Consider the following 55,485-nt stretch of genomic DNA (forward strand, 5'->3'; position numbering starts at 1 on the left):
ATCTCGGTTGACGCCGGTATTACGCGCATCGAAGTGGCTCCGGAAAAAGTCGACGCACAGCAAGACCACCAGCATGCCGGCAAGGTCGAGGAGTCGACGGAAATCGGGCGCGAGGCTGAAACCACTTCATGACCTGCATGGCGGCCTGTCGTATCAGGCTGCCGGCTCAGGCTGCAGTAACGTGGACTTGCGGCGACGGCACCGCGTCCGTATGCGCTGCAGCGCAATAACGGTTCTTGCCGGTACGCTTGGCTTCGTAGAGCGCGGCGTCGGCAACATGCATCAGGTTGTCGACCGTGCCGGCATCGTCAGGGTAGAGCGCGATGCCAAGGCTGGTCGACAGCTGCAGCGTCAGGCCATTGACCTGGTAGGGCTGGGCCACCACTTCCACCAGCTTGCTGGCAGGTTCCTGCGCATCGGCCAGGGTGCCGACTTCGCCCAGCACAATCACGAATTCATCGCCGCCGATGCGCGCCACGGTATCTTCCTTGCGCGCTGAATTGACCAGGCGCTGTGCGACCTGCTTGAGGATTTCGTCGCCGTAGGCATGGCCGTGGGTATCGTTGATGGCCTTGAAGCCATCGAGGTCGAGGTACATGACGGCTGCGCGGCGCTGCTGGCGCGCGGCGTGCTGCAAGGCGTTGGCAATACGGTCTTCCAGCAGGCGCCGATTGGGCAGGCCGGTCAACGGGTCGTGCAGTGCCAGTTCCTGCTGCTGCTTGCTGTAGGAGGCCAGTTCCTTGTACAGCAGGCGCACCTCCAGCATATTATGGATGCGCTTGTGTACTTCGAGCAGGTCGAACGGCTTGCTGATAAAGTCGCGCGCGCCGGCTTCCAGCGCGGCGATCTTGAAGCTGGGCTGGGCCGTCAGGGCCAGCACCGGCAGGTAGCCTTCCTGCTCGATCTCCTTCAGGCCTTTCATGACCTGGAAACCATTCAGTTCCGGCATTTGCAGGTCGAGCAGGATCAGATCATAGCGATGCTGGCGGTGCAGGGGGCAAACCTGCTCCGGTAGCATAGTGGCCGTCACATTGGTGTAACCGGCATCGCGCAGAATCTCCAACATCAGGTCGATATTGTCTGCACAATCGTCAACTACCAAGATCTTGGCATTCAGGATCTCATCAGGGCTTGGCATGGCGGTCTCGGGAACTGGACTCTCAGTGTATCTTGCGACAGTTTGCCGTGGCGCACGTGTCATTAACCAGTCTAGCAAAGATTTCGCAAGTTTCTTGTAGGACATTTTCCCGTGCTTGGGTAGGCCTCAGCCACTCTTGCTGGCGTGGCAAACCCGTTCAATCGTGGCTACCAATTCAGAAGGCTCTATGGGTTTTGGCACGTGATCGAGGAAGCCTGATTCGAGCGCATGCAGGCGGTCTTCGGGGCGGGCAAAGGCGGTCAGCGCGATGGCAGGCAAGGCGCCGCCGCGCGCCGGCCCGAGGGCCCGGATCCTTGACAATAATTCAAATCCGTCAACATCGGGCATGCCGATATCGCTCACCAGCAAGTCATAGTGGCTGCCGCGCGCCAGGGCAATCGCTTCGGCGGCATTGGCGGCGCACTGCACTTCGCAGTTGCAATCACGCAAGATTCGCCCGACCAGCTCGCGCGCATCGGCCTCGTCGTCCACCAGCAACACTTTGAGGCCCGCCAGGTCGCGCAAGCCCAGCTCGGGCAAGGGCGCGCGCTCGCTGCGTGCCGGGCTGTGCATGCGCGCGGCGCGGATTTCCCCGCTTGCCAGCGGCAGCCGTACGCTGAAACTGGAGCCCATGCCTTCGCCTTCGCTGCTTGCCGCTACCGTGCCGCCGTGCTGTTCCACCAGGTGCTTGACGATGGACAGGCCGAGCCCAAGGCCGCCATGCCGGCGCGTGGTGGAAGCGTCGGCCTGGCGGAAGCGCTCGAATACATGGGGCAGGAATTCGTGGCGGATGCCAAGGCCGTTGTCGCTGACGGTGATGTCGACGTGCCCCTCGTGGGCCCAGATCGAAGCGCGCACGGTCCCGCCGCGCGGCGTGAACTTGAGCGCGTTGGTGAGCAGGTTCCACACCACTTGCTGCAAGCGGTTGGCGTCGCCTGCCACGTGGCCGGTGGCCGAGAAGTCGCGTTCCAGCCGGATGCCCTTGGCCTCGGCGGCCGGGCGCACTGCTTCCAGGGCGGCATCGACTACCACGGCCGGCATCAGCAGCTTCATATCGAGCAACACCTTGCCGGAGGTGATGCGGCCCATGTCCAGCAAATCTTCGATCAGCTGCGCCTGGGCGCGGGCGTTGCGCTCGATGGTTTCCAGGCCGCGCAGCTGCTCTTCCTGCGTGCGGTTGCCGCGCCGCAGTACCTGCGCCCAGCCGAGGATGGCGGTCAGCGGCGTGCGCAGTTCGTGCGACAGCGTGGCCAGGAATTCGTCCTTCATCTGGCTGCTGCGTTCGGCTTCGGCGCGCGCACTGCGTTCGCGGTCCAGCAGTACCTTGCGCTCTTCCGCGGCGCGCTGGGCGGCGTCGACCATGCGCGCATTGTCGATGGCGATGCCGGCCTGGGCCGCCACGCCGCTGACGATCCGTTCGGTGCGCTCGTTGAACATATCCGGTTCGGGGTGGCCGAAGAACAGCGTACCCACCACTTCGCCGGCCCGCGCCAGTACCGGCACGGCCAGGCCGCTGCGTACATGGGGATGCGGCAGGCCCTGGAAATCGTCCGGCGGTGCGCCCGACAAGGTATGCATGGCCTGCTTGCCGCCGTCGCCGTCGGCGCCGTGATAGAAGAAGGCGCCAAAGCGCGCGCCGGAAATGCTGGTGGCGGCATCGGTGACGTCCTGCAGCAGCGAATGCAGGTCGCGGTTCTGCACCAGCGCCGTGCCGGTGCTGTTCAGCAGTTCGAGGATATTGGTTTCATCGCGCAGCTGTTCCTGCACGCGCTTGACCTGGTCGACGTCGGTGCTGGTGCCGAACCAGCGCAGGATGCGGCCGCTGGCATCGCGCATGGCGTTGGCGCGCGTCAGGAACCAGCGGTACTGGCCGTCGCGCGCGCGGATCGGGAACTCCATTTCGAAAGGGCGCCCGGTTTCCACCGAAATGCGCCAGTGCGCCAGCATGGCGGGAATGGCTTCCGGCGCATACACCTGGCGCCAGCCTTCGCCCAGCATGTTCCAGTCGTCCATGCCGGTGTATTCCTGCCAGCGCTCGTTGTACCACATCATGGCGCCATCGCTGCTGGCGATCCAGGCCAGTTGCGGCATGCTGTTGGCCAGTGCCCGCAGTTCTTCTTCGCTGTTGCGCAAGGCGTCTTCGGTGGATTTGCGCGCGGTGATGTCCTGCATCATGCCTATCACGCCGCGCAATTCGCCGGCGTCGCTGAAGTCGCCGTGTCCGATGACGGACAGCCAGCAGATGGCGCCGTCGCGGTGCCGGATGCGGCATTCGACATTGAAATCGCGCCGCAATTGCACCGCGTCGGAGAAGGCCTGCTCGACCACCTCGAAGTCTTCCGCCGCGATGCGGTCGCGCAGCACCGGCCAGGTGATCGGGATTTCTGCCGGCAGCTCGAAGATCTCCGCAGCGCGGCGCCCCAGGCGCACCTGGTTGGTGGCGGCACTCCATTCCCAATCGCCGAGCCGCCCGGCGGCCAGCGCCACTTGCAGGCGGTTGGTGCTTTCGCGCAGGCCGCGCTCATGCAGCTTGCGCTGGTGGATGTCGAGCAGCAGGCAGGTCATGCCCAGCGGCGAAGGCCAGGCGCGCACTTCCATCCAGCGCTGGCTGGGCTGGTAAAACAGTTCGCAGGCGGCCGGCAGGCCTTGCTCGAGCGTGCGGCGCAGCGGCGCTTCCAGCGCGCCGCCGGCCAGGGCGGGAAAGGCGTGCCATAAGTTCTGGCCGCGCGGATCGTGCAAGGAGGTCACCGGCGGCAACAGCATGTCCGCCGCCCTGGGGTTCAGGTATTGGACGGTCCAGTCCCGGGCAATGACGGCGAAGCCGTCACCCATGCTATCCAGTACATTGTGCGTGCGGGGATCGGGACTCATAACGTTCGATTGTAGCCTTGACAAGCAACTTGCCGCCGCACCATTGCCTAATGCAAACCTTGCAACACCTGCTGTAGTTGTTCGATGTCGTAGGGTTTTTGCATGGAAACGGCGGGAAAGTCGAGGTGGCTGGTCAAAGACTGGCTGTAGCCGGAGGCAAAGACGATGCGCAGGCGCGGCTGGCGCTGGAGGGCGGTGCGGCCCAGTTCGACGCCGCTCATGCCAGGCAGGCTGACGTCGCTGAACAGCACGTCAAATTCCGCTTCGGCCAGCTGTGCGAGCGCCGCTTCGCCGTTGGCTGCGGCGCTGACCTCGTGGCCGAAGGCGCGCAGCATTTCGCAGACCAGGTACCGGGCGTCCTGGTTGTCTTCCACCACCAGGATGCGCAAGTGGCCATCGTTGGCCGCGGCGGAGGGCAGGGCGGCGGCGCTGGCCGGGGCCAGGGTGCACAGGATGCCGGCGACTTCGCCGTCGGTGCCGCGTACCGGGGTGTAATGCAGGTCGAAGCTGGTTTCCGTCATGTGGCCGTCGCGCCACAGCTTCAGAGGCTGGCGCAGGAAGACCAGGCTTTGCCCGCTCCAGGCTTGTTCGATGGCTTGCGGGTTCCAACTCCACGCCGAAGGTGGCACGGCCGGCACAGTGCCGCCGGGCGGAACTGTGCTGGCAGTGCCGACATTGCTGGCATAGGCCTGGTTGTAGAGCATGATTTGCCGGCGGCTCCACAGCAGCAGCATCGGCAGCGGGGTGTTGAGCATGATGTCCAGCGCCAGGCGCAAGGCCTGGGGCCAGGCCTCCTGCGGGCCGAGGTCGGCGCGCGACCAGTCCTGGGTTGCCATGCTTTCACCTGCGATTTGCGCCATGTTTGTATCAGTGCCGGGATGTCAATATGGGCAATGCTACACCAAGGGCGACAAAAAAAAAGGCCCGCTAGCTGCGGGCCCGAATTCTATTTTCTTGGAGGAGAATAGAGGAGACAGGTGAATGATGCTGCATCGCGGAATAAAGATCCAATTTCGATTCATGATGAGAGAAATACGTTTCATGAATGAAGTAATAATGTCCATAAGGCAATAAAAGAAATTGTTTCGCAGTGCTGGACAATCGGAAAACCCCCACATATAATGCTGCCTCCTTGCACAGGATACTGCGCAGGAAAGAGCCGGAAACGCCGGTTTCGCCTTGGAAAGTTGAGTAGAACGTAAGCTTTCCAAAACGAAATTCATGCGATATAATCCTGCTTCTTAAGCGGCTGTAGCTCAGCTGGATAGAGTACTTGGCTACGAACCAAGGGGTCGTGGGTTCGATTCCTGCCAGCCGCACCAGAATTTGCAGCAAATGTTTGAGCCCTTCGCTGTCGAGCGAGGGGAGTAGCAGGAAGTTGGTAGTATGCATAACTGACTGTTATAATTTAGTTTTTGCGGCTGTAGCTCAGCTGGATAGAGTACTTGGCTACGAACCAAGGGGTCGTGGGTTCGATTCCTGCCAGCCGCACCAGTTTTTGTAAGTGTTGTAGCCGTCGCTGTCGAGCGGCGAGGAAAAAGCAAGTTTTGCGGCTGTAGCTCAGCTGGATAGAGTACTTGGCTACGAACCAAGGGGTCGTGGGTTCGATTCCTGCCAGCCGCACCAAATTGAAAGGGTCCATACCGGGAGGTGTGGACCCTTTTTCCTTTTTGCCGTTTGCGGCCTATACTTCAGGCATGAACAAGCTCATTCATGCTGCCTTGCTGGTGGCCGTGTCCAGCAGCGCCTTTGCCGGCGCGACCGTCACGTTTGTCGATATCGGCAAGATGACCGACGTGCCGCGCGATTACCAGAAGCGGGATGACATGCAGTTCCTGTTGCGCGAACATCTCAGTCTTCTGTCGGAAAAACTGCCGGCAGGGCAGGCGCTGAAAGTCGAATTCCTGGATATAGACCTGGCCGGCGATGAATTTCCCCGCGTCGCGCTGCGCGATATCCGCGTGCTCAGGGGGCAGGCCGACTGGCCGCGCATCCATTTGCGCTACCTTATCGAGCAAGATGGCAAGGTAATCAGCAGCGGCGACAGCAAATTGTCCGATCCCGGCTATATGATGGGCGTGAACCGCTACGATCGCGACCTGTACGGCCACGAAAAGCAAATGCTCGACGACTGGTTCCGCAAAGACGTCCTCCATCAGCACTAAAAGATTTCATACACCCGGTAGTCAGCAATGCTGATGATTGAGCGGCAATTCCTGCGCTAATATGCGGGAATGACACTCATCACTTGCATCGAAGACCTGCGCCGCCTGGCCAAGCGCCGCGTGCCGCGCATGTTCTATGACTATGCCGATTCCGGCGCCTGGACCGAATCCACCTATCGCGCCAATGAAGAGGACTTCCAGCGGCTGAAGTTCCGCCAGCGCGTGGCGGTAGACCTGAACAACCGCAGCCTGCGCAGCACCATGGCTGGGCAGGAAGTGGCGATGCCGGTAGCGATCGCGCCGACCGGGCTGACCGGCATGCAGCGCGCCGACGGCGAAATCCTGGCAGCCCGCGCGGCGGAAAAATTCGGCATCCCGTTCACGCTGTCGACCATGAGCATCTGCTCGATCGAGGATGTGGCGGCGCATACGACAAAGCCGTTCTGGTTCCAGCTATATGTGATGAAGGACCGCGATTTCATCAATCGCCTGATCGACCGCGCCAAGGCGGCGAACTGCTCGGCGCTGGTGCTGACGCTGGATTTGCAGGTGCTGGGCCAGCGCCACAAGGACTTGCGCAACGGCTTGTCGGCGCCGCCGCGCCTGACTATCGCCAATATGCTGAACATGGCCAGCAAGCCGCGCTGGTGCGCCGGCATGCTGGGCACCACGCGGCGCCAGTTCGGCAACATCGTCGGCCACGCGCAATCGGTGTCGGACATGTCTTCGCTGTCCTCGTGGACCAGCCAGCAGTTCGATCCCAGCCTGTCCTGGAACGACGTCGAATGGATCAAGAATCGCTGGGGCGGCAAGCTGATTATCAAGGGCATCATGGATGCCGAGGATGCGCGCCTGGCGGCCGATAGCGGCGCCGATGCGCTGATTGTTTCCAACCATGGCGGGCGCCAGCTCGATGGCGCGCCATCCTCGATCGCGGCGCTGCCGGGCATTGTGGAAGCGGTCGGCAAACAGATCGAAGTCCATATGGATGGCGGCGTGCGTTCCGGCCAGGACGTGCTGCGCGCCGTAGCGCTGGGTGCGCGCGGCGTCTATATCGGGCGCCCCTTCCTGTACGGGCTGGGGGCGATGGGCGAGGCCGGCGTCACACGCTGCCTCGAAATCATCCGCAACGAACTGGATATCTCGATGGCCTTCTGCGGCAAACGCGATATCCAGCAGGTCAGCAGGGAGATCCTCCTGCCCTGAAAACCAGGCCGGCCAGGAGCTTGCATAATTCATCAAACAGGGTGGGTTCAGTGTTGTTCATTTGCGTTTCCTTTCTGCTAAAGGTCGAAGTAAGCGCATTGTGAACTGTTTCATTGTTGGGATAAATGCTTATAATCGAATTGAATATCCCAAAAATGGAGCAATGAATGGACCGGCTGCACCATATGCGCCTGTTCGTCGAAGTGGCCAAGCGCAAGAGCTTCCGCGCCGCCGCCGACGCACTGGACATGTCGAATTCCACCCTGTCGCGCAATATCGCCGAACTGGAGAAATCCATCGGCCTGCGCCTGTTGCACCGCTCCACCCGCAAGGTGGAATTGACCGGGGCCGGCGAAGCCTATTTCAAGCGCTGCCAGGGCATCGTGGAAGAAGCGATGAGCGCCCACGAAGCGCTGCTGGACTGGTCGGAAAAACCTGCCGGCATCCTGCGCGTGACCATGACTTCCAGTTTCGGCGTCGGCTACCTGGCGCCGGTGCTGACCGAGTTCGCCGACATGTACCCGGACATCAAGATGGAATTCGATATTTCATCGCGCGCCGTGGATTTGCAGTCGGAGCCTTTCGATGTGGCGGTCCGCATGGGCCAGCCGCCCACCGCGCCGTCCACGCTGGTTGTGCGGCGCATTGCCATGATGCCGCGCTACCTGTACGCCTCGCCGGTCTACCTGGCCAAGATGCCGCCGCTGGAACATGCCTGCGACCTGGTGCAGCACACCATGTGCGGTCGCTCGTTTTCCAGCCGTCTGCCCGATATCTGGCGCAAACTGTATCGCGGCGAGGAAGTGGTGGAGGTGATGGCGCACTCGCGCTACGCCACCAACAGCGCGGCGCTCAGCATGTCGTTTGCGGCCAATGGCCTGTGTATTTCGGCGCTGGACCCGCTGCTGGCCAAGCAGGAAGTGCAGGCCGGGCGCCTGCGGCGCGTGCTGCCGGACTGGCACATGGAGCCGATCATGGTGCATGCGCTGACCGAAACCCGCCACCTGCCGGCGCGCACGCGGCTGTTCATCGACTTCCTGCGCCAGCGCCTGGGCGCGGGCTAGCGTTAGCCGCCGCCGATGCCCTCGATGACGCGGCCGGAGCCGCCGCAGTTAGGGCAACTTTGGCCGTCCGGCGTTTTGCCGCAACCGCTGCAGAGCGGGCAGATGCCTTCGCCGCTGCCCGGCGTGCCGGGCGCCGCCTGGTCGCCGGGATTGAGCGGTTGCTGGGTGGCTGATGCGTTCATGGTGCGATCCTCCTCGACGAAGCTTGCCACGCGCAACGCTTTTCAACCGTTAGTTGGTTAACGGAGAAAAATCGGCATTACAATGCACCATCACCCGATGGGAGAACGCGCCATGGCCACGCTGATCCGACACCGAAAGACCCGCATCATCACACTCGATGTGGGAGATGACTTGCACGAGCATTGCAAGCCCAAAGACATCGCCCTGGTTCCCGACCCGGCAGGTTGGTGGACCTATTTCATCGGCGAAGACGGTTCTGTCGAACGCTACGATATTCCCTTTGCTACCTATAATGAGGCGCTGTGGTCGGCCAAGGCCGCCGCAGAATTCGATGCGCAATAGAACCTGAGAACTTATGCCCGACACCTCCATCCTGGTAATTGAAGACGACGAACATATTGGCCAAATCCTGACTTTCATCCTGCAGCGGCAAGGTTACCAGACCACTCTCGCTGCCGATGGCCTGGCGGCTCGCAAGGCCATTGTCTCCACCGCAACGCCGCCATCGCTGGTGCTGCTGGACGTAATGCTCCCCTATATAGATGGTTTCGAACTGGTGCACATCATCCGCCAGCGCGAGGGCTGGCAGGAGGTGCCGATCGTGATGCTGACCGCCAAGCACACGGAAAAAGACATCGTGCGCGCGCTCGACGAAGGCGCCAACGATTATGTGGTCAAGCCATTCCAGCCCAATGAACTGCTGGCGCGCGTGCGGCGCCACTTGAAGGAGCAGGTATGAAGGCCGCCACCCTGGCCACCCTGGCCGCACTTGCCTGCAGTGCCTTGCCGGCGGCGGCGCAAACGACGATTGGCATCAACCACGGCATCGATCATTTGAGCGGACCGGCCGCGAACTGGCACGAAACGTCGCTCAGCGTACGCCACCAGGCGGCGCCGCGGCTGGGATTTGGCGCCGGCGTCACGCGCATCGAGCGTTTCGGTATCGGGGAAACCCAGTTCAGCGCCGGCGCCGACATGCCGTTGTCCGGGCGGCTGACCGCTTCCGTCGACGGCAATTTCAGCAGCGAGCACCGGATCCTGGCGCGCCGCGCGCTGGGCGCGACCTTGCAGTATGAATTCGCCAAAGGCTGGCTGGTGCATGGAGGAGGGCGCAGCAGCAGCTACAACGACGTCCACGTCAACCAAAGCCTGCTGATGCTGGAGCGCTATGTCGGCAGCTACAGTTTTTCCGGCGCCTGGCGCGCGGCGCGCGCTTTCGGCACGACCGCGCATAGCGCAGAGCTGCGCGGCAGTTATTACTATAACGACCGCAGCGCGGTCGGTTTGTCCGTCGCCGTGGGCAAGGAAGCAGCAAATATCGCCGGCACCACGCGCCTGACCAGCGTGCAGTCGGCCGCCCTGGTTGGGCGGCACTGGTTTGACCAGCGTTGGGCCGTCACTTATGCCCTGGCGTCTACCCGCCAGGGCGATTTTTACGTGCGCAACGGGGTCAATCTTGGACTACAAGCTGCCTTCTGACGTCTACCTCCAGATCGCATTCTGGACCGGTGCTGGTGCGCTGGCGCTGACCGCGCTGGTCGGACTGCAGATCATCTGGCTGCGCCTGTCGATGCGCCGCATGCAGCGCCGCGAACAGGAACTGACCCTGAAATGGCGACCGCTGCTGAATGCCGCCGTTGCAGGAGAGCCGGTGGGCAACCTGCCGGAACTGGCGCGGCGCGACGGCCTGCTGTTCATCAAGCTGTGGCTGCACCTGCAGCAGGCGGTGCGCGGCGAGGCAAGCGAAGGCCTGAACGGCATCGCGCGCCGCCTCGGCTGCGACGAGCAGGTCAGGGGGCTGCTGGCGGGCGGCAACCGCGCCGAAAGGCTGCTGGCGATCCTGGCGCTTGGCCATATGCGCGACAAGGATTCCTGGGCCGCCCTGGCCCGTACCGCCCACAGTGCCGACAGTGCATCGTCCGTGCACGCCTTGTGGGCGCTGGTGCAAACCGACGCAGCGCGTGCGGCGCATGAAATGGCGCCTTTGCTGCTGCGGCGCGGCGATTGGCCGCTGTCGCAGCTGGCCAATATCCTGCAGAACGCGCGCGCGGAATGGCAGCCGGTGCTGGCCGATGCACTGGCGCGCGTAACGCCGGCCGAACTGCCGCAAGCGCTGCGGCTGGTGGCGGCCTTGCGCATGGATTTGCCGCTGGCCCAGCTGCGCGGCTACCTTGCCAGCAGGGAGCAGGAAGTGCTGCTGGCCGCCTTGCGCATGTCGCATGTCCCCGGGGTAGTGGATGAAGTGCGCCGCCACCTTGCCAGCGAGGACTGGCGCGTGCGCCTGCAGGCCGTGCGGGCGCTGGGCGAGATGGGGGACCGCAGCGACGTGGCCCGCCTGCGCGCCTTGCTGTCGGATCCGCAATGGTGGGTACGCTATCGCGCGGCGCAAGCCTTGCTGGCATTGCCCTTCCTGACCAATGAAGAACTGGCCCAATTGCGCAACGCCGGCGATCGCTACGCGGCCGACATGATTGCGCAGGTGACGGCGGAACAGGAGGCCGCATGACGCCCAATCCGCTTCTGATCCAGATCATCTCGATCAGCGTGCTGGTGTATTTTGTGCTGCTCAATGGCGGCTACCTGATGTTGAACTTCCTGGCCATGTATGCGCTGCGCCGGCGCTCGCAGGAGGCGATCCTGGACGACCTGCCGCAAGTGTATTCGGCGCTGGAGCCGCCGATCAGCGTGGTCGTGCCGGCTTATAACGAGGAAGCGACCATCGTCACCTCGATCCGCTCGATGCTGCAGCTTTCCTATTCGGAGATGGAAGTCATCGTCATCAATGACGGCTCCACCGACCGCACGCTGCAGGTAATGATCGATGAGTTTGCGCTGGTGCCTTTCCCCGAGGCTTACCGCATCCAGCTCGAGACCAGGCCGGTGCATGCCATCTACCGCTCGACGCGTTTTCCGAACCTGCGCATTGTGGACAAGGTCAACGGCGGCAAGGCCGATTCGACCAATGCCGGCATCAATGCGGCGCGCTACCCGCTGTTCTGCTGTGTCGATGCCGACTCGATCCTGCAGCGCGACAGCCTGCAGCGGCTGGTGCGGCCATTCCTCGGCGATCCGCTGATGGTGGCCACCGGCGGCACGGTGCGTATTGCCAACGGCTGCGAAGTGCGCGGCGGCTTCCTGACCCGGGTCGGCATGCCGACCAATCCCTGGGCCCTGTTCCAGGTGGTTGAATACCTGCGCGCCTTCATGTTCGGCCGCATGGGCTGGTCGGTGATCAACGGCATGCTGATCATCTCCGGGGCGTTTGGCCTGTTCCGCAAAGACACCGTCGTGGCCGTCGGCGGCTACAACCCGAAGGCAATCGGCGAAGACATGGAGCTGGTGGTGCGCATGCACCGCAAGCTGCGCGCCCGCGGCGTGCCATACAGGATCGAATTCGTACCGGACCCGGTGTGCTGGACGGAGGCGCCGGAAGACCGCAAGCAGTTGCGCAACCAGCGCATCCGCTGGTCGCGCGGCCTGTCCGAGAGCATTACCACCAACTGGGGCCTGATGTTCAGCCGCCATGGCGGCGTAGCGGGCTGGATGGCTTTCCCGTTCTTCGTGCTGTTCGAGTGGCTGGGGCCCTTCATCGAGCTGTTCGGCTATATTTTCATGGCGCTGGCCTGGTGGCAGGGCTGGGTGTCATGGGAGTCGTTCGGGATCTTCCTGTTCCTGGCGATCGGGCTGGGCATCCTGCTGTCGGCCTTCGGTTTGCTGCTGGAGGAAATTTCCTTCCACCTGTATCCGCGGCCAAGCCAATTGCTGATCCTGGCGGCGGTTGTCGTCCTTGAGAACTTCGGCTACCGGCAGATCAACAGCTGGTGGCGCCTGATCGGCCTGTACAAGTGGGCCATCCGCGAAGAGGCCAAGTGGGGCGTGATGACCCGCAAGGCCGACTGGCAGCAGGACATGAATTAAAGCGCCGGCAAGGTCACGTGGAAGGTCGTGCCGCGGCCTTCTTCCGTATCGAAACCGATGATGCCGCCGTGCTGTTCGGCGATGGCGCGGCAAATTGCCAGCCCCAGGCCGGTGCCGCCTTTCAGTCGCGTATCCGAACTGTCGGCCTGGGCGAATTTGGCAAAGACGCGCGCCTGGAACGCCTCCGGAATTCCCGGGCCATTGTCGCTGACCGATAGCCGGATGCCTGCCGCTACCACGCGGCAGTCGAGCGTCACCGAATTGTATTGCGGCGAGTGTTTGATGGCGTTCGACAACAGGTTCACCAGCAATTGCACCAGGCGATCGTGGTCGCCGCGCACGCGCAAGCCGCGCCCGCTGCCGCTGCGCTCCAGCGCCACCGGGCGCTGCGCCGCGCTGCCGCGCACCGCGTCGACGGCTTCGTCGAGCAGCGGTGCAATCTCCAGCGCGTCGGTGCGGAATTCCATCTTTCCCGCTTCGATCTTCTCGATATCCAGGATATCGTTCACCAGGCGCACCAGCCGTTCGCTGCTCTGGTAGGCGATGTTGACCAGGTGCTGCACATCCGGCGGCAGTCCGCCGGCGCCGCCGTCGACCAGCATCGATAGCGAGGCGCGGATCGACGTCATGGGCGTGCGCAGCTCGTGCGAAACGGTGGCGATGAATTCGTTCTTCATTTCCTCGACCTGGCGGCGCTCGGAGATATCGTGCAGGAAGACGCAGAACAGGCCATTGGCCGGACGGCTGATGCTGGCTTCCACCGTCAGTTCCTCGCCGTCGCGCCGGATCAGGGTGCGCTGCACGCGGCGGCCGAAATCCGGGGCTTCGCTGCCGCGGGCGGCGGCCAATGCGGCTTCCTGCTGCGTGCGGAAGCGTTGCGGCACCAGCATCTCGATATAGCTTTTGCCCACGGCTTCCTGGCGCGGCCAGCCGAACATATGCTCGGCGGCAGGGTTCCAGTCGGTGATGAAGCCGTCCGGGCCCACCGCAATGAAGGCATCCTGCGCGGTTTCGATAATGGCGGCAATGCGCTGCATGGCGTCGCGCAACTGGCTGGTCCGGGCGCTGACGCGGCCTTCCAGGTTGGCAACCAGGGAATTCAGGGTGCGCGATAGCGCCTGCACCTCGGCGTAGGGCGCCAGTTGCGGCAATTCAGCGGCTGAACCGCGCCGGATACGGTCGGCGGCGTCGGCCAGCTCGCTCAGCGGCCGGGCAATGCGGCGCGCCAGCGGGAATGCCAGCAAGGGCAGCAGGGCCGCCATCGCCACGCCCAGCCACCAGGCGCGCTTCTGCAAGGAGCGCACCGGCGCCCAGGCGGTATCAACCCTCTGGCGCACCAGCACCGTCCAGCCAAGGCCAGGGTAGGCGGCGTGACCGCGTGTGCGTGCATAGCCGACCACGTAGTCGACGCCATCGGGCCAGCGTTGCACCCGGTAGCCGTTGCCCTCGTCCGGCAGGGGCAAGGTCCTGGCCAGCAGCCCGTCGGGCCCGAGCAGCACTTTGCCGTCGCGGTCGACGATGATCGCCTGCACCTGGCGGTGCGTGCTGGCCGGTTCGATCACCGAGCGTTCCAGCTCGCGCGCCCATTGCCATGACAGGTGGGCGCCGAGCACGCCGCTGCCGTCGGCCAGCGGGAAGGCCAGGTCGACAAAGCGCTGCGCCTGCATGTCCGGCGCAGGCAGCAGCTTGGCCAGCATGACCGCATCATGCACGTCGCCGACGAAAGTCCCAGCCTGGGCATTGCGGTACCAGGGACGCTCACTGACGTCGAAGTCTTCCAGCAGCGAGCCGGTGGCGGCCAGCACGCGGCCGTTGCGGCCTGTGACACCGATCCAGGCATAGTGAGGATAGCTGCGCTGGTGCAGCTCCAGCGTGGTGCGGCGTGCTGCCGTCGAAGCGGCACCGCCCATGTCGGGACGCTGCGCCAGCAACTGTACCTCGCGGTAGCGTTCGAACATATTGCGATCGAGCTTGTCGGCCGCCTGCTGCGCCAGGTCGGATAGTGCGCTGCCGATATCGGCCTTGACCTGGTTGCCGGCAGTGCGCGCGATGACGGCAGCCAGAATCGCGCCCATGGCGATCGCCAATGCGCAAAACGCGATGGCAAGATAGGTGCCGATTCCCGCCTTCGGGCGTGCGCGTTTCATGCGACGCGGTTGGCCGGCTGGCCGGCGGCGAAGGCTTCGATATTGTCGATCAGCTGGTCGGCCAGGCCCTGCATCGCCTGCCCGCTGGCCCAGGCCGAATGGGGCGTGAGCAGGAAGTTTGGCAGGCGCAGGCGCAGCAGGGGATTGTCGGGCAGCGGCGGTTCCTTCGACAACACGTCGAAGCCGGCGCCGGCGATCAGGCCGCGCTGCAAGGCGCCAGCCAGCGCTGCTTCGTCGACCAGGCCGCCGCGCGCGGTATTTACCAGGATGGCGCTTGGCTTCATGCGTGCCAGTTCGGCGGCGCCGATGATGTTGCGCGTGGCGTCGGTCAGCGGTGCGTGCAGGCTCAATACGTCAGAAGTTTCGAGCAGTTCGTCCCAGCTTACGTCGCGCACGTCGGGGTCGTTGGCCGGCGTGCGGGTATGCACTAGCACTTCCATGCCGAAGGCGCGGCCGAGGTGCGCCACCTGTTTTCCCAGGTCGCCGTAGCCCAGCAAACCAAGGCGGCTGCCATGCAGGTCGCGGATCGGGTGGTGGAACAGGCAGAAACGCGGCGACTTCTCCCACATTCCCGCTTCGACGTCGGCACGGTAGGCCAGCAGCTGGCGGCGCAGCGCAAGCATCAGCGCAAAAGTGTGCTCCGGCACGGCGGCACGGGCGTAGCCCTGGATGTTCGACACCACGATGCCGCGCCCGCGCGCCGCCGCCAGGTCGACGATATCGGTGCCGGTGGCGGCCACCGCGATCATTTTCAGGCCGGGCAGGGCAGCCAGCGCCTCGGCCCGCAACGGCACCTTGTTGCTAATTGCAATGGTGGCGCCCTTCAGGCGTCCAATCGCTTCGGCGGCGCTGGAGGCCGGATATTCGGCCCATTCGTGGGCGAATGAAGGACGCCGGATATCGGCGATGATGCTGTCGCGGTCCAGGAAAACGATGCGTTCGGTCATACTGTCGGCTCCACAGGCAGGGAAGCGGCGAGGGGACGCAGCCGCATTTGGGGATGGCTGGCCATCAGGTCCGCCACCCATTCAACGAACACCCGCACCTTGGCCGACAGGTGGCGGTTTTGCGGGTACACCACGTGGATCGGCAGCGGGTCGGTGATCCAGTCTTCCAGGACCTGCACCAGGCGGCCATCCTTGCCGTGGCTGCCCAGTTGCACATCCGTCATCATGATGATGCCCAGGCCCGCCAGCCCGGCCTGCAGGTAAGCGTTGGAGTCGTTCAGTGCCACCACGCCCGGCAGCATCATCTCGATCCGCTCGCCGTCGCGCGTGTAGTCCCAGTTGTATATTTTGCCAGTCTTGGACGAGAAATAGTTTACGCAGCGGTGCCGTTCCAGGTCCCGCGGGTGGTTGGGGGTTCCGAAGCGCTCGAGGTAGGAGGGCGCCGCGCAGGTGACAAAATTGAGCAGGCCGACGCGCCGCGCAATCAGGGTGGAATCGGCCAACTGGCCACCCCGCACTGCACAATCGACGCCTTCCTCGATCAAATCGACCGGGCGGTCGCTGCAACCGAGTTCGAGCTGGATATCCGGGTATTGTTCAAAGAAGGAAGGCAGGGCCGGCACCAGGATTTCGTTGGCCAGCCCGGTCGGCGCGTCGACCCGCAGCCGGCCGCGCGGGCTCAGGCGGGTGCGCGAAAGCGACTCCTCGGCGTCCTTCACGTCGGCCAGGATGCGCAGGCATCTTTCATAGTAGGCGGCGCCGTCGGCGGTGACGGAAACGTGGCGCGTGGTCCGGTGCAGCAGCTTGACCGATAGCGCCGCTTCCAGGCCGGCCACCAGGGTCGATACGGTGGCCTTGGGCAGCTGCAGGGATTCCGAGGCGCGCGTGAAGCCGCCGGCGTCGACCACCTGTACGAAGACTTCCATTGCTTGGAGCTTATTCATGAGTCCACCTTCATTGTTCGAGATTCTGAACAATCAATTCAACATTAATGTATTTTTCTTATTCTAGTGGAAGTTTATTATTACCGTATTGCAGCATAAAAAAGCCCTTGACCCTCCCGTGATGGGAAAGTTTAAAGTGGCTTCGGTTTCAGAGAAAAGGAGCAGTCATGAGTAACCGGGATGGATTCTTTGCAATGGTATCGCTGGCGCTGGGCGCGATCGCCCTGGCTGGCGTCCTGTACACCGACGAATACTCTTACGGCGCGCAAGTCGGTTTTGGCGCGGCGCCGGCGCACACCCTGCTGGCTTCGGCCAGCTCGGAGGCTAAAGAATGACGGCGCAGGTGCCGGCGGAGCTGAAGATCCGCGAACTCGAAGTGCGCGGGGCCCAGGGTCCGCTGGCCGCACGCCTGTACCTGGCCGGGAATTCGTCCGCCAAGCGCGATGCGCTGATTGTCTTCTTCCACGGTGGCGGCTTTGTAGCCGGCGACCTGGAGGAGGCGGACGAATTCCTGCGCCACCTCGTCACGTGCAACCCTGACCACGTGATCCTGGCCACCAATTACACCCTGGCGACCGTCAGCCCGTTTCCGGCGGCGGTTGAAGATGCCCACGCCGTGCTGGCCTGGGCCAAGAAGAACAAGGCCAGGCTGGCCTGGAGCGGCAAGCAGCTGCTGACGGCGGGCATTGAAGCGGGCGCCAACCTGGCAGCCGTGTCGGCGCTGATGGCGCGCGACCGCGGCGGCCCGGCATTGGCCGGCCAGATCCTGATCATGCCGATGCTCGATCCGGGACTGTCGACCTGCTCGATGCGCGAACTGCCGAATTGTCCGGACCAGATGAAGGTGGCCAATACCTGCGCCGCCGCCTACCGCGGCTACCTGCCGAATGCCGCCGACCGCGCCCACCCTTACGCGTCGCCGCTGCAATCGAGCCGGCTGAAAAATTTACCGCCGGCCCTGATCCTGTCGGCCGAAGACGACCCGCTGAGGGATGAAGCAGAACAATACGGGGCGAAATTGATCGCCTGCGGAGTAAAGACAACAGTCAGACGCATGCCACCGGCGCCACTGCAGGAGCCGGGAGCCAGGAATGAATGCGCGTGCAGGGGCTTTGCACTGAAAGAAATGGCCAGTTTTATCAGCGCCATCGACGGGGCGGAAACGCCCGCAGTGTAAGGCTGAATTAAATAAAACAGAAGTTTAGAAAAAAGTGCCCGCGAGGCACATGGGCCCCTTTTTGCCTGGATTTCCTAACTAATTTTCACCCCCAAGAGGTCAATAATGAAAAAGATGAATCAAATGTCCACTCTTGTGCGGCCGCTGGTTGCCGCATTGGCGATGGGCGGGCTGGCGGCGGCCATCCTGTCCGGTTGCAGCGCCAATAGCAAGCCGGCCGAAAGCCAGGGACCTGCAGCGGGCGGGCCGCCAGTTTCGGCAGCCGTCGTGGTGCAGAAGTCCGTCGCCGAAACCCAGGAATTCTCCGGCCGCATCGAAGCCATCGACCGCGTGGAGATCCGTCCGCGCGTCAGCGGCTTCATTACCGCAGTGAATTTCAAGCCTGGCAGCGAGGTGAAAAAAGGTGATGTACTGTTCGTGATCGACCCGCGTCCATTCCAGGCGGAAGCCAGCCGCGCCGATGCCGCCGCCAATTCTGCGCGCGCCAAAGCCGACCTGGCCAAGCTGGAACTGGCCCGCGCCGAAAAACTGCTGGCCGACAAAGCCATCGCCCAGCGCGAATTCGACGAACGTGCATCGGCACTGAAGGAGCTGGATGCAACGGCCCGCGCCGCCTCTTCGGCAGCGGAAGCCGCGCGCCTGAACCTGTCCTACACCCAGGTAACGTCGCCGATCAACGGCCGCGTGTCGAAGGCGGAAATCACCCTCGGCAACCTGGTCGACCAGAGCGCCGTGCTGACCAGCGTGGTTTCGCTGGACAAGATCTACGCCAGCTTCGACGGCGACGAAGACACCTTCCTGCGCGTCGGCGGCCAAGCCTACAAAGGCCAGCCGGTGACGGTGAAAGTCGGCCTGGCCAACGAAACCGGCTTCCCGCATGAGGGCAAGCTGGAATTCGTCGACAACCAGCTCGACACCCGCACCGGTTCCGTGCGCATGCGTGCCACCTTCGACAACAAGGAACGCGCCCTGGTGCCCGGCCTGTTCGCCCGCGTCCAGCTGGACGGCGGCACCGCCACCCAGCAAGCGGTGCTGATCAACGATCGCGCCGTCAGCACCGACCAGGACCGCAAGTTCGTGTACGTGGTCGGCGCCGGCAACAAGGCGGAATACCGTCCTGTCGTGCTGGGCCCGAACGTCGATGGCCTGCGCGTGGTACGCAACGGCCTGAAAGCAGGCGAGAAGATCGTCGTCAACGGCCTGCAGCGTGTGCGCCCCGGCGCGCCGATCACGCCGGAAATGGTCGACATGACCTTTGACCCGATGGCAGCCCAGAAAGTGGCAGCCGCCGATGCCAAAAAAACCAAGGAATAATCCATGAATTTTTCTCGCTTCTTTGTCGATAAACCGATCTTCGCGGCGGTTTTATCGATCATTGTCTTCGTAGCGGGCTTGATCTCGATCTTCAAGCTGCCCGTCTCCGAATACCCGGAAGTGGTGCCGCCATCCGTTGTGGTGCGTGCCGTCTACCCGGGCGCGAATCCGAAAGTAATTGCGGAAACCGTCGCCGCGCCGCTCGAAGAGCAGATCAACGGTGTCGAGAACATGCTGTACATGTCCTCGCAAAACACCTCCGATGGCGCGCTGATGCTGACCGTGACCTTCAAGATCGGCACCGACGTCGACAAGGCTGAAACCGCGGTGCAGAACCGCGTGCAGCGCGCCTTGCCACGCCTGCCGGAAGAGGTGCGTCAGATCGGCGTGACCACGGTGAAATCTTCGCCGAACCTGACGATGGTGGTCCACCTGCTGTCGCCGAACGGCCGCTACGACGACCTGTACCTGCGCAACTACGGCGTGCTGAACGTGAAAGACCAGCTGGCACGTATTCCAGGCATGGGCGACGTGCAGATCTTCGGCGCCGGCGACTACGCCATGCGCGTCTGGCTCGATCCGCAGAAGGTTGCCGGCCGCAATATGACCGCGTCCGACGTGGTCGAAGCGATCCGCGAACAGAACGTGCAGGTCGCTGCCGGTGTGGTGGGCGCTGCGCCTTCCAAGTCGGCCGACTTCCAGCTGACCGTCAACACCCAGGGCCGTTTGAGCTCGGTCGAGGAATTTGGCGATATCATCGTCAAGACCAATGAAGACGGCGCGCTGACCCGCCTGAAGGATGTCGCCCGCATTGAAATGGGTTCCAACAGCTACTCGCTGCGCTCCCTGCTGAACAACAAGTCGGCAGTGGGCCTGGGTATCTTCGAAGCCCCGAACAGCAATGCGCTGGAACTGTCCGCCAATGTGCGCGCCAAGATGGAAGAGCTGAAAAAGGACTTCCCTGAAGGCGTCGCCTACGACATCGTGTACGACCCGACCCAGTTCGTGCGCGAGTCGATCAAGTCCGTGATCCACACCCTGCTGGAAGCAGTGGCCCTGGTGGTGATCGTGGTGATCATCTTCCTGCAAACCTGGCGCGCATCGATCATCCCGCTGCTGGCGGTGCCTGTATCGATCGTCGGTACCTTCGCGGTGATGATCGGCTTCGGCTTCTCGATCAATACGCTGTCGCTGTTCGGCCTTGTGCTGGCCATCGGTATCGTGGTCGACGATGCGATCGTGGTGGTGGAGAACGTCGAGCGTAATATCGCCAACGGCTTGTCGGCCCGCGATGCGACCATCCAGGCCATGAAGGAAGTGTCCGGCCCGATTATTGCCATCGCCCTGGTGCTGTGCGCCGTGTTCGTGCCGATCGCCTTCGTGTCCGGCCTGACCGGCCAGTTCTACCGCCAGTTCGCGCTGACCATCGCCATTTCGACCGTGATTTCGGCACTGTGCTCGCTGACCCTGGCCCCGGCCCTGTCGGCATCGCTGCTGCGCCCGCATGACGCACCGAAAGATGCGCTGACCCGCGTGATGGACAAGATCTTCGGCCGCTTCTTCGCCTGGTTCAACCGCTTCTTCAACCGCGCTTCGCACCGTTATGAAACCGGCGTGCAGGGCGTGCTGAAACGCAAATCCGCCTCCGTCGTGGTGTACCTGGTGCTGGCTGCCGCCGCGGGCATCATGTTCAAGGTTGTTCCAAGCGGCTTCGTGCCTGGCCAGGACAAGCAATACCTGGTGGGCTTCGCCCAGCTGCCTGACGCAGCATCGCTGGAACGCACCGAACAGGTGATCCGCAAGATGTCCGACATCGCCAAGGAAATCCCTGGCGTGGATGCATCGGTGGCCTTCCCGGGCCTGTCGATCAACGGTTTCACCAATGCGCCGAACGCCGGTATCGTGTTCACCACGCTGAAGCCATTCCACGAGCGTACCGACAAGTCCCAATCGGGCGAAGCGATTGCCGCGGAAATCAACAAGCGCATGGGCGCCGTGCAGGACGCGTTCGTGATGGTGTTCCCGCCGCCGCCAGTCAATGGCCTGGGCACCACCGGCGGCTTCAAGATGATGATCGAAGACCGCAACAACGCCGGCTATGATGACCTGTACAAGACCATCCAGGCGATCCAGATGAAGGCGTGGCAGGACAAGCGCCTGGCCGGTGTGTTCTCCAGCTTCCAGATCAATGTGCCGCAGCTGTTCGCGGACATCGACCGTGCCAAGGCCAAGCAACTGGGCGTGCCGCTGCAGACCATCTACCAGACCTTGCAGATCAACCTTGGTTCGCTGTACGTGAACGACTTCAACCAGTTCGGCCGTACCTACCAGGTGCGCGTCCAGGCTGACGCTCCGTTCCGTTCGCAAGCCGAGCAGATCTCGCAACTGAAGGTCCGCAACAGCAAAGGCGAGATGATTCCGCTGTCCTCGCTGATGCGCGTGAAAGACAGCTATGGTCCTGACCGCGTGGAGCGCTACAACGCCTACGTATCGGCCGAGATCAACGGCGGTCCGGCTCCGGGCTTCTCCTCCGGCCAGGCCCAGGCTGCACTGGAAGAAATCGTCAAGGCCAACCTGCCGAAGGGCATGGGATACGAATGGACCGAGCTGACCTACCAGGAAATCCTGGCAGGTAACACCATGATCTACGTGTTCCCGCTGTGCGTGCTGCTGGTGTTCCTGGTGCTGGCTGCCCAATACGAAAGCTGGACCCTGCCGCTGGCGGTGATCCTGATCGTGCCGATGTCGATCCTGTGCGCCCTGATCGGCGTCAAGCTGACCGGCGGCGACAACAACGTGTTCACGCAGATTGCCTTGTTCGTGCTTGTAGGCCTGGCGTCGAAGAACGCGATCCTGATCGTGGAGTTTGCACGGGAACTGGAAGACCACGGCCGCACCATCCTGGAAGCGGCGCTGGAAGCTTGCCGCCTGCGTCTGCGCCCGATCCTGATGACGTCGATCGCCTTCATCATGGGTGTGGTGCCGCTGGTGTTCTCAGTTGGTGCAGGTGCTGAAATGCGTCATGCAATGGGTGTGGCGGTGTTCGCCGGCATGCTGGGCGTGACCTTCTTCGGCCTGTTCCTGACGCCAGTGTTCTACGTCCTGCTGCGCACCCTGGCCAAGCGCCTTGAGAAGAAATCCCCGGCAGCCGACGCTGCCCCGCAACTGGAAGGGACCCACTAATGAAAAATATGATTGCAAAGGGCGTCGCCCCGCTGCTGGCAGCGCTGCTGCTGACCGCATGCGCAGCGCCTGAATTCAAGCAACCGCAAGTCGACACCCCGACCGCCTTCAAGGAGTCGCAGGTGATGACGGCCGAAGACGGCACCAGCTGGAAGCCAGCCCAGAACGCCGAGCGCCAGCCGCGCGGCGAATGGTGGCTGGCCTTCAGCGACCCGGCCCTGAATGAGCTGATCGCCGAAGCGACCCGCAACAACGCCAACCTGGCCGTGGCGGCCGCCCGCGTCAAGCAGGCGCGCGCCATCGCCGGCATCGCCGAAGCGGACCGCATTCCGCAAATCGGCGTGGGCGTTGGCGCCCAGCGTGCCCGCAATTCGGCACTGTCGATGGGCGTACCGGCCGGCACCGACATTGCGCCGCAGACCACCTACAACGCGAACCTGACGGCGAGCTATGAAGTGGACCTGTTCGGCCGTGTATCGAGCAATGTGGCCGCGGCCCGTGGCGACGCTGCGCAGGTGGAGGCGAACTACCGCTCCGTCCTGCTGTCGCTGCAAGCCGACGTTGCCCAGACCTATTTCCGGCTGCGCGCCACGGACGCCGAATTGGCGACTGTGGAGCAGACGGTCCGTTTGCGCGAAGAGAGTGTGAAGGTCAACCAGCGCCGCTTCGACCTGGGCGACATCGGTGAATTCGACCTCTCCCGCGCCAAGACCGAACTGGCAACGACCCGTTCGGAAGCGATCGGCCTGCAGCGCCGCCGCGCCACGACCGAGCACGCACTGGCTGTCCTCCTGGGCAAGCCGGCAGCGGCCTACACGGCGGGCAACAGCCCGCTGCTGGATTCGACGCTGCTGCCTGCGATCCCGACCGGCCTGCCATCGTCGCTGCTGGAGCGCCGTCCCGACATCGCGGCTGCACAGAAAGCGATGGAAGCGTCCAACGCCCGTATCGGTGAGGCGCGTTCGGCCATGTTCCCGGCACTGAACATCACCGCGAATGGTGGCGGCGCTGCCGGCCACTTCAGCGATGTGTTCAAGTGGAGCAGCCGCTCGTGGGTGCTGGGCGCCTTGCTGTCGATGCCCTTGATCGATGGCGGCCGTAACAGCAACAACGTCAAGCGCAGCGAAGCAGTCCTGGAAGAATCGGTTGCCGGCTATCGCCAGACCGTGCTGGGCGCCTTAGCCGAGGTGGAAGACAACCTGGCAGGCCTGCGCATCCTGGGCGGCCAGACCGCACAGATCGACGAGGCCCTGGTGTCGGCGCGCCGCTCCGCCGACCTGGCGCAGAAGCTGTATGACGCCGGCCGTTCCAGCTACCTGGACCTGCTGGACTCCCAGCGCAACCTGGCAGCCGTTGAACGCAACGCAGTGCAACTGCGCGGCGACCGCGCGGTGACCACAGTCGCCCTGATCCGTTCCCTGGGCGGCGACTGGAACTGACTCAAGTCTTGATCAGCCCTTAACGGCGCCCCGCATCCGCGGGCGCCGTTTTTTTTCGTCGGTCGCCGACCACGTATAATCGCGCGTTTTGGCTTGCCTTTCCGTTCAAATGCCCTTACTGCACAAGGTCACGCTCTCCCTGCTCACCGTTTTTGTCGTCGTCTGGTCCTATCTGGCCTTCTACCCGGAACCTGCATTGAATACGCCAGCGCTCGGCCCTGAAGCCAAGGCATTCGTCAGCCAGTCGCTGAAAGACTTCTGCACCGGGCTTTATACCGATGGCATCTGCCCCAAGGTCTCGATCGCCGGAAAGCAAAGGTGGATGGCCAGCACCTATCTCGGCGGCTCGGACATCCCCACGCAGCAAACGGACGCCATTCTGCTCGCGCAGGGCTGGCAGCAGGTACGATCCCATTACGAACGGACCGCCGTATTCTGCAAACAGGGCTACTCCGCACGCTATGACTACACTGCGGGCTTTGTTGGCACTTTGTCGTTCGCCGGCGGCAGTCATAATTGCGAAAAACTCGCCCGCGAAAGCTGACACCGTAGAGCAGCGCTTGCAAATCCGCCCAGACCAGCCTATGATTGCGACAAATGTCACACAAAGGCTAATATGGTCACAAGCAGTCTGTTAAGCAGCATCCCGGGCATCCAGCATGGCTTTGGCAGCGCGTCGTCGCTGGTTCCAGCCGAACTTGCCCCAGTGTGGGAGTTGAGGCCAGCAAAGCGGCAGGTCCATGGCACCCGCATCGCCGCGATTTCGATGCCAAAGCAGGAAGCGGGCGACGCCGACGGCTTCCACACCAAGACGCCGGGCCTCCCGGTCAGTATCATCACCGCCGATTGCGTGCCGCTGCTGCTGGCGCGCCGCGACGGCTCGCACGTGGCCGCGATCCATGCAGGCTGGCGCGGGCTATATGACGGCATCATCCCCGCAGCGCTGGCCGCGATGGGCGAGGGCGCGCCCATCGCCGCTGCAGTCGGACCAACCATCTGCGCCACCTGCTATGAAGTGAGCGAAGAAATGGCAGAAGATTTCGCACAGCGCTTCAACCAGCTGCCGCGCGAAGCCGTGCTGCCGACGCGCCGCCACCTCGACCTGCGCGCCGTAGCCGAACACCAATTGCGCGCTGCCGGCGTTGAAGAAATTGAACATGTCGGCGGCTGCACGTGCTGTGCACGCGACGCCGCCGGCAAACCCATTTACCGCAGTTACCGGCGTGGCGACCGAGGGTCGCAAATGCACGCCGGCCTGTACCTCACCACCAAAGGAGAAAAATGAAGGTCATCGCATCCCTTATCCTGGCCGCTTTCGCGACCGTCGCCAACGCACAAGAACGCGACTGGAGCGCGCCGCAGAAGCCGTTCACCATCTACGGCAATACGCATTACGTCGGCACTGCCGGCATCAGCGCAATTCTGGTGACGTCGCCGCAAGGACATATCCTGGTCGACGGCACGACCGCCAAAGGTTCCGAAGTTGTGGCGGCGAACATCCGCACGCTGGGCTACAAGCTGGCAGACGTGAAATACATCCTCAGCTCCCACTCGCATGAAGACCACGCCGGCGGCGTCTCGGCGCTGCAAAAGCTGACCGGCGCCACCGTGCTGGCAGGCAGCGACAACGTTGAAACCATGCGCACCGGCGTATCGCCGAAAATCGACCCGCAGTTCGGCAGCCTGTCGAACTACCCCGGCTCCGCAAAAGTGCGCGGCGTGAAGGACGGCGAAGCGATCAAGCTTGGCCCGATTGCAGTCACTGCCCACAGCACGCCAGGCCACACCGCAGGTGGCACCACCTGGAGCTGGCAGTCCTGCGAAGCAGGGAAATGCATGAACGTGGTGTTCGTCGACAGCGTGACTGCCGTCTCGGCCGATAGCTACCGTTTCACCGACCATCCCGAAGTGGTCGCCCAATTGCGCAGCAGCTTTGCCACTGTTGACGGCCTGACCTGCGACATCGCCATTGCCGCGCATCCTGAAGTGAACGACCTGTGGGGCCGCCAGCAGCGCGCAGCGAAAGAGGGCAGCGCAGCCTATATCGACAGCAACGGCTGCAAGACCATCGTCGAAGCCGGCCGCAAGCGACTCGAGACCCGCCTGGCCAGCGAAAAGCGCTGATTGGTAAAAGTCGGTGCCAGGTCTGTCATTTGGACAGCTGGCACGCACGATTGATATTTCTCAAGGCCTCTTTAGAAATTCTCTGAAGTCGTTAATCGCCCTGCTGACGGTCTTGACAGAAACTCCTGCGTGCCGAGCGATTTCAGGCATTGAGTATCCGAGAGAAAAGTAGGCGCGAGCCATTGCCTCTTTTGCGTTGCAGTATTCCAAGAAATAGTCGTGAAGTGGTCGGGCGACAGCTCGACGCTGGGCCCGTTTAATTTCGAAGGGATTTCCATTGATTGGTAGACCGACGACGCTGGCCTGGAAATCATCGTCGCCCAGTATGAGGTGGTTGGATACCGCCGCAAGCGGGCTTGCACCGCCCAATCCTGCCATCACAAACTCTTCATAAGCGAGTCTCGCGTCTACCTTGTGGTCACCAAAATGAGCAAGTGCCACATCGGGCTGTAACCATTTGGGGCAATCAACAATTCCCATTATTGCGCTGTAACTTGACCATGGCCACTTAAGTGGATGTGCGACCATTTCCGCCCTGACTGGATTGAGCTCGATATAGCGGCAGAGTTCGTGCAGGTACAGCTCGCTTTGACAGAGGATGGCCTTGTACCTTCCCTGAAAGACATGTCCGACTAAGCCATGTGCGCGGTTGAAGTAGCGTGAGTACTTTCCGTTGAGGTGACACATGCCTCGGCCGAGTTCACCGTCGATCGCTTCCAACAGTATATGGAAGTGATTGGTCATCTGGCAGTAAGCCCGAACTTCAAAGTTGAATCGCTCGCACGTCTCGCCGACGATCGATAGCCACGTCAAGCGATCGCTATCTGATAGATAGATCGCGCCCCGGCGATCACCCCGAGAGGTGATGTGATACAGCGAGTGGTCGAGTTCAATTCGCAGAGGCCGGTTCATGGATCGAGTGTAATTCGACCATAAACAGGCGTAATTGCGCAGGCGCAATTTGAAAAGCGATAAATGAAATTTATCTCGTCGCTTTGACTAAACTCAAAGGTGCGGTCCTTCTGTCCAAATGACAGACCTGGCACCGAATTTAAATGACAGACCTGGCACCGAATTTTCGATCCGCATCAAAAACACGATCGATTATATGAAAGCCATCTAGTGAACGCCGTTCATTGCCGCAGAAGTTTTGCTTGAGTCGTTCAGCTTTGCGCAATTTGCTGAGAGAACTGATCGCGCCAAAGCATCCGTGACTTGCTTGATCGCTTCTGGCGTGCAGTCCGCTGCGGTCGGCTTCGATGTGAGTTGGGGAGGGTGGTGCGTGAAGCTCTTCAACGCGACGGCTGCAAGGATTGCTGCCGCAATGACTGCGATCACCAGGTTCGTGCGAGGTTTCAAAAGATTGTCCGTATCGATTGCGGGAAAATGCCAATGATACGGTGCTCGCAACCGTAAACGCAAAAAAGCCCGCCTGGTCAGCGGAGAACCCTGCCAGGCCGGGAGAAAGATGCCGCGTTCGGTCCCCGCCAGGCCAGCGCGCGATTCCGGTTTGGAGGCGGATTCGGGAGGCGCGCTGGCGGCTGGGGAAGCGGCGCTCTGGATTACTTGGCCGGTGCGGCTTCCTTGGCAGCGGCTACTTCTTTGGATGCAGCGGTTTTCTTGGAGTGCTTGGTCTTTTTCACTTCCTTGGTGGCGCTGGAGTGTTCATGCGAAGCGGCTGGGGCGGCGGCGCTGGCCGAGGAGGCTGGAGTTGCGGCTACCGCTGGGGTGGCCGGGGTCGCTGGAGTCGCCTTGCTACCCTTTTCGGCTGGCACTGCTGGCGTAGCAGGAACGGCAGGAGTCGCTGGGGTGGCCGGTGCGGCTGCGGTGGCTGCAGGCATCGGGGCAGCAGCTGGTTTAGCTGCGTGGCCGCCGGCAGCCGGGGCTTGGGCGAAGGCAGCGGTTGCGAACAGGCCGGCGATCAGGGTGGCGATGGTCTTCTTCATGGTCAAGCTCCTCGGAGAGAATGGGGTAAATCGTTCAGTGTGTCGTGCACTATTGCCGTGTCACTGAGCTGAAAACGGCGGCCATATCGATATAGTTGACGGGTATTACAGATGGTTACATCTGCCAAAACTGCTTACAAAGTGCGGTAAATAACCGTCCCGCACCGCCACCGCCCGTACAGTGGCTCTATGAAGGATGCACTCAAGACTTATAAGGCGAAGCGGGACTTCCGCGTCACGCCGGAGCCCGCAGAGGGAGGCCAGCCAGGACGGGGGCGGCTGGCCTTCGTGATCCAGAAACATTGGGCGTCGCGCCTGCATTACGATTTCCGCCTGGAGCTCGACGGCACCATGAAAAGCTGGGCTGTACCGAAAGGGCCGAGCTACGATACGCACGACAAACGGATGGCGGTGCATGTCGAGGACCATCCGATCTCCTATAACGAATTCGAAGGTACGATCCCCGAGAAGCAATATGGCGCGGGGAAGGTAATCATCTGGGATCGCGGCACCTGGGAGCCAGTCGAGGATCCGCACAAGGGCTACCGCGCTGGCAAGCTGGTGTTCCAGTTGCATGGCCACAAGATGCATGGGCGCTGGGCGCTGGTGCGCATGCGTGGAAAGGGCGAGAACAAGGAGCCTTGGCTGCTGATCAAGGAGAAGGACGAGTACGTTCGCCCCGCCGCTGAATTCAGCGTGGTGGACGAAATGCCGGACAGCGTCAAGTCGCTCGGCGTGGCTACTGCGCCCCCGGTGCCTGAGCCCCCGGCGGCGCCGCGCATCAAGCGCCTACCCGCCGAATTGGAGCCCGAACTGGCCACGCTGGTGGACGGCCCACCATCAACGCCGGAAGACTGGCTGTTCGAAGTGAAATACGACGGTTACCGCCTGCTGGCCCGGATCGAAGATGGCGATATCACGCTGCATACCCGCAACCGCAACGACTGGACGCACAAGCTGGAACCGCTGCGTGCCGCGCTGGCCAGGGTCAAGCTTCCCGACGGCTGGTATGACGGCGAGATTGTCGTCCACAACGAAGAAGGACGCCCGGACTTCGGCCTGTTGCAGCAGGCCTTCGACGGCGAGCGCACGAAAGACATCGTCTATTTCCTGTTTGACGCGCCTTACCTGGGCGGCGAAGACTTGCGTGGCCTTGCGCTCGAGGAGCGCCGCTCCAGGCTGGAGGCCGCAATGGCCAAGGTCAAAGGCGACACCATTCGCTTGAGTGCCGTGCTGCAGGCTTCTCCAGACGAAATGCTGGCTGCAGCCTGCAAAATGGGCCTCGAAGGCGTGATTGGCAAGCGCCGCGACTCCGTCTACACGGAGCGCCGTTCGCGCGACTGGATCAAACTCAAATGCGCCCAGCGCCAGGAGTTCGTGATCGGCGGGTACACCGACCCGCAAGGCAGCCGCACCGGCATCGGTTCGCTGCTGCTTGGCGTCTACGGCAAGGATGGGGAGCTGCATTACGCGGGCAACGTGGGCACAGGTTTCAACGACAAGACCTTGCGGGAACTGGCGGAAAAGCTGAAGCGCTTGAAGTCCGGTGAGCGCCCCTTTGCCGCCAGCAAAGCCATTGCCCGCAAGGCGCACTGGGTCAAGCCGCAATTGGTGGCGGAAGTCAGCTTCGGCGAGTGGACGCGCGGCGGCTCGGTGCGGCATGCTGTTTTCCAGGGCCTTCGCAAGGATAAGAAAGCCGGTGAAATCAGCCGGGAGGTAGCTGCCCATGTGGAGGAGGAAACCGTGCAAAGCAAACTGCCCGCATCACTCAAGGTGACCAATCCGGACCGGCTGGTCGACCTGGCCAGCGGTATCAAAAAGATTGACGTGGTGCGCTACTATGCCCTGGTTGCGGACCTGATGCTGGAGCACACCAAAGGCCGTCCAATTGCGCTGTTGCGTGCACCGGACGGCGTCGGTTCCGAATTGTTTTTCCAGAAGCACGCCGATGTGAGCAAGCTGCGCGGCCTGAAGGAGTTCCCGCGCGAGCTGGATCCTGATCACCCGCCGATGCTGGAAGTGGGAACGACGCAAGCCTTGCTGTCGGCCGCGCAGTTCAACGTGATTGAATTCCACACGCAGAATGCTTTTGGCCGCACTTACGAAAAGCCGAACCGCATCCTGTTCGACCTCGACCCGGGCAGTGGCGTCGAGTGGGCGCAGATCCAGGAGGCGGCGCAACTGGTGCATGCCTTCCTTGAGGAACTGGGCCTGCCGTGCTTCCTCAAGACCAGCGGCGGCAAGGGGCTGCACGTAGTGGTGCCGATCAAGCCTTACTACGACTGGGATACGGTGAAAGCGTTCAGCAAGCAAGTTGTCGAACACATGGCGGCCACGCTGCCGGACAGGTTCGCCGTCAAGAGTGGGCCGAAGAACCGGGTCGGCAAGATTTTCATCGATTACCTGCGCAATGGGCGCGGCGCTACCACGGTTGCCGCATGGTCGGCCCGTGCGCGGCCCGGCCTTGGAATTTCGGTGCCGGTCGGCTGGGACGAGCTGGCCAGCCTGCGCGGTGGCGATCATTGGACGGTGGCGACGGCGCATACCCGGCTCGATGTCGGCAATACGCCATGGACGGATTATGCGAAGGCGGCGGTCGGCCTGACACCGGCCATGAAGGCCATCGCCGCGGCAGGCTAGGTAGCAGGGGAACTGTTATGTCATGGGACGGATCGAGATCGGGTCTGACCCTTGGGTCAGACCCAGATTTACCGGTTTTTTCTTCCTTACTCGAAGTTAAGGCGTAATCCACCGGCGGCATCTATCTTTGGAAAACCGGTAAACCAGGGTCAGACCCGATATTCATTGGGCGGTGGCGTTAGGCACCATCCACAATGAACCTGGTTCAGGCGGCTTTGCGGCGCGTAGTGGTAGATTTGGCGGTGGACTTGGCCGCACCGGCACGTTTGGCAGCGGGCTTGGTGGAATTTTTGCCGGAGGATGCGGTCGCGCGTGTTGAACTTGTGCGGGTCTTGCTCGCGCTGGCGCCGGCGCTACTGCGTGCACGCGGCTTACGCGGGGCGGCTTCTTCCTCGTCTTCTTCCGGCTCGTCGGCAGCGGCTGCCTTGCCCTTGGAACCCAGGCTCTGTTTGAGCAGCGCCACCAGGTCCACCACGTTGCTGGCCTTCGGCACTGGCGATTCGTCGGACGGCGCAGTAATCGTGTGCGTCTGTCCGGCTTTCACTTTCTTCTCGACCAGCTTGAGCACGTCCTCGCGATAAGTGTCGTGGTATTCCTTGGGATTCCACTTTTCGCTCATTTCTTCCACCAGCGACAGGGCCATCTTCAATTCCTTGTCGGTGAGGCCGGAATGGCCTGGCAATTTCAGGTCTTCGGGATTGCGGATCTCGGTCGCATAGCGCAGCGTATTCATGATGATGCCGTCGCCGACGGAAACCAGTGCGCATAAGTGCTGCCTGGTGCGGATCACCACCGTGGCAATCGCGATCCGGCCCGCCTTGTGCAGCGTTTCGCGCAGCAGGGCGTAGACCTTGTCGCCGCCTCGGCCCGGCGCGAGGTAGTAGGGCGTTTCGTAGAAAGTGAGCGGTACCGAATCCGCGTCGACGAAGGCCATGATGTCGATGGTCTGCGTTGCTTTGGGGTTCGCCAGACGCAAATCCTCATCGCTCAGCACCACGTACTCGCCATCGGAATAGGCATAGCCCTTGACGATATTGTCCCAGGTGACTTCCTTCCCACTGCCTTTGTTATAGCGCTTGAAGCCGATCGGCGAGAAGTCCCGCTTGTCCAGCATGGTCAGGTCCAGGTCGTGCGATTCCACTGCCTTGTGCAGTTCCACCGGGATGTGCACCAGGCCAAAGCTGATCGCGCCTTTCCAGAGTGCTCGTGCCATGATTACTCTCCGATGCTTCCGGTAATCGGCAAGACGATACCGGTGATATAGCTGGCACACGAGGGCGCGGCCAGGAAGACGAAAGCCGGCGAAATCTCTTCCGGCTGCGCTGGACGGTGCATATCGGCCTGCGAGCCGAATTGCTTGATCTTGTCGGGGGACTGGTCGGCCGGGTTCAGGGGTGTCCACACCGGGCCCGGCGCGACTGCGTTGACACGAATGCCCTTCTCCAGCAGGTTGGATGCCAGCGACATCGTAAATGCATGGATTGCACCCTTGGTGGTCGAGTAATCCAGCAGTATTTTCGAGCCGCGCAAACCCACCACGGAGCCGGTGTTGAGGATCGAGCTGCCGCGCTTCATATGGGGCAGGGCCGCCTTGGCCATGTGGAAGTAGCCGTAAATATTGGTCTTCATGGTCAGGTCGAAGCGTTCCTCCGACAGGTCCTCCAGCGAACCGGCGTGTTCCTGGAAGGCCGCGTTGTTGACCAGGATGTCGATCTTGCCGAAAGTATGCAGTACCTCATTGATCGCCTGGCGGCAGAATGCAGGGTCGCGCACATCGCCGGGAATCAGCAGGCAGCGCTGGCCTTCGGCCTCGATGTGCTGTTTGGTCTCGACCGCGTCTTCCTGTTCTTCGGCAAGGTAGACCAGCGCCACGTCGGCGCCTTCACGGGCATACAGCACAGCTACTGCGCGGCCGATGCCGGAGTCGCCGCCGGTGATAATCGCCGCCATGCCGGCCAGCTTGCCGCTGCCGCAATAATCGGGCGCCATGAACTGGGGTTTCAGTTGCATCTGGTGCTCAAGGCCGGGCTTGTCCAGGTGTTGTCCAGGCAAGGGCGGCGCCGGGAAATCGTGTGTCCCGGTCTGGGCGGCCTGCTTTTTTTCCTCAGCTTTTGGCTTGGCCGCGTCACGCTGGTCCTGTTCCTGCTGGACGGTGCGCTGTTCGCTGCCCGCGCCTGTCTTTTGCTGCGAGTTCGACATGGCTTCCTCCTGTGCTCGGAAGTCCAGTATTCGCCCCAGCAACGTTGCTAACCGTGCGCTCCCACACATAATTGGGATGTTGTCTGGGGTGAACTTGTGGCAAACTAAACTACATGGCTAATGCTGCGGGCCGCCGTCACCGTACCGGCCTTTTCCTCCATCCCGATCCCGCGCGACGCCAGGAATTTTTAGCGGCTTGCGGGGAATCATTCGATCGTTTGCTGACTGCGGACAGCATTGCCAGCGCACGCTATGCGATGGCGCACAATAAGATTTCCTTGCTCGTTATCGACCTCAATGGTCCGGAGATGGCTGCTGGCAATGAACTGGCCGCTCTGGTGCGCAGCCGCGCCGGTGCGCCGGTCCTTGTCCTGTGCCCATTTACGCGCTCCTCAACCATGGCTGAGCTCATGGCGCAGGGGCCGCTGACTTACCGCATCATGCCCGTCGCGCCGGAAGCCTTGCTCGATGCCGTCACGGCGCTGCTGGCGCCCGCTGCCAATACCAAAGCCTCCGCCCAGCAGCATTTGCTGGACCTGGAAGCGGACCTGAACGACCTGCTGTCGATCCAACGCAGCTTGCAGCGTGCTCTCTACGGTTCGGAAGAAATCGAACGAATGGGGGCCCGCATCTGCAATGCACTGTGCAGCTATCCCGGCATTTGCCACGCCGCCCTGTTGCAGGCTGTCGATGACGGCGCCCTGCGCCTGGTGGCGCAAGATGGGCGCATAGACCTCGACATCAGGGAAGTGCTGGGCGGGCGCGAGGAATTGCTGGAGGCAGCTGTGCGGCGAGGTGAACTGGTGCTGCTTGATGCGCCATCGAAGGCCGGTGATGCGGAGCTGGCGGCAATGCTGGAAGAGCAGGGCGTGCACATGATGCTTGCTTTCCCGCTGCGCGGTGAACCCGGTGGGCCGCTGCTGGGTGCCATCAGCATGCTGTTTGACCGGCCGCTGGTCATGAGCCGGGAACATTTCAGTTGCTTCGGCTCGGCGGCACAGCTGATCAGTTTTGGCATGGTGATGAGCGACCTGCGCCACCAGAACAATGCACTGGGGCTGGAAATCACGCAGATCACGCCATTTGACGGGCTGACGGGCGTGTCCAACCGGCGCCAGGGCGAGCAAGTGCTGGATAGCGAAATCCGGCGCGCACGCCGTTATGGTTTGCCGCTGGCGGTGATCGCCTTCGACCTCGACAGCTTCCGCACCATCAATGAGCTGTACGGCTATACGACAGGCGACCGCGCCCTGTCCGTCCTGGCCGCCATGATCCAGACCCGGCTGCGCAATTCGGACACGATGGCGCGCATGCGCGGCGAACAATTCATGGTCATCGCTACGCATACCGTCGCGATCGACGCCTTCAAACTGGCCGAAGAGCTGCGCGAGACGATTGCCGCCACTGAACTGCCAGGCGGGGATAGCGTCACGGCCAGCTTCAGCGTGGCCCAGCTCGCCCCTGATGAAGGCGCCAGCGAACTGGTCACGCGCCTGGAAGCCGCGCTGCACCGCGCCAAGCGGGCAGGGCGCAACTGTGTCGAACTGGCCATGGCCCGCTAAAAAGACGGCGGCCCACCCTCGCGAGCCGCCGCAAAGCACGATTAATTAGATGATGAGCGTCATCCGCGTGTGATATATTACATCCATAATAAAAATAATCAAGGAGAAGATCATGCGTGTCAGCAGGGAACAAGCGGCCCAGAACCGCGAACGCATTGTTGAAACGGCATCCCGGCTATTCCGGGAAAAGGGCTACGACGGCATCGGGGTGGCCGACCTGATGAAAAGCGCCGGCCTGACGCACGGCGGCTTTTACGGCCATTTCGCCTCCAAGGAAGACTTGCTGGCCGAAGCGTTCGGCAAGGCGATGGAGAACTCCGCCAAGCGCTGGCGCGAGCTGCTGGCCGGGGAACCGGCCAACCCGCGCTCCGCACTGGCCCATATGTACCTGACCGCCAAGCATCGCGACAACCCCGGCAAGGGTTGCGCGCTGGCCTCGCTCGGCCCGGATGTTTCGCGGGTCGGGCCGGAAGTGCGGCAAGCGATGGACGACAGCTTCAAGGCGCAGCTCGATGCGCTGGCGCAGGCCTTGCCCGGCGAGCCGGGGCAGGCGAGGCGCGATGCCATTGCCACTTATGCCGCCATGGTTGGCGGCCTGGTACTGGCGCGTTCGGTGGCCGATAAAAAGCAGTCTGACGAAATCCTGGCAGCGGTGCTGTCCTCCCTGGAACAGGATCGCTGATGCTGGCCTGGCTTCGGAACTACCGGCGCGCGATGCTGCCGGGCGATATCAGTGCGGGCATCGTGGTGGCGATGATGATGATCCCGCAAGGCATGGCATACGCGCTCGTGGCCGGCCTGCCGCCGGTGACCGGCATTTACGCCAGCATCCTGCCGCCTATTGTTTACGCGGTGTTCGGCACCAGCATGACGCAATCGGTGGGCCCGATGGCCATCGTGTCGCTGATGACCGCTGCCATGATTGGCCCGCTGGCAAGCGCCGGCAACGGCCTGTATTCGGTGCTGGCGGCGCAACTGGCGCTGGTGGCGGGGGCGGTACTGCTGCTGTGCGGCCTATTGCGCTTAGGCTTCCTCGCCAATTTCTTCTCGCGTCCCGTCATGAGCGGCTTTACAGTCGGTTCGGCGCTGCTGATTGCATGGGGCCAGCTCAAGCCATTGCTGGGGGCCGACTTGCCGCACTGGCACGGCCCGAGCGCCGCATTGGGCATCGGCTCCGTGCTGCTGCTGGTGCTGTCGCGCAGCCACCTGGCACCCCTGATGCGTTCCCTCGGCATGAAACCGGCCGGGGCCGACATGGCAACCCGCCTGGCGCCGATGCTGGTCGTGGTGCTTGGCCTGCTCCTGGTGCAGGTGCTGGGGCTGGATGCAATGGGCGTGAAAACGACCGGCAACGTGCCGAGCGGCCTGCCGCAACTGAACCTGGCCCTGTCGCAAGGGCATTGGCAGCAGCTGGTGCAGCCGGGCCTGCTGGTTGGCTTCGTGATTTTCATCATGAGCATGTCGGCGGCGCAGTCGCTGGCCCTGAAACGCAACGAGAAGCTGGTCAGCAACCGTGAACTGATCGGTTTGGGCGCAGCCAATGTTGCCAGCATGGTGTCGGGCGCTTTCCCGGTCACCGGCAGCATGTCGCGCTCCGCCGTGAATTTTGCGGCAGGTGCGCAAACGCCTTTGGCCAGCATTATCACAGCCGCCTTGCTGGCGGTGGCGCTGGTGGCGCCCACCGGCTGGCTGGCACTGCTGCCGATGCCGGTGCTGGCAGCGACCATTATCGTCGCAGTGCTGGGCATGCTGGAACTGGGCACTTTGCGCACCGCCTGGCGCTATGACCGCGGCGATGCATTGGCGTGGTTTGCCAGTGCCGCCGGCGTGGTTCTACTGGGCGTGGAAGCGGGCGTTCTGGTGGGCGTGGCCTTGTCGATGGGCACCCTGATCTGGCGCGCCAGCCGTCCGCATATTGCGGTGCTGGGCCGCATTGCCGGCAGCGAGCATTTCCGCAATATCGAACGCTATCCGGCCGAAACCCGGCCCGAACTGCTGGCGCTGCGCATCGATGCCAACCTGTTCTTCGGGAACGTGGAAGCGGTGCAGGAGCGCATCGAGGACGAATTGCGCAGCCATCCGGCGGCGCGCGACCTGGTGCTGGTGATGACGGCGGTCAGCTCGATCGATACGTCGGCGCTGTTCGCGCTGTCCGAACTGAACGCGAGCCTGGCGCGGCGCAGGATCGGCTTCCACCTGGCCGAAGTCAAAGGGCCGGTGATGGACCGCCTGCGCCAGTCCGACTTGCTGCAAACGCTGAACGGCGAAGTTTTCCTTAGCATCGACATCGCCGACAAAAAGTTGCAGTAGTTGCTGGATTGGGTATGATCGTTGCAACATGGGCGGCAAATCCTTCAAACAACTGTTGGCAGGCTTGCTACTTGCCGTGCGGGCGCTGGCCGCGCACGGGGCAGGCCCGCATGTCCTGCTACTCAATTCATACAGCCCGGGCCGGCCGGGCATTGAGCGTGTCACGGATGCTTTCGTCCAGCGCCTGCGCGAGAGCGGCATTGCGCTTGACCATATCCACGTCGAATTCCTGAACCAGGAGCAGCCCAACGCGGAAATGGTGGCACCGGCACGGCGTGCCTTGCTGATGGCGCAGTATGGCGGCGGCCGCATCGACATTCTCGTGGCGCTGCAGCAGCCGGCCTTGAACTTCGCCATGCGCGAGCTGGCCGATATCGCGCCGCAAGCGCCCCTGCTGACCGACAGCGAACCGTCGACGCTGCAGCTGGCCGCCAGCCGGCGTCCGGTCTTCCTGTATGCGATCGTGCCTGACCTCGGCGCCACGGTCAAAGAGGCCATGCAGCTTTTGCCGCGCACGCGGCGCGTCGTCATACCGGGCGGCGTCAGCGATGCCGACCGTGCCTTCCGGCGCCAGGCGGAAGTCGACCTGGCACCTTGGCTGCGCCGCTTGCAAATCGAGTTCCTGCAGAACATGAGCTGGGCCGAGCAGATGCGCTATATCGGCAACCTGACGCAGGATACCGTGGTGGTGACGGGCATGTTCAACCGCGATCGCGACGGTTATTCGTTGCCCACCATCGATGCCGCGCGCGACACGCTGCGCGCAGCGAACGTGCCGGTGTTTTCGCTGTTCGACAGCATCGTGGGCGAGGGCGCGGTAGGAGGCGCGGTGCGCAACCTGGGGCAATCCGGCCGCGAGCTGGCGGAGAACGTGCTGTCCATCATGGGGGGAAGGCAGGCTGCCAACGGCGCCCTGACCCAGGTGCCGGTGGGGCCGGTGCAAAGCCTGTACGACTGGCGCCAGCTCGAACGCTGGAGCATCGATCCGTCGCCGCTGGAGGGGGCGACGTTCCTGTTCAAGCCGCCGTCACTGTGGCAAGCCTATCGCGGTGCAGTGCTCGGCGTGGGTGGCGTGATCCTGCTGCTGGCCGGGCTGCTGGCGATCATGCTGGTGCGGCGGCGCCGCTTCGGTTGAATCCACGCACGGCTTGATACGTTTCTGCACAATCGCGCCATTGACGCCGCCGGGCCTTTGGCCGTAAGGTACACTCCCGGAACCGTTACCAACCTGAGCTTCGGGAGCACCATGAAACAGATTGTCGCAGCACTCGCCATTGCAGCAGCCTTCAGTTCCCCATCCTTTGCAGCAGCCAAACCCGGTAGTGCCGACGCCCGTTTCACCGCCATCCACAAGGCGGAGTGGAAGTGGCGCCTGCAGCAAAGGCTGGAAGACGATGAGGACGATGTGCGCGGCGTGGAGAGCCGCCTGCCGAACGTCAGCCTGGCGGTGCAAATGGAGCGCCAGAAGAAATGGGAAGAGACGCTGCGCCAACTCGAAAGCATCAAGCCGGAACAGCTTTCGAACCGTGAACGCATCAACTACCAGGTGTATCGCGCGCAGGTCGCTGCGTTGCTGGATAACCAGCGCTTCCGCGAATACGAAAAGCCGCTGAACGCCGATTCATCGTTCTGGGGCAATCTGGCCGGCGAAGCGCGCAAATCGTTCCGCACCGCCGAGGACTACCGCAACTACGTGGCGCAGCTGAACGACGTGCCGCGCTACTTCGGCGAAGAGATCACCAATATGCGCGCTGGCCTGGCGCGCGGCTTCACGCCGCCGAAGATCACGCTGGAAGGGCGCGACAAGTCGATCACCTCGGTCACCGAAGCCAGGCCGGAAGACGTGGTGTTCTTCAAGCCGTTCAAGGACATGCCGAACGTGATTCCGGCCGCCGAGCAGGAAGCCCTGAAAGCCGAAGGCTTGAAGGCGATCCGCGAAAAAGTGATTCCGGCCCACGCCGTGCTGCTGAAATTCATGCGCGAGGAATACGTCCCGAAAGCCAAGGAAGCTCTGGACGCAGAGAGCTACCCGGACGGCAAGGCGTATTACCAGTCGAAGATTGTTGAATTCACGACCACCAACCTGAGCGCCGAGCAGATCCACCAGATCGGCCTGGACGAAATGGCGAAGATCCGTGCCGAAATGCAGGAAGTGATGAAGCAGGTTGGCTTCAAGGGCGACCTGCCGGCCTTCCTGCAATTCCTGCGCACCGACCCGCGGTTCTACGCCAAGACGCCGGAAGAATTGCTGATGCGCGCCGCATGGGTCGCCAAGAAGTTCGATGGCAAGGTTGCCGATTACTTTGGCCGCCTGCCGCGCAGCCGCTTCGCCATCATCCCGGTGGCGCCGGAGGTTGCGCCGTTCTATACCTCGGGCCGCGGCGGTCCTGGCGGGTACTGGGTCAACACCTACAACCTGCCGGCCCGCCCGCTGTATTCGCTGCCGGCGCTGACTTTGCACGAATCGGCGCCAGGCCACGCTTTCCAGATGCCGATCGCGCTGGAGCAGAAGGGCCGTCCGCCATTCCGCAACGCCTATATCTCCGCATATGGCGAGGGTTGGGCGCTGTACTCCGAGCGCCTGGGAACGGAGATGGGCATCTACGAAACGCCGTATGAAGTGTTCGGCATGCTGAGCTACCAGGCCTGGCGCGCCTCGCGCCTGGTGGTGGACACCGGCGTGCACGCCAAGGGCTGGACCCGCGAGCAGGCGCAGAAGTACCTGATGGAGAATACGGCGCTGTCTTCGCATGAAGTGATGACCGAAGTCGATCGCTATATTTCGTGGCCGGGCCAGGCGCTGTCCTACTACCTGGGCGAGATGGCGATCTTCGAAGCGCGCAAGAAGGCGGAGCAGGCCCTGGGCGCCAGGTTCGATATCCGCGCCTTCCACGACACTATCCTGGAACTGGGTTCGGTGCCGCTGCCGGTACTGCAGGCGCGCATCGACGATTTTATCGCCGGCGGCGGCAAAAGCCCTTATCCGAAGGAATAAGCGCACCGGTGTGGTGCATTGCCTTCTGCTGGTGCAAAAAAAGTGAGAGAATCACTTGAAATTACTGGCATGAGTCTTGCAGATATAGGTCACATGACTGATCGCACTACACTGACCGTAACAAACCAGGGGAACCGTCCTATCCAGGTCGGCTCCCATTTCCACTTTTTCGAAGTCGATTCGGCGCTGCAGTTCGAACGCTGGAAGGCGTATGGCATGCGGCTCGATATCGCGCCGGGGACGGCGCTGCGCTTCGAGCCGGGCAAGGCGCAGACCATTACGCTGGTGCGTCTTGAGGGGGATGCTGAGGTGGCTGGATTCAGCGCTGGCGCAAGACGATAGGGGCCATCAGCTCGGGATGTTTGCCGAGGTGGCCGTCGAAACCGGCGCGAATGGCCGCCATGTCTTTTTCTTCATCGCCGGTCAGCCACACATGCTCGGTCAGCCCCAGGGTCTTGTTCGGGAAATCGATATACACCAGTACCAGCGGCACTTTGGCGGCCAGCGCCAGTTGATAGAAACCGCTTTTCCAATAAGGCTTGTAGCCGCGCGTGCCTTCCGGCGTGATGCCGACCCAATACCAGTCTTCCTTCATCATGGCATCGGCCTGGGCCTGGATCAGGCCTTGCGGCGCGCTGCGGTCGACCGGTGCGCCGCCGAGGTAGTAGAACCAGCGGCCCAGCAGCGGGATCTTGAACAGGCTGTCTTTGGCCAGCCAGCGGAACGGCAGGTCCAGCGCCCATTTGCCGAGCAATCCGATGATGAAATCCCAGTTCGACGTATGCGGGTAGACCACGGCAATGCCGCGCGGCTCCGGCAGCGGCTTGAACTTCACTTGCCAGCCGAATGCCTGCAACAGGCGCATGGCGACACGCTGCTTTAGTGTTGGCAGTTTGTCCGCCTCTAGCTTATATTGATCCATGCCTTCCCCATTGTGTTATTGCTACCATTGAGAGTTTGTAACTCTTGGTGCTGAAATTTTGTGCGGCGGTATTCTATCGCGCCGCTCCACGGGGCAGCAAGGTGAAATTATGACAAGGCAAGTCTTGTGCGTCGCTGCGACAACAGCAGCGCTGCCGGCGGCTCTGCTTGCCGCCGGCCAAACGTTCGACGTCTGCCATGTGGCCGGCTTGGCCGAGGCAGCGGCGGCCTTGCGCGAACAGCATTTCCCGGTCGGTTTGCTGCTGCTCGATAACTGGGCCGGCGCGCTTACTGAATTGGACCATTTCCTGCGCCGCCATAGCCGGCCGCGCTGGGTCGCGGTCTTCCTGCCGCAGGCATTGGAGGAAGCAGCTCTACGCCAGCTGGTGCACGACCACTGCGTTGACTTCCATACCTGGCCGGTGGATGCCGCGCGACTCAGCAATACGCTGGGGCATGCGCTGGGCCTGGCCGCGCTGGCCGGGCTCGGCCATCTGCCGGAAGCCTGCCAGACAATGCGCCTGACCGGGCACAGCTCGGCCATTACACTGCTGCGCCAGCAGGTACTGAAAGTGGCCGGCGCCGATGCGCCCGTGCTGATCTGGGGCGAGAGCGGCACCGGCAAGGAACTTGTGGCGCGCGCGATACATGAACACTCGGGGCGCAGCGATGGACCATTCGTGCCCATCAATTGCGGTGCGATCCCTGCCTCATTGGTGCAATCGGAATTGTTCGGTTACGAGAAAGGCGCGTTTACCGGCGCCGGCCCGGGCAAATGCGGCCTGATCGAGTCTGCCAGCGGCGGCTCGATTTTCCTTGATGAGATCGGCGATTTGCCGCTTGAGCTGCAGGCCAACCTGCTGCGCTTCCTGCAAGAGAAAACCATTTACCGCGTGGGCGGGACGCGCAGCGTGCCGGTCGATGCGCGCGTGATCGCGGCCTCGCACGTCAAGCTTGGCGATGCGGTGGAACGCGGCCTGTTCCGGGAAGATTTGTTCTACCGGCTCAATGTCCTGACCTTGCAGGTGCCGGCCTTGCGCGAACGGCGCGACGATGTGGTGCCGCTGGCGGAAGAAGTCTTCCACAGTTACGCCACCGAGCGTGCGCGCCGGGTACGCGGCTTCAGCAATAGCGCGCTGCGCGCCCTGCGCGCCCATGACTGGCCCGGCAATGTGCGCGAGCTGCTGAATCGTGTGCGGCGTGCGGCCGTGATGGCCGATGGCGTCTTGATCCAGCCGCACGACCTGGAGCTGGATGGCGTCGACCTCGCGTTCGCCGCCGAAGACCTTGACAGCGCCCGCGCCAGTGCCGAACGGTCGGCGCTGCAAGGACGGATCGATGCCGGCCACAGCGTCACCGCCGTGGCGCGTGAGCTGGGTGTATCGCGCATGACCTTGTATCGCCTGATGGCGAAACACGGGATCCAGCGCCCGTCGCGCCGCGGCGAAGACTGAGCATGCGAACTGCCGCGTCACAAAGATGTGACATTGTTGCGTGGCCCTTATCTCCTATGGTGGAAGGCACGAGGTGCCGACCGACGTGTCACAAGGAAGTGACAAACTTGCCTCCTGCATGCACGCCACTTGCTGCGTCGCCGCACCAAAGTCGAGCAATTTCAACAGCTTAGTGAAGGTGGCATCAAGCTTGCGATATCGGTTCAAGCCCCAGCTTTGCGGGTACTTGAAGAACACGACATCAGCGAGGACGAGATGAAGAAAACTTTGCTTGCAGCAGCCATCGCACTGGCGGTGGGTAGTGCATTCGCGCAGGAGACACCGCCTCCCAACGTGAGCCAGGCCGGACCGGGCGCACAGGCCAACGATAATTCCACGGCCACCCAGGACAGCAGCCAGGCGAATGCCAACAACAACAGCAGTGGCGCCGCCGACGCGGCCGCCGCCGGTGCCGCAGCAGCCAACAACGGTGCCAGTGCGACATCGTCAATGGCCAACGCCTTCAATACATCGACAGCGACCGCGGTCAGCACCCTGACAGGCACCGTGACCAATAACGTCATCAACAATATCGGCAATGTAGCCAGCAATGGCGGCAACGCCAATGGCGGTGCCGGTGCCGGTGCGATTGGCGGCGGCGCAGCCGGGGGCACTGCCAGCGGTACCGGTGGCGCAGGCGGCATGTCGAACGGCGGTGCCGGCGCGGCAGGTTCCGCCGGTGGTGTCGCCTTTAACGGCAGCGCACTTGGCGGGAATGGCAGCGGCGGCAGCGGGTCCGGCGGCGCCGCAACGGCCGGAGCGGGAACGGGCGGTACCACGGGCGCCGGCGGACTGGCTGCCGGTGCTGCGAGCGGCCGCGGCGGCGATGGCGCACGCGGTGGTGAAGGCGGCGCAGGGGGCGCCGGCGGTAGCGTCGTGGCTGGCTCCGGCGGCGCTGGTGGCGCCGGCGGTGCGGCGGCCGGTGGCGCGGGCGGCCTGGTCGGCACTGCAGGCAGCGGCGCAGGCGGAGCGACCGGCGCTGCCACTGGCGCACGTGGCGGCGACGGTGGCGCAACGGGTGCTGCCAGCGGCGGTGCCGGCGGCATGGGTGGTTCGGGCGGTGCGGCAGGCGCGGGCGGCATGGCAGGCGCGACCGGCAGCGTCGCCTCCGGCGCGGCGACATCCTCGCAAACCTCAATGGGTGGTGCCGCCTCGAGCGGCAGCGCCGGATCGAGCAATACCGCTTCGAATGGTACCAGCGGCACTGAGCCATTGACCATCCCCGGCATGGGCGACCAGAACAGCGCCGGCGGCACCACAGGCTCGGCTGACGGACGCTCGGCCAATACCGGCAACGCATCGACTTCCGGCGCCGGCACCAGTGGCGCTGGCGGTACCGGCGGTGCGGGTGGCGGCGGCGGTGCAGGTGCGGCAGGGGGCAGCGGCGCGGCGGCAAGCAATACCGCGGGCAATGGCGCTGCTGGCGGCGCCAATAGTTCGGGCGCAGGCGGCGGCAGCGGCGCTGTTGCGGCCACTGGCGGTGCTGGAGCCTCTGGAACTGGCGGTGCGGGCGGCGGCGGTGCGGCTGGCGGCAATGGCACCAGTACCGGTGGCGCGGGCGCGGCAGGCGGCAATGGCGGCAATGGCGGCTCCAGCGGCCTGGCCAGCAATACTGCCGGATCGAGCGGCGCTGCAGGCGGTGGCACGGGCGGCGCAGCGACAGGTGGCAGCGGCAGCGGTGCGGCGGGCACCGGCGGTGCAGCGACCAACGGCAGCGCCACGGCGGGTGACGGCGGCGCCGGCGGTGCCGGTGGCGGCGGCAATGTCGCTGGCGCGGGCGGCGATGGCGGCACCAATACCGCGGGCGCAGCGAGCGGCGGCAATGCCACCGGCGGCAATGGCGGCGCGGGCGGCACCAATAGCGTCAATGCCGGCACCTTCGACATGTCGAACACCATGAGCGGCGTTGGCCAGTCGGCGGCGGGCATCATGGTGATCAGCCAGAACAACGGCATGTCGTCGCTGGTGCAGCAAAGCGTGAACGTGCAGGCCAACCTGGCCGTGGGCAAATAGCCCGCGCGGCATCATGCGAAGCTTAGGCAGGCCAGTGCTAGTCCTGGCCCTGTGCGCCGCAATGGTGCCGGGCCTGGCGGCGGCGTCCCCGTGGCTGGGTGCGCTGCCGCTTGGCCCGCTGGCTGCAGCGGCGGGCCCGTCCCCGCATGACGCCCAGCCTGCACCGGAAGCGGCCCCAACGGTGCCCGCCATGGCGCGCCCCGCGCAGGATGAGCGCCTGGAACAGATGCGCGGCGGCAGTGACGCGCCGTGGAGCGATATGAAACTGGCCGGTACGGTGGCGAACAACAGCGCAGTGAACGTCGTTACCGGCGCCAATATCGTGACTGACGGTGCGTTCAGCAACGCCTCGGGCATGCCGATGGTGATCCAGAACTCGGGCGCCAACGTGCTGATCCAGAATGCAACCATCGTCAACGTGCAGATCAAATGAGAGGCCTCATCAGCGTTCTGGCATTGCTGCCGGCACTTGCCGCGCAGGCCGCCGACTTTGCAGCCGGCGGCGCCAGTTTTGTGCTGCCGGTGACCAGCCTTAAAGAGGCGCGCTTCCGCACGACAGTGCGGCAGCAATACGATTTCAGTTGTGGTTCAGCAGCGTTGGCAACCCTGCTTAGCCACCACTACGATTTTCCGGTCACGGAGCAGGAAATCTTCCGTGACATGTTTGGGCGCGGCGACCAGCCGCGCATCCGGCGCGAGGGATTTTCCTTGCTGGACATGAAACGTTACCTGGCCACGCGCGGCTTTACGGCGGACGGCTTCGAGCAGCCGCTGGACAAACTGGCGCAGGCCGGATTGCCGGCGATCGTGCTGGTGGCCGACAACGGCTATCGCCACTTCGTCGTGATCAAGGGCGTGCAGGGCGACCGGGTGCTGCTTGGCGACCCGGCCGGCGGCACGCGCGCCTTGCCGCGCCAGGGCTTCGAGGCGATCTGGCAGAACCGCTTGCTGTTCGTGATCCATGGCCGGCCAGGCAAGCCGCACTTCAACGAAACGGCGGACTGGCGCGTGGCGCCGCAAGCCCTGCTGTCGGAGGGCATCATGCGCGACAGCTTGCGTGACGTGACGGTGCCGAAGTTGGGCACAAGTGATTTTTGAGGGGAGGGCGGCATGAAGCAGGAAATACGTGCTGCTGCAGGATTGCTGCTGGTTCTGGCAATGCCTGCCATGGCGCAGGGGCCGCCCGACGGCTGGGCCCCGGCGCCGGACGCGCGGCTGGAGCAGGCCCGCGGTGGTTTTGAAAACGGCAACGGCTTGCTGGTGGCGCTGGGTGTTGAGCGCATGGTCGAAGTAAATGGTGTGGTGGTGGCACGTAACCGCGTCGAATTGGCCGATGTGGCGCGACTGGCGAACTCCCCGGAGGCCAGTGCAGCGCTGGCGCCGATGCTGGTACAGAACAATACGAACGGGCAGCTGATTCGCAGCCTGACCACCATCGACCTTACGGTCAATGCGCTGTCGACACTGAAAAGCCTCAACCTGGAGGGCAACTTGCGCCAGGCATTATCGAACGTCATTGTGCCCCGCTAGGGAGGGAGCGATGCTTTCAAAGAAAATCGCGGCCGGGATGCTGATTCTTGCGAGCGAGGCGGCGCTGGCCCAGTTGCCAGCGGAGCAGCGCAGCAATGCAGAATTGGCAGCCGAGCTGACTGAGTTGAAGAAGGCGCTGGCCGAGCAGCGGGCTTTGCTGGAAGACTTGCGGCGGCAGGTGGCCGAGGGGCGCCTGGCGTCAGCGCGCGGCACCGGCGCCGCCGGTGCCGGCGCGGGCGCAGGCACTGAGCAAAGCCAGCCGCAGCCCAACGTGCCGCCGCCCGGTGCGGCGCCGCAGCCGGCACTGGCCGTCGGCCAGCCGCCGAAGCGCGACAGCAAGCCACCGGAAGTGGCGCCCATCTTTGAAAGCCCCGGTGTGCTGACCGGGCGCGGCAAGCTGGTGCTCGAACCGGCCTTCCAGTTCGGCTATTCTTCCAGCAACCGCGTCGCGTTGGTGGGCTACACCATCATCCCCGCCTTGCTGATTGGACTGATCGACGTGCGTGAAGTGAAGCGCAACACCAGTACCGCCACCCTGAGCGGACGCTATGGCTTGAGCAACCGCACAGAACTGGAATTGCGCCTGCCGTACATCTACCGCTCCGATTCCACCGTGAGCAGGGAGGTGTTCACCGGCTCCGCGGTGGAAAAAGTGTTCGACGTCAGCGGCCGGGCCATGGGTGACATCGAACTTTCGCTGCGTCACCAGCTCAACGACGGCGGTGCCGAGAAACCGTATTACGTGGCCGGCCTGCGCTTCAAGACCCGCACCGGACGCGATCCGTTTGACGTCGTGACCGATTGCGTGCGGCGCTGCATTGGCGAGAATGCCACCGGCACCGGATTGCCGCTCGATTTGCCGACCGGTTCCGGCTTCTACGCCTTGCAACCGAGCCTGACGTGGCTGTACCCGACCGATCCCGCCGTGCTGTTTGGCAGCGTCAGCTACTTGTATAACTTCCAGCGCAAGAATCTGAGCCGGCTGGTGCTTGACGGTGAGCGTGAGCCACTGGGCACGGTCAAGCCCGGCGCTGTGATCGGCTTCAATTTCGGGGTGGGACTGGCGCTGAACGAAAAGGCCTCCCTCAGCTTTGGCTATGACCACAGTTCGATTGCGCGCACCCGGCAGAACGGCATCCCGGCACCCGGTTCGGTGCGCACGCAGCTGGGAACCCTGCTGGTCGGTTTTTCCTACCGCCTGAATGCGAAACGGACGGTCAATGTTTCAGTGGGAGCAGGGCTGACGCGCGATACCCCGGATGTCTCCGTGATGCTGCGGATACCGACGAGCATGTAGTTGCTGTTTACGCTAATCTAGCGTTTTGGAAACTAGAAAGAGGGAGATCGAATGATCCTGAAAAAGCTCGCCGTACCGTTCGCAATCGCCGCCATCGCCGGTGCCGCCCATGCAGCAGCGCCAATGGCCAAAACCCAGGCGCCTGGCTTCTACCGCATGAATGTGGGTGACTTTGAGGTGAGCGTGCTGAACGACGGCACGATTGACCTGCCGATGGATCAACTGCTGCACCAGAAGCCGGAAAAAACCACCAAAACGCTGGAGCACAGCTTCCTGAAATCGCCGGTTGAAACTTCGGTCAACGCATTCCTGGTCAATACCGGCACGAAGCTGGTGCTGATCGATACCGGCGCCGGCGGCTTGTTCGGCCCGACCCTGGGCAATATCCTGAGCAGCCTGAAAGCGGCCGGGTACCAGCCGGAGCAGGTTGACGAGATCTACATCACCCACCTGCATGGCGACCACGTCGGCGGCCTCGGTGCGCAGGACAAGCCTGCCTTCCCGAATGCCGTGGTACGCATGGATAAACGCGATGCGGATTATTTCCTGAGCAAAGCCAACCTGGATAAGGCCAGCGCTGAGGCGAAGGACAATTTCCAGGGACCGATCAAGGCGGTGTCGGGCTATGCCGGCAAGGTGAAGCCGTTCGAGGGCAATACCGAACTGGTGCCTGGCGTGCGTTCGTCTTCGAGCTATGGGCATACACCGGGCCATACCACGTATGTGGTGGAGAGCAAAGGGCAGAAGCTGGTGCTGATTGGCGACTTGATGCACAACGCGGCGGTGCAGTTCCCGGATCCCGGCGTGACGATCCAGTTCGACAGCGACTCCAAGGCCGCGCTGGCGCAGCGCAAGGCAGCATTCGCCGAGGCGGCGAAGCAGGGCTACTGGATGGGCGCGGCGCATTTGCCGTTCCCGGGTGTGGGGCATTTGCGCGCTGAAGGGAAGGGGTATAAGTTCTTCCCGGTGAACTATTCGGCGAACCGCTAAACCGGTAGACCTGGGTCTGACCCACAGGGTCAGACCCGACCGGCGGCCGTTGCGTATCGGTACCCGACCCTTGAGTCGGACACCGGGTTACCGGTTTCAGGCCAGCGCCGGGTAGTCGGTATACCCCTCAGCCGCCGGCCCATAGAACAACTCCGGCCTCTGCGCATTCAACTCCGCGCCAGTCTGCAGTCGACGCGGCAGGTCTGGATTCGCAATGAAGTCCTTGCCCCACGCAATCGCATCCGCTCGGCCTTCAGCCAGCGCAGCCTGCGCACCCGCCACATCAAACTTCTCATTGGCGATGTAAACCCCGCCAAACTCACGCTTCAGCAACGGGCCCAATGAGTCATCGCCAACCGCCTCGCGTGCTGCGATGAACGCAATGCCACGCTTGCCCAGTTCACGCGCCACATAGCCGAAGGTCTCGGCCGGGTTCGAATCGGCCATGTCATGCGCGTCACGGCGTGGAGCCAGGTGCATGCCAACGCGATCCGCGCCCCAGACACCGATCACCGCATCGGTCACTTCCAGCATCAGGCGCGCACGGTTTTCGATGTTGCCGCCGTATTGGTCGTTACGCTGGTTGGTCGAGTCCTGCAGGAACTGGTCGAGCAGGTAGCCGTTGGCGCCGTGAATCTCGACGCCGTCGAAGCCCGCTTTCTTTGCGTTCTCGGCACCCTTGCGGTAAGCCTCTACGATGCCGGCGATTTCGGCGGTATCCAGTGCGCGCGGCACGGAATATGGGCGAGGAGGGCGCAGCAGGCTGACATTGCCTTTCGCAGCAATTGCGCTCGGCGCCACCGGGGCCTGGCCATCGAGCAGGCTTGGATCGGAGATCCGGCCCACGTGCCACAGCTGCAGCACGATTTTGCCGCCTTTGGCATGCACCGCTTCGGTAATCAGCTTCCAGCCTTCGACCTGCTCGTCGGACCAGATGCCCGGGGTGTTTTCATAGCCCACACCCTGCGGGGTGACTGAAGTGGCTTCGCTGATGATCAGGCCCGCGGAGGAACGCTGGGCGTAGTACTCGGCCATCAGGGCATTCGGCACGCGCTTGCCGCCGACGGCGCGCGAGCGGGTGAGGGGCGCCATGACGACACGGTTTTTCAGGGTCAGGGCGCCGATGGTGATGGGGTCGAACAAGGTGCTCATAAGGTATTCCTCTCATGCTCAATAAATTGCAGGATGACCTCCTCATTGCGCTTGAAGAAATTCCACTGGCCGACGCGCTGCACCGTCACCAGGCCTGCTTTCTGCAGGATGGTGAGGTGGCCGGAGACGGTCGATTGCGACAGGCCGGCCTGCTTGTCGATCATGCCCGCGCAGACGCCCAGCGACAGCGGAGCGAGCTGCTCGCTGAACCAGGCGTCCGGCTCTTTCAGCCAGGACAGGATCTGGCGCCGGACCGGATTGGCCAGGGCCTTGTGGATTGCATCAATGTCAATAGAGTCAGTCATATTTCGGTATTTCACGATAAGTATATCGGAAAAGTACGATGCGTATATCGGAGCGTAACGATGGAATTCAAGACTTGTTTTTATGCCAAGCGGTAGAGCACCAGTGCCAGCACGGCCGGCACGGTTTGCACGAAGATGATGCGTTTGCTGACGGTCAGGCCGCCCCAGATGCCTGCCACGGCCACGCACAGCAGGCCATAGGTGATGAAGGCGGAACGTACCGCCGGTTCGCCATGCAGCAGACCCACTGCCAGCGCCGCCACCAGGAAAGCGTTATAGCAGCCCTGGTTCGACATGGCCGGCTTGACGATGGCGGCCTTCTCCGCCGACAGGCCGAACACGCGGCGGCCGCGGGTATCGAAGAAGACGGTTTCCAGCAGCACGATATAGACGTGGATCAGCAGGACGATGACGACGGTGATCTGCGCGAACAGCAGCATTGTGTGGCTCCCTGAAAGTTTGGACCCCAATGATATACTGTCGGCCTTCTCCCGCGGGGACGACCTCGCCGCAAGTCCAGGGAGCCAGGCGGGGACGACCCCGTCATGACTTGGGAGAGCATCATGCATTGGATCGTCCTTTTACTCGCCGGCCTGCTGGAAGTCGTCTGGGCTGTCGGACTCAAATACACCGAAGGATTCACCAGGCTGGTGCCAAGCGCCGTGACGCTGGCCGCCATGGCCGGCAGCGTGGTCCTGCTTGGACTGGCGTTGCGCTCACTTCCGCTGGGGACTGCCTACGCCATCTGGACCGGCATCGGTACCGTGGGCACCGTCATCTGGGGCATCACGATGCTGAATGAGCCGGCCAGCGTTGCGCGCCTGGTGTGCATCGCGATGATCGTGCTCGGCATCGCGGGCCTGAAAGTCCTGTCGCCGCATTAATCGGTGCGGGCGCCAACGCCCGATTCATCCGACCAGCGCGCGTAGATGCGCGTCAGTTCGCCGCTGTCGCTCAGCTTCTTGACTGCAACGGCCAGCATTTGCGCTGCCTGCGGTGGCGCTTTTTTGCTCACCCACAGGAACATGGAATCCTCTTTCAGGACCGCAGGCATGAGCTTGACCTTGTCTCGCAGTTTCTGCTCGCGAATCAGCCAGTGCAGGGTCAATTCGTTCATATAGAAATAGCGCACGTGGCCGGCAACGATTTTGCGCAGATTGGTCACGTTGCTGCCGGTGCTGTCGTCGACGGTGATGCCGCGCGAGCGCAACTGGTCAATGTAGGCTGCGCCGCGCGAGGTTGTGACCAGCGGCTTGAGGCGCGCCAGGTCGTCCAGCGAATTGATCTCTGCCGTATCGTCGGCGGCTGCCGCCAGGCGTTGGCGCGAGATGTACAAAGGCTGCGGAACGGCGATAGCGATATGCCGGCGCAAGGGAGTGGAAACCAGGGCGCAGGCTATATCGGCATTGCCGAGGCGGAGATTCTGCTCGATCACCAGCACCGAGCGAATGTCGTCCAGGCCCGTGAAACGGATGCGCGGTTCAACGCGGGTGATGGCGGCAAGGATGTCGGGACAAACGCCGGTGGTGGGCCGGCCTTCCTGCTGGATCCATTTGGGCGGCAGGCTTTCCTGGCCGGTGACACGCAATACAAGGTCCCCGGGAGCTGCCGCCAAAGGCAGGGCCGCAAGCAGGAACGCACCCAACGCGGTAAGCGGGAATATTTTCATATTGTTGACCCCTTACCGCGATTCTAGAACTAATGGCTATCAGGCGAAAGAGTCACTTACTTTGGCGAGGTAGAACCATTCGGCGTTTGGCTTTGCATTGACGTCCGGGAACAACATATAGGCGTCGAATGGCGCCAGCACTGCGCTGCCATCGGCGCGCCGGCCGATTTCGTCGCCGACTGACAGTCGGTCAAAGCTGGACCAGGTGCGGCTGAAAGCATCGGCAGGATCCAGCTTGTCGTGCACTTCGACCATCGACAGGTATTCCATGTCTTCCAGCGCGATTGGCTGCGGCTTTGGCGCGTCGATCAGGCCGAAGTGGGCCAGGACGTTCATGATGGCGCGGTAGGCCACGTCCGGCGCGTGCGGATCGAAGTGCTGGCCGCATTCCAGGGTCAGGGCCATGCCGCCGGTGCTGCGCATGAATTCGGTGGTGCCGACGCCGTATTTCAGAACTGTCTGCACTTCGCTGTCGTCGCGCAGGCGGCGCTCTACGCCGGCGCCGTAGGTAGCCATCCAGCCGTCGACGAAGCGTTTGACGCCGAGGATGCGCGCCATGGCGCGTTCTTCGGCTTCGTGCCGGAATGGTTGCAGGGTGCCGTCGTTATTGCGCGGGCCGACCATCACGAAAGGCTGGCTCTGGGCGTTGAACGAGTGCAGGTCCAACAGGATTTCGTGCTGGCCGAGCAGGGGACACAGCCAGTTGGCGATGTGGTCTTCAAAGTCTTGCGGGTTTTCGGTCGGGAACAGGTTGCGGTTCAGGTTGCGGTCGCCGGAGCGCTGGTTTTTCTGGTATGCCAACGGATTGGTGATCGGCACGAAGGTCACGCTGCCGTTCAGGATGTGCAGTTCGCCTTTGTCCAGTTGCTCCATGACGCGCAGGATACCTTTGGTGCCGCAGGTTTCGTTGCCGTGCACGGCGCCGGTGATGATCAGGCGGCGGCCCTTGCCCTGGCCGGTGTAGTTGACAGATTTGAAATGCATTTTGCTGGCTTCGGTCATGCTGTTCCCTGGTGGCGAATGAGTGGCCAATATTTTATCGCAGGTACAATGCGCGCATGAATCGATCTTCCCGCGTCCATGGCCTGGATACTTTGCGCGCGCTGGCCATCATGCTGGTGTTTGCCAACCATTACATGTCCTTCGTCAGCCACGAGCCGACCTTCGGCTGGTTCAGCGAAATCGGCTGGGCCGGCGTGGACTTGTTCTTTGCGCTTTCCGGTTACCTGATTGGTAACCAGGTGTTTTCGGCCATGCGCGGGCCGGGCCTGTCGCTGCCGCATTTTTACGCGCGGCGTTTGCTGCGCACCTTGCCGGCTTACCTGGCGGTGCTGGCGCTGTACGCTTATTGGCCGTATTGGGCGGGCAATTCGCCGCATGCGCCGTGGTGGAAGTACCTGACCTTCACGCTGAATATCAACCTCAAGCCGGGGACGTTGTTTTCGCATGCATGGTCGCTGTGCGTGGAGGAGCAGTTCTACCTGCTGTTGCCGCCTATTGTGCTTGCCATCGCGGCGGTCACGCGGGCGGGCGCCTCCCGCAGGATCGCCCTGGTCCTTGGCTGGGCGGCGCTGTTGTCGGCCATTGCGGCGGGCATGTGGCTGCGGAACGGCTGGTGGCAGCCGGCCATGGACCTCGGCGAGCATGGTAGCCGCAGTTACTACACCCTGATCTACTACTCCACGCTGTCGCGCTTCGACGAACTGCTGGCCGGCGTTGCCTTGGCGATGCTGCGCAACTTCCACCCGGACCTGTGGCAGCGCCTGACCAGGCACGGAAACTGGATGCTGGCCGTCGGCGCAGCGCTGACGGCGCTGGTTTTCTGGTTGTTCCTCGAACACCACTTCAGCTGGGGCATGTCGGTCTTTGGCTATCCCTTCCTGGGCCTGGCCTTTGCGACCTTGCTGCTGGCCGCCCTGAGCGAAGGCTCGCTGCTGCACAGCACCCGTATTCCAGGCATGGGTGCGATTGCCGTCTGGTCTTATTCGATCTACCTGACCCACAAGCAGCTGTGCATCCTGCTGGCCGACCCCTGGGAGCCGGTCGACCTGGATTCGATCGCGCTCATGATCGCGGCCAGCGTCTTTGCCGGATGGCTGCTATATTTTGCGGTCGAAGCGCCGTTCATGCGTCTCCGCGAGCGCTTCATCCCGAATAACTTCAAACGGAGTTCGAATGAAGCGACTGTTGGCAGCGTCCCTGTTACTCCTTAGCGCGCAAGCATTCGCGCAGCCCGCAGCCGGGCCTTTCGCGCGCATGGTGGTGATCCAGCCGAAGCCGGGCCAAAGTACGGCCTTCGAGCAGGGCTACCAGCGCCACCTCGAATGGCACAAAGGCGCCAACGACCGCTGGACCTGGTATGGCTGGTCCTTCGTACTTGGCGAGCGGCTTGGCATGTTCATGGATGGCACGTTCGGTCACGCTGCGGCGAATTTCGACGCGGCCGTGCAGCCTGCAGGCGATGCAGCCGACAATGCTGCCAACGTCGTGCCGCATGCCGATTTCCTGAGCCATGGCGTATTCCGCCGGCTGGATACGGCCAGCGTCGGCCAGCCGCTGCCGGATGCTGCTCCCTTCCTGGCGATGGCTACCTACACAGTTGCTCCGGGGGAGGAGACGGCATTCGAGCGCCAGTTGGTGGCCGGCGCCACGGCGCCCGCGAACAGCGGACGGGCGGCGCCGAGGTTCACCTGGTACCGCTTGCAGATCGGGGGCGGCGGCGGCCAGTATGTGCTGATGCGCGCTGCGCCAGGCTTTGCCGCAGCGGCGGATTTGCCTGAAGTACTTCCGGCAGGGGCGAAAGCGCTGGTGCGCGCTGTCCGGACGGAATTGCTGCGCTACCGCGCCGACATGAGCTACATCCCTAAGGACTAGCTGCGCATCTCGATGATGTTGTCGTTCCGGGCGTCCGTCAGGAAGGCAAACAGCGCGCGCACGCGGGCCGGGGCCTCATAGCCGTCCGTTGCCTCGATGGCGCGGCGCAGGCCGGGTGCGGCTTCGATGATGTGCGGACTGCCGTACGCGCGAATCAGCAAGGCAGCCAATTGCGCCGCTTCGCGCTCGTGGTTCTGGCGCAGGCGGCGTTCGATCACGTCGATCAGCCCGCGCTGCATGCGCGGAGTGGGATTCTCGATATGGGCAAACACCAGCGGCGTATTGGCGATCGCTTCGCACATGCGGCGCTCGATATCGTCGGCCTTGGTATCGGAGGGGATGTCGAAATACGCGCCAGCCCACCGGGTACGCGCGTACTGGTGGCCGGGCGGGAAGGAGTCGGCGGTGTCGAAGCCGAGCGCGTGGCTCAGCCTCTTCAGCCAATCAAGGATGATGGAGCTCATGGCGCACATTGTACCGCCACTGCCCAGGCGACGTGCGACCCTGCTGGTATACTGCCTGACCGTCCCTGAGTGCCAGCAAGTGATTGCATTGGCAATATGAAGAGAAAATGAAGAACAGCCAGCTTGACCCGCTTGGTCCTATATGGACAGGCACCGCCACCGCCATCGCTGCGCTCTACGGCCTCTGGCCCGCCATGGACTGGCTTCGCGGGCCGGGGCAGCAAGGCGAGAAATGGTTTGTGCTCATGTTCCTGGGACCGATCATGTTCTTTGTCGTGACGCTTCCCGCCACTGCGATTCTTTGCATCATCTACAAGCGGATAGAAGAGGCGGGCAGGTACGTCGCCTCTCTGGTGCTGGTCAGCTTGTTCCTTGTCTTTGCGGGAGTGCCGGGGCTGCTAGGGCTGTCGGTGATCGCCGTCACCTTCCTTCTTGCATGGTCAACTGCGCGCAAAGATCAAAGGATTGCGCAAGAGCGTGATGACTTCGAGAGCGAAGGGGAACCACGCGAAGTTGAGATCAGCCCCGATTTTCTGGCGTCCTTCCCGGACCCATTGTGGAGCAGGTTTGACCTGGATGGTTGCAAAGCATTGTGGGCGATCGAAGGCGAACAGGATGGTGCACCCTACATGATCGTTGAAATAAGCCATGACCAGTTTGGCCTGATGGCTAGCGAGCACTCCACATCGACGACCACATTCTTCCTTGCCACCATACCCGCGTGGATTAGCGGTCGGCAGGTGACGTGGCGCCCCCCTGGCTACCACGCCTGGGCCGACAAAAAGTATGTCTACCTGGCCATGCCGTGCAAACAAGCCATGCCATCCAGCTGGAAGGCAACGCTGGCCAGTGCATTCCGCACGGCGGGCTCCCTCCAGCAAGCCAGTGCTGAAGCAGGGCGGCCACGTGCTGGATCCCGTCCCTATCGCGCCGTTGGCGGGGGCTTTGCAGTCCAGGCCTTGCGCTGCGCGATGTTGCTGGTATTTGCTTCATTCTTACTGTGGGGCGGGCTTGCTCCAATACTGGGACTGGTGGAGTTTTCGGCGGAATCTGTCAAGGTGGTGCCGGTGGCCTTCCTGGGGAGCCTGTTCTGCTTTGGTGGCGCCGGCTACTTTGGCTTACGGGCCCGCACCTGCTGGCTGCACGCATCCGGCTGACGATACTGCTGGCGGCCCTGGTGCCGCCAGCCCTTACACAGTGTGCGCTTCCTCGCCGAGGCGTCCGCCCCGGAAGTCCTCGACGGCCTGGAAGATCTCGGCCTGCGAGTTCATCACGAATGGGCCGTACTGCACGATCGGCTCATTC

At 62.9% G+C, this 55,485-nt stretch carries 55 protein-coding genes and 3 tRNA genes (2 of these 58 cut by a window edge); 38 read left to right on the forward strand and 20 right to left on the reverse strand.

Features of this window, described 5'->3' with window-relative positions:
• A protein-coding gene (locus tag ASE26_RS21405) for a hypothetical protein (RefSeq protein WP_055926059.1) crosses the window boundary here: on the forward strand, positions 1-132 show its final stretch. It extends 285 nt beyond the left edge of the window; the window shows 132 of its 417 coding nt (coding positions 286-417); the start codon falls outside the window, past its left edge; it ends in the stop codon at positions 130-132.
• A gap of 34 nt (positions 133-166) precedes the next feature.
• Here ASE26_RS21405 and ASE26_RS21410 read toward each other — a convergent pair whose 3' ends face one another.
• From ASE26_RS21410 to ASE26_RS21420, 3 genes are all read right to left on the reverse strand, one after another.
• Positions 167-1,138 carry a diguanylate cyclase domain-containing protein gene (locus tag ASE26_RS21410; RefSeq protein WP_055926062.1) on the reverse strand — a complete coding sequence of 324 codons (972 nt, stop codon included), beginning with the start codon at positions 1,136-1,138 and terminating at the stop codon, positions 167-169.
• 126 nt (positions 1,139-1,264) lie between these two features.
• Positions 1,265-4,009, reverse strand: coding sequence for an ATP-binding protein (locus tag ASE26_RS21415; protein ID WP_082507128.1), 2,745 nt, complete (start codon positions 4,007-4,009; stop codon positions 1,265-1,267).
• Between the two features lie 47 nt (positions 4,010-4,056).
• Positions 4,057-4,869 (reverse strand): response regulator, encoded by an 813-nt coding sequence (locus ASE26_RS21420; protein ID WP_055926065.1) that lies wholly within the window; start codon positions 4,867-4,869, stop codon positions 4,057-4,059.
• Between the two features lie 385 nt (positions 4,870-5,254).
• Between ASE26_RS21420 and ASE26_RS21425 the strand changes: the two genes are divergently transcribed.
• The 6 genes from ASE26_RS21425 to ASE26_RS21450 all read left to right on the forward strand — a co-directional run bounded on the left by ASE26_RS21425 (position 5,255) and on the right by ASE26_RS21450 (position 8,444).
• Positions 5,255-5,331, forward strand: a tRNA-Arg gene (locus ASE26_RS21425).
• Between the two features lie 95 nt (positions 5,332-5,426).
• Positions 5,427-5,503: transfer RNA gene (locus tag ASE26_RS21430), tRNA-Arg, on the forward strand.
• 55 nt (positions 5,504-5,558) lie between these two features.
• Positions 5,559-5,635, forward strand: a tRNA-Arg gene (locus ASE26_RS21435).
• 71 nt (positions 5,636-5,706) lie between these two features.
• Complete coding sequence (locus tag ASE26_RS21440; RefSeq protein ID WP_156397869.1) at positions 5,707-6,174, forward strand: DUF3016 domain-containing protein; 468 nt, start codon at positions 5,707-5,709, stop codon at positions 6,172-6,174.
• Between the two features lie 69 nt (positions 6,175-6,243).
• Positions 6,244-7,380 carry an alpha-hydroxy acid oxidase gene (locus tag ASE26_RS21445; protein WP_055926071.1) on the forward strand — a complete coding sequence of 379 codons (1,137 nt, stop codon included), beginning with the start codon at positions 6,244-6,246 and terminating at the stop codon, positions 7,378-7,380.
• A 167-nt stretch (positions 7,381-7,547) separates the two neighbouring features.
• Complete coding sequence (locus ASE26_RS21450) at positions 7,548-8,444, forward strand: LysR family transcriptional regulator (protein WP_055926075.1); 897 nt, start codon at positions 7,548-7,550, stop codon at positions 8,442-8,444.
• Positions 8,445-8,446: 2 nt separating this feature from the next.
• On the opposite strand, the gene ASE26_RS21455 is transcribed toward ASE26_RS21450, so the two are convergent.
• On the reverse strand, positions 8,447-8,626 hold the full coding sequence (locus ASE26_RS21455) for a hypothetical protein (protein ID WP_055926267.1): 180 nt from the start codon (positions 8,624-8,626) through the stop codon (positions 8,447-8,449).
• A gap of 112 nt (positions 8,627-8,738) precedes the next feature.
• On the opposite strand from ASE26_RS21455, the gene ASE26_RS21460 reads away from it, so the two are divergent.
• Genes ASE26_RS21460 through ASE26_RS21480 form a run of 5 tightly spaced genes read left to right on the forward strand, consistent with a single transcriptional unit; the run spans position 8,739 to position 12,545 of the window.
• Positions 8,739-8,969, forward strand: a complete 231-nt coding sequence (locus ASE26_RS21460) for a hypothetical protein (RefSeq protein WP_055926079.1) — start codon at positions 8,739-8,741, stop codon at positions 8,967-8,969.
• A gap of 13 nt (positions 8,970-8,982) precedes the next feature.
• Positions 8,983-9,366 (forward strand): response regulator transcription factor, encoded by a 384-nt coding sequence (locus ASE26_RS21465; protein WP_057246906.1) that lies wholly within the window; start codon positions 8,983-8,985, stop codon positions 9,364-9,366.
• Positions 9,363-10,106 (forward strand): YaiO family outer membrane beta-barrel protein, encoded by a 744-nt coding sequence (locus ASE26_RS21470; RefSeq protein ID WP_057246907.1) that lies wholly within the window; start codon positions 9,363-9,365, stop codon positions 10,104-10,106. The genes ASE26_RS21465 and ASE26_RS21470 overlap by 4 nt, the downstream gene beginning before the upstream one ends.
• Positions 10,084-11,133, forward strand: coding sequence for a HEAT repeat domain-containing protein (locus tag ASE26_RS21475; protein ID WP_162259191.1), 1,050 nt, complete (start codon positions 10,084-10,086; stop codon positions 11,131-11,133). The genes ASE26_RS21470 and ASE26_RS21475 overlap by 23 nt, the downstream gene beginning before the upstream one ends.
• A complete protein-coding gene (locus ASE26_RS21480) occupies positions 11,130-12,545 on the forward strand; it encodes a glycosyltransferase family 2 protein (RefSeq protein WP_057246908.1) in 1,416 nt (471 codons plus the stop codon). Before ASE26_RS21475 ends, ASE26_RS21480 begins: the two co-directional genes overlap by 4 nt.
• Here the strand turns inward: ASE26_RS21480 and ASE26_RS21485 are convergent.
• The 3 genes from ASE26_RS21485 to ASE26_RS21495 are packed head-to-tail and all read right to left on the reverse strand — an operon-like array spanning position 12,542 to position 16,583.
• Complete coding sequence (locus ASE26_RS21485) at positions 12,542-14,692, reverse strand: sensor histidine kinase (protein WP_057246909.1); 2,151 nt, start codon at positions 14,690-14,692, stop codon at positions 12,542-12,544. The two genes, ASE26_RS21480 and ASE26_RS21485, sit on opposite strands and share 4 nt — an antisense overlap.
• Positions 14,689-15,639, reverse strand: a complete 951-nt coding sequence (locus tag ASE26_RS21490) for a D-2-hydroxyacid dehydrogenase (RefSeq protein ID WP_057246910.1) — start codon at positions 15,637-15,639, stop codon at positions 14,689-14,691. The genes ASE26_RS21485 and ASE26_RS21490 overlap by 4 nt, the downstream gene beginning before the upstream one ends.
• A complete protein-coding gene (locus ASE26_RS21495) occupies positions 15,636-16,583 on the reverse strand; it encodes a LysR family transcriptional regulator (RefSeq protein ID WP_055926096.1) in 948 nt (315 codons plus the stop codon). The genes ASE26_RS21490 and ASE26_RS21495 overlap by 4 nt, the downstream gene beginning before the upstream one ends.
• 167 nt (positions 16,584-16,750) lie before the next feature.
• On the opposite strand from ASE26_RS21495, the gene ASE26_RS30825 reads away from it, so the two are divergent.
• The 8 genes from ASE26_RS30825 (at position 16,751) to blaSMB (ending at position 25,820) form a co-directional block, all read left to right on the forward strand.
• Positions 16,751-16,918, forward strand: coding sequence for a hypothetical protein (locus tag ASE26_RS30825; RefSeq protein ID WP_156397870.1), 168 nt, complete (start codon positions 16,751-16,753; stop codon positions 16,916-16,918).
• Entirely contained in the window at positions 16,915-17,760 is an 846-nt protein-coding gene (locus tag ASE26_RS21500) for an alpha/beta hydrolase (protein ID WP_055926099.1), read from the forward strand. The genes ASE26_RS30825 and ASE26_RS21500 overlap by 4 nt, the downstream gene beginning before the upstream one ends.
• A 105-nt stretch (positions 17,761-17,865) precedes the next feature.
• The gene (locus ASE26_RS21505; RefSeq protein WP_055926102.1) at positions 17,866-19,074 is read left to right on the forward strand and encodes an efflux RND transporter periplasmic adaptor subunit; all 1,209 of its coding nucleotides are present in this window, start codon (positions 17,866-17,868) and stop codon (positions 19,072-19,074) included.
• A gap of 3 nt (positions 19,075-19,077) precedes the next feature.
• Positions 19,078-22,257, forward strand: coding sequence for an efflux RND transporter permease subunit (locus tag ASE26_RS21510; RefSeq protein ID WP_055926105.1), 3,180 nt, complete (start codon positions 19,078-19,080; stop codon positions 22,255-22,257).
• Entirely contained in the window at positions 22,257-23,696 is a 1,440-nt protein-coding gene (locus tag ASE26_RS21515) for an efflux transporter outer membrane subunit (protein WP_057246911.1), read from the forward strand. Before ASE26_RS21510 ends, ASE26_RS21515 begins: the two co-directional genes overlap by 1 nt.
• Before the next feature lie 109 nt (positions 23,697-23,805).
• On the forward strand, positions 23,806-24,240 hold the full coding sequence (locus tag ASE26_RS21520; RefSeq protein ID WP_055926111.1) for a hypothetical protein: 435 nt from the start codon (positions 23,806-23,808) through the stop codon (positions 24,238-24,240).
• A 72-nt stretch (positions 24,241-24,312) separates the two neighbouring features.
• Positions 24,313-24,981 (forward strand): polyphenol oxidase family protein, encoded by a 669-nt coding sequence (locus ASE26_RS21525; protein ID WP_055926114.1) that lies wholly within the window; start codon positions 24,313-24,315, stop codon positions 24,979-24,981.
• A complete protein-coding gene (gene blaSMB / locus ASE26_RS21530; protein WP_055926117.1) occupies positions 24,978-25,820 on the forward strand; it encodes an SMB-1 family subclass B3 metallo-beta-lactamase in 843 nt (280 codons plus the stop codon). Before ASE26_RS21525 ends, blaSMB begins: the two co-directional genes overlap by 4 nt.
• A gap of 60 nt (positions 25,821-25,880) precedes the next feature.
• On the opposite strand, the gene ASE26_RS21535 is transcribed toward blaSMB, so the two are convergent.
• The 3 genes from ASE26_RS21535 to ASE26_RS31965 all read right to left on the reverse strand — a co-directional run bounded on the left by ASE26_RS21535 (position 25,881) and on the right by ASE26_RS31965 (position 27,766).
• Positions 25,881-26,732 carry a transposase gene (locus ASE26_RS21535; protein WP_055926120.1) on the reverse strand — a complete coding sequence of 284 codons (852 nt, stop codon included), beginning with the start codon at positions 26,730-26,732 and terminating at the stop codon, positions 25,881-25,883.
• A 207-nt stretch (positions 26,733-26,939) separates the two neighbouring features.
• On the reverse strand, positions 26,940-27,158 hold the full coding sequence (gene trbK, locus ASE26_RS32145; protein ID WP_373922430.1) for an entry exclusion lipoprotein TrbK: 219 nt from the start codon (positions 27,156-27,158) through the stop codon (positions 26,940-26,942).
• A gap of 224 nt (positions 27,159-27,382) precedes the next feature.
• Positions 27,383-27,766, reverse strand: a complete 384-nt coding sequence (locus ASE26_RS31965; protein WP_055926123.1) for a hypothetical protein — start codon at positions 27,764-27,766, stop codon at positions 27,383-27,385.
• A 189-nt stretch (positions 27,767-27,955) separates the two neighbouring features.
• On the opposite strand from ASE26_RS31965, the gene ligD reads away from it, so the two are divergent.
• Positions 27,956-30,406, forward strand: coding sequence for a DNA ligase D (gene ligD, locus ASE26_RS21545; protein WP_057246912.1), 2,451 nt, complete (start codon positions 27,956-27,958; stop codon positions 30,404-30,406).
• Positions 30,407-30,611: 205 nt separating this feature from the next.
• On the opposite strand, the gene ASE26_RS21550 is transcribed toward ligD, so the two are convergent.
• The gene (locus ASE26_RS21550) at positions 30,612-31,619 is read right to left on the reverse strand and encodes a Ku protein (protein WP_055926129.1); all 1,008 of its coding nucleotides are present in this window, start codon (positions 31,617-31,619) and stop codon (positions 30,612-30,614) included.
• A gap of 2 nt (positions 31,620-31,621) precedes the next feature.
• Entirely contained in the window at positions 31,622-32,605 is a 984-nt protein-coding gene (locus ASE26_RS21555; protein ID WP_057246913.1) for an SDR family oxidoreductase, read from the reverse strand.
• A 218-nt stretch (positions 32,606-32,823) separates the two neighbouring features.
• Between ASE26_RS21555 and ASE26_RS21560 the strand changes: the two genes are divergently transcribed.
• The 6 genes from ASE26_RS21560 (at position 32,824) to ureB (ending at position 39,814) form a co-directional block, all read left to right on the forward strand.
• The gene (locus ASE26_RS21560; protein WP_229208194.1) at positions 32,824-34,167 is read left to right on the forward strand and encodes a diguanylate cyclase; all 1,344 of its coding nucleotides are present in this window, start codon (positions 32,824-32,826) and stop codon (positions 34,165-34,167) included.
• A gap of 112 nt (positions 34,168-34,279) precedes the next feature.
• On the forward strand, positions 34,280-34,849 hold the full coding sequence (locus tag ASE26_RS21565; RefSeq protein WP_055926134.1) for a TetR/AcrR family transcriptional regulator: 570 nt from the start codon (positions 34,280-34,282) through the stop codon (positions 34,847-34,849).
• Positions 34,849-36,477 (forward strand): SulP family inorganic anion transporter, encoded by a 1,629-nt coding sequence (locus ASE26_RS21570; RefSeq protein ID WP_055926137.1) that lies wholly within the window; start codon positions 34,849-34,851, stop codon positions 36,475-36,477. Before ASE26_RS21565 ends, ASE26_RS21570 begins: the two co-directional genes overlap by 1 nt.
• A 28-nt stretch (positions 36,478-36,505) precedes the next feature.
• Positions 36,506-37,612: a hypothetical protein gene (locus tag ASE26_RS21575; protein ID WP_055926140.1), complete on the forward strand. Its 1,107-nt coding sequence runs from the start codon at positions 36,506-36,508 to the stop codon at positions 37,610-37,612.
• Positions 37,613-37,723: 111 nt separating this feature from the next.
• A complete protein-coding gene (locus ASE26_RS21580; RefSeq protein WP_055926143.1) occupies positions 37,724-39,472 on the forward strand; it encodes a DUF885 family protein in 1,749 nt (582 codons plus the stop codon).
• A gap of 69 nt (positions 39,473-39,541) precedes the next feature.
• On the forward strand, positions 39,542-39,814 hold the full coding sequence (gene ureB / locus ASE26_RS21585) for an urease subunit beta (RefSeq protein WP_055926146.1): 273 nt from the start codon (positions 39,542-39,544) through the stop codon (positions 39,812-39,814).
• Here ureB and ASE26_RS21590 read toward each other — a convergent pair.
• Positions 39,792-40,394 (reverse strand): 1-acyl-sn-glycerol-3-phosphate acyltransferase, encoded by a 603-nt coding sequence (locus ASE26_RS21590; RefSeq protein WP_055926149.1) that lies wholly within the window; start codon positions 40,392-40,394, stop codon positions 39,792-39,794. The two genes, ureB and ASE26_RS21590, sit on opposite strands and share 23 nt — an antisense overlap.
• A gap of 109 nt (positions 40,395-40,503) precedes the next feature.
• On the opposite strand from ASE26_RS21590, the gene ASE26_RS21595 reads away from it, so the two are divergent.
• From ASE26_RS21595 to ASE26_RS21625, 7 genes are all read left to right on the forward strand, one after another.
• Positions 40,504-41,847, forward strand: a complete 1,344-nt coding sequence (locus tag ASE26_RS21595) for a sigma-54 dependent transcriptional regulator (protein ID WP_055926152.1) — start codon at positions 40,504-40,506, stop codon at positions 41,845-41,847.
• Between the two features lie 255 nt (positions 41,848-42,102).
• The gene (locus ASE26_RS21600) at positions 42,103-43,899 is read left to right on the forward strand and encodes a hypothetical protein (protein ID WP_055926154.1); all 1,797 of its coding nucleotides are present in this window, start codon (positions 42,103-42,105) and stop codon (positions 43,897-43,899) included.
• 34 nt (positions 43,900-43,933) lie between these two features.
• Positions 43,934-44,332, forward strand: coding sequence for a hypothetical protein (locus ASE26_RS21605; RefSeq protein ID WP_229208195.1), 399 nt, complete (start codon positions 43,934-43,936; stop codon positions 44,330-44,332).
• Positions 44,329-44,997: a C39 family peptidase gene (locus ASE26_RS21610; RefSeq protein WP_055926160.1), complete on the forward strand. Its 669-nt coding sequence runs from the start codon at positions 44,329-44,331 to the stop codon at positions 44,995-44,997. Before ASE26_RS21605 ends, ASE26_RS21610 begins: the two co-directional genes overlap by 4 nt.
• Positions 44,998-45,009: 12 nt before the next feature.
• Positions 45,010-45,429 carry a hypothetical protein gene (locus tag ASE26_RS31095; protein WP_055926162.1) on the forward strand — a complete coding sequence of 140 codons (420 nt, stop codon included), beginning with the start codon at positions 45,010-45,012 and terminating at the stop codon, positions 45,427-45,429.
• A 10-nt stretch (positions 45,430-45,439) separates the two neighbouring features.
• Positions 45,440-46,726, forward strand: coding sequence for an acetate kinase (locus ASE26_RS21620; RefSeq protein WP_055926165.1), 1,287 nt, complete (start codon positions 45,440-45,442; stop codon positions 46,724-46,726).
• A gap of 51 nt (positions 46,727-46,777) precedes the next feature.
• Positions 46,778-47,716: an MBL fold metallo-hydrolase gene (locus tag ASE26_RS21625; protein ID WP_057246915.1), complete on the forward strand. Its 939-nt coding sequence runs from the start codon at positions 46,778-46,780 to the stop codon at positions 47,714-47,716.
• A gap of 96 nt (positions 47,717-47,812) precedes the next feature.
• Here ASE26_RS21625 and ASE26_RS21630 read toward each other — a convergent pair whose 3' ends face one another.
• From ASE26_RS21630 to ASE26_RS21640, 3 genes are all read right to left on the reverse strand, one after another.
• On the reverse strand, positions 47,813-48,868 hold the full coding sequence (locus tag ASE26_RS21630; RefSeq protein ID WP_055926171.1) for an alkene reductase: 1,056 nt from the start codon (positions 48,866-48,868) through the stop codon (positions 47,813-47,815).
• Complete coding sequence (locus tag ASE26_RS21635; protein ID WP_057246916.1) at positions 48,865-49,173, reverse strand: helix-turn-helix transcriptional regulator; 309 nt, start codon at positions 49,171-49,173, stop codon at positions 48,865-48,867. The genes ASE26_RS21630 and ASE26_RS21635 overlap by 4 nt, the downstream gene beginning before the upstream one ends.
• 80 nt (positions 49,174-49,253) lie before the next feature.
• On the reverse strand, positions 49,254-49,613 hold the full coding sequence (locus tag ASE26_RS21640; protein WP_057246917.1) for a DUF1304 domain-containing protein: 360 nt from the start codon (positions 49,611-49,613) through the stop codon (positions 49,254-49,256).
• Between the two features lie 123 nt (positions 49,614-49,736).
• Between ASE26_RS21640 and sugE the strand changes: the two genes are divergently transcribed.
• Positions 49,737-50,057 (forward strand): quaternary ammonium compound efflux SMR transporter SugE, encoded by a 321-nt coding sequence (gene sugE, locus ASE26_RS21645; RefSeq protein WP_055926277.1) that lies wholly within the window; start codon positions 49,737-49,739, stop codon positions 50,055-50,057.
• Here the strand turns inward: sugE and ASE26_RS21650 are convergent.
• Both ASE26_RS21650 and ASE26_RS21655 read right to left on the reverse strand, forming a co-directional pair.
• Complete coding sequence (locus ASE26_RS21650; RefSeq protein WP_082507132.1) at positions 50,054-50,842, reverse strand: ABC transporter substrate-binding protein; 789 nt, start codon at positions 50,840-50,842, stop codon at positions 50,054-50,056. The genes sugE and ASE26_RS21650 overlap by 4 nt on opposite strands.
• 39 nt (positions 50,843-50,881) lie before the next feature.
• Positions 50,882-51,826, reverse strand: coding sequence for a succinylglutamate desuccinylase/aspartoacylase family protein (locus ASE26_RS21655; protein WP_373922427.1), 945 nt, complete (start codon positions 51,824-51,826; stop codon positions 50,882-50,884).
• Positions 51,827-51,900: 74 nt separating this feature from the next.
• Here ASE26_RS21655 and ASE26_RS21660 point away from each other — a divergent pair, with 74 nt between their 5' ends.
• On the forward strand, positions 51,901-53,055 hold the full coding sequence (locus tag ASE26_RS21660) for an acyltransferase (protein ID WP_055926185.1): 1,155 nt from the start codon (positions 51,901-51,903) through the stop codon (positions 53,053-53,055).
• A complete protein-coding gene (locus tag ASE26_RS21665; RefSeq protein ID WP_156409980.1) occupies positions 53,018-53,716 on the forward strand; it encodes a hypothetical protein in 699 nt (232 codons plus the stop codon). Before ASE26_RS21660 ends, ASE26_RS21665 begins: the two co-directional genes overlap by 38 nt.
• On the opposite strand, the gene ASE26_RS21670 is transcribed toward ASE26_RS21665, so the two are convergent.
• A complete protein-coding gene (locus tag ASE26_RS21670) occupies positions 53,713-54,180 on the reverse strand; it encodes a hypothetical protein (RefSeq protein ID WP_055926280.1) in 468 nt (155 codons plus the stop codon). The two genes, ASE26_RS21665 and ASE26_RS21670, sit on opposite strands and share 4 nt — an antisense overlap.
• Positions 54,181-54,287: 107 nt before the next feature.
• Here ASE26_RS21670 and ASE26_RS21675 point away from each other — a divergent pair, with 107 nt between their 5' ends.
• Complete coding sequence (locus tag ASE26_RS21675) at positions 54,288-55,337, forward strand: hypothetical protein (RefSeq protein WP_055926191.1); 1,050 nt, start codon at positions 54,288-54,290, stop codon at positions 55,335-55,337.
• A 33-nt stretch (positions 55,338-55,370) separates the two neighbouring features.
• Here ASE26_RS21675 and ASE26_RS21680 read toward each other — a convergent pair whose 3' ends face one another.
• A protein-coding gene (locus tag ASE26_RS21680) for a pirin family protein (protein WP_055926195.1) crosses the window boundary here: on the reverse strand, positions 55,371-55,485 show its 3' end. The gene runs 755 nt beyond the window's last position; the window shows 115 of its 870 coding nt (coding positions 756-870); its start codon lies beyond the right edge, outside the window; it ends in the stop codon at positions 55,371-55,373.

It is taken from the genome of Duganella sp. Root198D2, from assembly GCF_001428585.1.
In the GTDB taxonomy this organism is placed as follows: Bacteria; Pseudomonadota; Gammaproteobacteria; order Burkholderiales; family Burkholderiaceae_D; genus Rugamonas.

Excerpts from the sequence above, each read along its gene's own strand:
- ASE26_RS21510 (WP_055926105.1), top strand. The coding sequence starts at position 19,078 with ATGAATTTTTCTCGCTTCTTTGTCGATAAACCGATCTTCGCGGCGGTT.
- ASE26_RS30825 (WP_156397870.1), top strand. The coding sequence starts at position 16,751 with ATGAGTAACCGGGATGGATTCTTTGCAATGGTATCGCTGGCGCTGGGC.
- ASE26_RS21450 (WP_055926075.1), top strand. The coding sequence starts at position 7,548 with ATGGACCGGCTGCACCATATGCGCCTGTTCGTCGAAGTGGCCAAGCGC.
- ASE26_RS21445 (WP_055926071.1), top strand. The coding sequence starts at position 6,244 with ATGACACTCATCACTTGCATCGAAGACCTGCGCCGCCTGGCCAAGCGC.
- ASE26_RS21460 (WP_055926079.1), top strand. The coding sequence starts at position 8,739 with ATGGCCACGCTGATCCGACACCGAAAGACCCGCATCATCACACTCGAT.
- ASE26_RS21610 (WP_055926160.1), top strand. The coding sequence starts at position 44,329 with ATGAGAGGCCTCATCAGCGTTCTGGCATTGCTGCCGGCACTTGCCGCG.
- ASE26_RS21550 (WP_055926129.1), bottom strand. The coding sequence starts at position 31,619 with ATGGCACGAGCACTCTGGAAAGGCGCGATCAGCTTTGGCCTGGTGCAC.
- ASE26_RS21535 (WP_055926120.1), bottom strand. The coding sequence starts at position 26,732 with ATGAACCGGCCTCTGCGAATTGAACTCGACCACTCGCTGTATCACATC.
- ASE26_RS31095 (WP_055926162.1), top strand. The coding sequence starts at position 45,010 with ATGAAGCAGGAAATACGTGCTGCTGCAGGATTGCTGCTGGTTCTGGCA.
- ASE26_RS21640 (WP_057246917.1), bottom strand. The coding sequence starts at position 49,613 with ATGCTGCTGTTCGCGCAGATCACCGTCGTCATCGTCCTGCTGATCCAC.
- ASE26_RS21595 (WP_055926152.1), top strand. The coding sequence starts at position 40,504 with ATGACAAGGCAAGTCTTGTGCGTCGCTGCGACAACAGCAGCGCTGCCG.
- ASE26_RS31965 (WP_055926123.1), bottom strand. The coding sequence starts at position 27,766 with ATGAAGAAGACCATCGCCACCCTGATCGCCGGCCTGTTCGCAACCGCT.
- ligD (WP_057246912.1), top strand. The coding sequence starts at position 27,956 with ATGAAGGATGCACTCAAGACTTATAAGGCGAAGCGGGACTTCCGCGTC.
- ASE26_RS21495 (WP_055926096.1), bottom strand. The coding sequence starts at position 16,583 with ATGAATAAGCTCCAAGCAATGGAAGTCTTCGTACAGGTGGTCGACGCC.
- ASE26_RS21455 (WP_055926267.1), bottom strand. The coding sequence starts at position 8,626 with ATGAACGCATCAGCCACCCAGCAACCGCTCAATCCCGGCGACCAGGCG.
- ASE26_RS21515 (WP_057246911.1), top strand. The coding sequence starts at position 22,257 with ATGAAAAATATGATTGCAAAGGGCGTCGCCCCGCTGCTGGCAGCGCTG.
- ASE26_RS21655 (WP_373922427.1), bottom strand. The coding sequence starts at position 51,826 with ATGCATTTCAAATCTGTCAACTACACCGGCCAGGGCAAGGGCCGCCGC.
- ASE26_RS21505 (WP_055926102.1), top strand. The coding sequence starts at position 17,866 with ATGAAAAAGATGAATCAAATGTCCACTCTTGTGCGGCCGCTGGTTGCC.
- ASE26_RS21480 (WP_057246908.1), top strand. The coding sequence starts at position 11,130 with ATGACGCCCAATCCGCTTCTGATCCAGATCATCTCGATCAGCGTGCTG.
- ASE26_RS21465 (WP_057246906.1), top strand. The coding sequence starts at position 8,983 with ATGCCCGACACCTCCATCCTGGTAATTGAAGACGACGAACATATTGGC.
- ASE26_RS21670 (WP_055926280.1), bottom strand. The coding sequence starts at position 54,180 with ATGAGCTCCATCATCCTTGATTGGCTGAAGAGGCTGAGCCACGCGCTC.
- ASE26_RS21650 (WP_082507132.1), bottom strand. The coding sequence starts at position 50,842 with ATGAAAATATTCCCGCTTACCGCGTTGGGTGCGTTCCTGCTTGCGGCC.
- ASE26_RS21500 (WP_055926099.1), top strand. The coding sequence starts at position 16,915 with ATGACGGCGCAGGTGCCGGCGGAGCTGAAGATCCGCGAACTCGAAGTG.
- ASE26_RS21635 (WP_057246916.1), bottom strand. The coding sequence starts at position 49,173 with ATGACTGACTCTATTGACATTGATGCAATCCACAAGGCCCTGGCCAAT.
- ASE26_RS21520 (WP_055926111.1), top strand. The coding sequence starts at position 23,806 with ATGCCCTTACTGCACAAGGTCACGCTCTCCCTGCTCACCGTTTTTGTC.
- ASE26_RS21580 (WP_055926143.1), top strand. The coding sequence starts at position 37,724 with ATGAAACAGATTGTCGCAGCACTCGCCATTGCAGCAGCCTTCAGTTCC.
- sugE (WP_055926277.1), top strand. The coding sequence starts at position 49,737 with ATGCATTGGATCGTCCTTTTACTCGCCGGCCTGCTGGAAGTCGTCTGG.
- ASE26_RS21410 (WP_055926062.1), bottom strand. The coding sequence starts at position 1,138 with ATGCCAAGCCCTGATGAGATCCTGAATGCCAAGATCTTGGTAGTTGAC.
- ASE26_RS21600 (WP_055926154.1), top strand. The coding sequence starts at position 42,103 with ATGAAGAAAACTTTGCTTGCAGCAGCCATCGCACTGGCGGTGGGTAGT.
- ASE26_RS21665 (WP_156409980.1), top strand. The coding sequence starts at position 53,018 with ATGAAGCGACTGTTGGCAGCGTCCCTGTTACTCCTTAGCGCGCAAGCA.
- ASE26_RS21630 (WP_055926171.1), bottom strand. The coding sequence starts at position 48,868 with ATGAGCACCTTGTTCGACCCCATCACCATCGGCGCCCTGACCCTGAAA.
- ASE26_RS21420 (WP_055926065.1), bottom strand. The coding sequence starts at position 4,869 with ATGGCGCAAATCGCAGGTGAAAGCATGGCAACCCAGGACTGGTCGCGC.
- ASE26_RS21525 (WP_055926114.1), top strand. The coding sequence starts at position 24,313 with ATGGTCACAAGCAGTCTGTTAAGCAGCATCCCGGGCATCCAGCATGGC.
- ASE26_RS21440 (WP_156397869.1), top strand. The coding sequence starts at position 5,707 with ATGAACAAGCTCATTCATGCTGCCTTGCTGGTGGCCGTGTCCAGCAGC.
- ASE26_RS21590 (WP_055926149.1), bottom strand. The coding sequence starts at position 40,394 with ATGGATCAATATAAGCTAGAGGCGGACAAACTGCCAACACTAAAGCAG.
- blaSMB (WP_055926117.1), top strand. The coding sequence starts at position 24,978 with ATGAAGGTCATCGCATCCCTTATCCTGGCCGCTTTCGCGACCGTCGCC.
- ASE26_RS21415 (WP_082507128.1), bottom strand. The coding sequence starts at position 4,009 with ATGAGTCCCGATCCCCGCACGCACAATGTACTGGATAGCATGGGTGAC.
- ASE26_RS21490 (WP_057246910.1), bottom strand. The coding sequence starts at position 15,639 with ATGACCGAACGCATCGTTTTCCTGGACCGCGACAGCATCATCGCCGAT.
- ASE26_RS21470 (WP_057246907.1), top strand. The coding sequence starts at position 9,363 with ATGAAGGCCGCCACCCTGGCCACCCTGGCCGCACTTGCCTGCAGTGCC.
- ASE26_RS21575 (WP_055926140.1), top strand. The coding sequence starts at position 36,506 with ATGGGCGGCAAATCCTTCAAACAACTGTTGGCAGGCTTGCTACTTGCC.
- ASE26_RS21625 (WP_057246915.1), top strand. The coding sequence starts at position 46,778 with ATGATCCTGAAAAAGCTCGCCGTACCGTTCGCAATCGCCGCCATCGCC.
- ASE26_RS21565 (WP_055926134.1), top strand. The coding sequence starts at position 34,280 with ATGCGTGTCAGCAGGGAACAAGCGGCCCAGAACCGCGAACGCATTGTT.
- ASE26_RS21660 (WP_055926185.1), top strand. The coding sequence starts at position 51,901 with ATGAATCGATCTTCCCGCGTCCATGGCCTGGATACTTTGCGCGCGCTG.
- ASE26_RS21555 (WP_057246913.1), bottom strand. The coding sequence starts at position 32,605 with ATGTCGAACTCGCAGCAAAAGACAGGCGCGGGCAGCGAACAGCGCACC.
- ASE26_RS21570 (WP_055926137.1), top strand. The coding sequence starts at position 34,849 with ATGCTGGCCTGGCTTCGGAACTACCGGCGCGCGATGCTGCCGGGCGAT.
- ASE26_RS21485 (WP_057246909.1), bottom strand. The coding sequence starts at position 14,692 with ATGAAACGCGCACGCCCGAAGGCGGGAATCGGCACCTATCTTGCCATC.
- ASE26_RS21620 (WP_055926165.1), top strand. The coding sequence starts at position 45,440 with ATGCTTTCAAAGAAAATCGCGGCCGGGATGCTGATTCTTGCGAGCGAG.
- ASE26_RS21675 (WP_055926191.1), top strand. The coding sequence starts at position 54,288 with ATGAAGAACAGCCAGCTTGACCCGCTTGGTCCTATATGGACAGGCACC.
- ureB (WP_055926146.1), top strand. The coding sequence starts at position 39,542 with ATGAGTCTTGCAGATATAGGTCACATGACTGATCGCACTACACTGACC.